Source organism: Virgibacillus salarius (assembly GCF_039521925.1).
In the GTDB taxonomy this organism is placed as follows: Bacteria; Bacillota; Bacilli; order Bacillales; family Amphibacillaceae; genus Virgibacillus; species Virgibacillus salarius.
Window position 1 is genome coordinate 1 of the sequence record NZ_BAAACY010000017.1, and the last position, 57,671, is coordinate 57,671.

55 protein-coding genes and 3 pseudogenes (1 of these 58 running past the window's edge) are annotated in these 57,671 nt (G+C 36.0%); 47 read left to right on the forward strand and 11 right to left on the reverse strand.

What is annotated here, in order from left to right; genetic code table 11:
- Nucleotides 1-328 precede the first annotated feature (328 nt).
- Nucleotides 329-823, forward strand: coding sequence for a CBO0543 family protein (locus ABDZ84_RS02840; protein WP_258470875.1), 495 nt, complete (start codon nt 329-331; stop codon nt 821-823).
- An 89-nt stretch (nt 824-912) separates the two neighbouring features.
- Here the strand turns inward: ABDZ84_RS02840 and ABDZ84_RS02845 are convergent, their stop codons facing one another.
- The 4 genes from ABDZ84_RS02845 to lexA form a co-directional block, all read right to left on the reverse strand.
- Nucleotides 913-1,206, reverse strand: a complete 294-nt coding sequence (locus ABDZ84_RS02845) for a hypothetical protein (RefSeq protein ID WP_026683144.1) — start codon at nt 1,204-1,206, stop codon at nt 913-915.
- 108 nt (nt 1,207-1,314) lie between these two features.
- Nucleotides 1,315-1,488, reverse strand: coding sequence for a hypothetical protein (locus tag ABDZ84_RS02850; RefSeq protein ID WP_161629304.1), 174 nt, complete (start codon nt 1,486-1,488; stop codon nt 1,315-1,317).
- Nucleotides 1,489-1,670: 182 nt separating this feature from the next.
- The gene (locus tag ABDZ84_RS02855) at nt 1,671-1,850 is read right to left on the reverse strand and encodes a polysaccharide deacetylase family protein (RefSeq protein ID WP_034679961.1); all 180 of its coding nucleotides are present in this window, start codon (nt 1,848-1,850) and stop codon (nt 1,671-1,673) included.
- Between the two features lie 173 nt (nt 1,851-2,023).
- Entirely contained in the window at nt 2,024-2,647 is a 624-nt protein-coding gene (gene lexA / locus ABDZ84_RS02860) for a transcriptional repressor LexA (protein ID WP_026683147.1), read from the reverse strand.
- 282 nt (nt 2,648-2,929) lie between these two features.
- Between lexA and ABDZ84_RS02865 the strand changes: the two genes are divergently transcribed.
- The 9 genes from ABDZ84_RS02865 (at nt 2,930) to ABDZ84_RS02905 (ending at nt 9,623) form a co-directional block, all read left to right on the forward strand.
- A complete protein-coding gene (locus ABDZ84_RS02865) occupies nt 2,930-3,568 on the forward strand; it encodes a YneB family resolvase-like protein (protein WP_026683148.1) in 639 nt (212 codons plus the stop codon).
- Between the two features lie 117 nt (nt 3,569-3,685).
- A complete protein-coding gene (locus ABDZ84_RS02870; RefSeq protein WP_026683149.1) occupies nt 3,686-3,922 on the forward strand; it encodes a DUF896 domain-containing protein in 237 nt (78 codons plus the stop codon).
- A gap of 106 nt (nt 3,923-4,028) precedes the next feature.
- Entirely contained in the window at nt 4,029-6,029 is a 2,001-nt protein-coding gene (tkt, locus tag ABDZ84_RS02875) for a transketolase (protein ID WP_026683150.1), read from the forward strand.
- Between the two features lie 596 nt (nt 6,030-6,625).
- Nucleotides 6,626-7,084 carry a sporulation inhibitor of replication protein SirA gene (sirA, locus tag ABDZ84_RS02880; protein WP_026683151.1) on the forward strand — a complete coding sequence of 153 codons (459 nt, stop codon included), beginning with the start codon at nt 6,626-6,628 and terminating at the stop codon, nt 7,082-7,084.
- A 45-nt stretch (nt 7,085-7,129) separates the two neighbouring features.
- On the forward strand, nt 7,130-7,351 hold the full coding sequence (locus tag ABDZ84_RS02885; protein WP_026683152.1) for a YneF family protein: 222 nt from the start codon (nt 7,130-7,132) through the stop codon (nt 7,349-7,351).
- Nucleotides 7,352-7,531: 180 nt separating this feature from the next.
- Nucleotides 7,532-8,236 (forward strand): cytochrome c biogenesis CcdA family protein, encoded by a 705-nt coding sequence (locus ABDZ84_RS02890; protein ID WP_026683153.1) that lies wholly within the window; start codon nt 7,532-7,534, stop codon nt 8,234-8,236.
- A 62-nt stretch (nt 8,237-8,298) separates the two neighbouring features.
- A complete protein-coding gene (locus ABDZ84_RS02895) occupies nt 8,299-8,727 on the forward strand; it encodes a Na(+)/H(+) antiporter subunit B (protein WP_026683154.1) in 429 nt (142 codons plus the stop codon).
- A gap of 14 nt (nt 8,728-8,741) precedes the next feature.
- The gene (locus ABDZ84_RS02900; RefSeq protein ID WP_026683155.1) at nt 8,742-9,113 is read left to right on the forward strand and encodes a response regulator; all 372 of its coding nucleotides are present in this window, start codon (nt 8,742-8,744) and stop codon (nt 9,111-9,113) included.
- Between the two features lie 30 nt (nt 9,114-9,143).
- Nucleotides 9,144-9,623, forward strand: coding sequence for a CcdC family protein (locus tag ABDZ84_RS02905; RefSeq protein ID WP_026683156.1), 480 nt, complete (start codon nt 9,144-9,146; stop codon nt 9,621-9,623).
- A 28-nt stretch (nt 9,624-9,651) separates the two neighbouring features.
- Here the strand turns inward: ABDZ84_RS02905 and ABDZ84_RS02910 are convergent, their stop codons facing one another.
- Nucleotides 9,652-10,125: a DUF2621 family protein gene (locus ABDZ84_RS02910; protein WP_026683157.1), complete on the reverse strand. Its 474-nt coding sequence runs from the start codon at nt 10,123-10,125 to the stop codon at nt 9,652-9,654.
- A 255-nt stretch (nt 10,126-10,380) separates the two neighbouring features.
- Between ABDZ84_RS02910 and ABDZ84_RS02915 the strand changes: the two genes are divergently transcribed.
- The 7 genes from ABDZ84_RS02915 to ABDZ84_RS02945 all read left to right on the forward strand — a co-directional run bounded on the left by ABDZ84_RS02915 (nt 10,381) and on the right by ABDZ84_RS02945 (nt 16,761).
- Complete coding sequence (locus ABDZ84_RS02915) at nt 10,381-11,502, forward strand: ATP-binding protein (protein ID WP_034679965.1); 1,122 nt, start codon at nt 10,381-10,383, stop codon at nt 11,500-11,502.
- Nucleotides 11,503-11,853: 351 nt separating this feature from the next.
- Nucleotides 11,854-14,565: an aconitate hydratase AcnA gene (gene acnA, locus ABDZ84_RS02920; RefSeq protein WP_343779962.1), complete on the forward strand. Its 2,712-nt coding sequence runs from the start codon at nt 11,854-11,856 to the stop codon at nt 14,563-14,565.
- Between the two features lie 206 nt (nt 14,566-14,771).
- A complete protein-coding gene (locus tag ABDZ84_RS02925; protein WP_026683160.1) occupies nt 14,772-15,365 on the forward strand; it encodes a redoxin domain-containing protein in 594 nt (197 codons plus the stop codon).
- 54 nt (nt 15,366-15,419) lie between these two features.
- Nucleotides 15,420-15,560, forward strand: a complete 141-nt coding sequence (locus ABDZ84_RS02930) for an FbpB family small basic protein (protein ID WP_121605144.1) — start codon at nt 15,420-15,422, stop codon at nt 15,558-15,560.
- 121 nt (nt 15,561-15,681) lie between these two features.
- Entirely contained in the window at nt 15,682-15,915 is a 234-nt protein-coding gene (gene tlp, locus ABDZ84_RS02935) for a small acid-soluble spore protein Tlp (protein ID WP_026683161.1), read from the forward strand.
- Nucleotides 15,916-16,036: 121 nt separating this feature from the next.
- Nucleotides 16,037-16,459 carry an acyl-CoA thioesterase gene (locus ABDZ84_RS02940; protein ID WP_026683162.1) on the forward strand — a complete coding sequence of 141 codons (423 nt, stop codon included), beginning with the start codon at nt 16,037-16,039 and terminating at the stop codon, nt 16,457-16,459.
- A gap of 2 nt (nt 16,460-16,461) precedes the next feature.
- Complete coding sequence (locus ABDZ84_RS02945; protein WP_121605143.1) at nt 16,462-16,761, forward strand: hypothetical protein; 300 nt, start codon at nt 16,462-16,464, stop codon at nt 16,759-16,761.
- Between the two features lie 428 nt (nt 16,762-17,189).
- Here ABDZ84_RS02945 and yidD read toward each other — a convergent pair.
- The 3 genes and pseudogenes from yidD to plsY all read right to left on the reverse strand — a co-directional run.
- Nucleotides 17,190-17,408: pseudogene (gene yidD, locus ABDZ84_RS02950) on the reverse strand (membrane protein insertion efficiency factor YidD); the annotation flags it as partial.
- A 14-nt stretch (nt 17,409-17,422) separates the two neighbouring features.
- Nucleotides 17,423-18,355 (reverse strand): GTP cyclohydrolase FolE2, encoded by a 933-nt coding sequence (gene folE2, locus ABDZ84_RS02955; protein ID WP_343779968.1) that lies wholly within the window; start codon nt 18,353-18,355, stop codon nt 17,423-17,425.
- Nucleotides 18,356-18,438: 83 nt separating this feature from the next.
- A complete protein-coding gene (gene plsY, locus ABDZ84_RS02960) occupies nt 18,439-19,020 on the reverse strand; it encodes a glycerol-3-phosphate 1-O-acyltransferase PlsY (RefSeq protein WP_026683165.1) in 582 nt (193 codons plus the stop codon).
- 587 nt (nt 19,021-19,607) lie between these two features.
- Between plsY and ABDZ84_RS02965 the strand changes: the two genes are divergently transcribed.
- The 18 genes and pseudogenes from ABDZ84_RS02965 (at nt 19,608) to ABDZ84_RS03050 (ending at nt 43,372) form a co-directional block, all read left to right on the forward strand.
- The gene (locus ABDZ84_RS02965; protein WP_034679968.1) at nt 19,608-20,675 is read left to right on the forward strand and encodes an ABC transporter ATP-binding protein; all 1,068 of its coding nucleotides are present in this window, start codon (nt 19,608-19,610) and stop codon (nt 20,673-20,675) included.
- On the forward strand, nt 20,672-22,201 hold the full coding sequence (locus ABDZ84_RS02970) for an ABC transporter permease/substrate-binding protein (RefSeq protein WP_026683166.1): 1,530 nt from the start codon (nt 20,672-20,674) through the stop codon (nt 22,199-22,201). The genes ABDZ84_RS02965 and ABDZ84_RS02970 overlap by 4 nt, the downstream gene beginning before the upstream one ends.
- A 13-nt stretch (nt 22,202-22,214) precedes the next feature.
- Nucleotides 22,215-22,631 (forward strand): CoA-binding protein, encoded by a 417-nt coding sequence (locus tag ABDZ84_RS02975; RefSeq protein WP_026683167.1) that lies wholly within the window; start codon nt 22,215-22,217, stop codon nt 22,629-22,631.
- A 639-nt stretch (nt 22,632-23,270) separates the two neighbouring features.
- Nucleotides 23,271-25,220: a DNA topoisomerase IV subunit B gene (gene parE, locus ABDZ84_RS02980; protein WP_034679985.1), complete on the forward strand. Its 1,950-nt coding sequence runs from the start codon at nt 23,271-23,273 to the stop codon at nt 25,218-25,220.
- Between the two features lie 29 nt (nt 25,221-25,249).
- Nucleotides 25,250-27,703, forward strand: a complete 2,454-nt coding sequence (gene parC / locus ABDZ84_RS02985) for a DNA topoisomerase IV subunit A (RefSeq protein WP_166530307.1) — start codon at nt 25,250-25,252, stop codon at nt 27,701-27,703.
- A gap of 592 nt (nt 27,704-28,295) precedes the next feature.
- The gene (locus ABDZ84_RS02990) at nt 28,296-28,940 is read left to right on the forward strand and encodes a TetR/AcrR family transcriptional regulator (RefSeq protein WP_026683170.1); all 645 of its coding nucleotides are present in this window, start codon (nt 28,296-28,298) and stop codon (nt 28,938-28,940) included.
- A 67-nt stretch (nt 28,941-29,007) separates the two neighbouring features.
- The gene (locus ABDZ84_RS02995; RefSeq protein ID WP_343779976.1) at nt 29,008-30,150 is read left to right on the forward strand and encodes an acyl-CoA dehydrogenase family protein; all 1,143 of its coding nucleotides are present in this window, start codon (nt 29,008-29,010) and stop codon (nt 30,148-30,150) included.
- 24 nt (nt 30,151-30,174) lie between these two features.
- Nucleotides 30,175-31,815, forward strand: a pseudogene (locus ABDZ84_RS03000) (AMP-binding protein).
- A 10-nt stretch (nt 31,816-31,825) separates the two neighbouring features.
- Nucleotides 31,826-33,181 (forward strand): acetyl-CoA carboxylase biotin carboxylase subunit, encoded by a 1,356-nt coding sequence (locus ABDZ84_RS03005; protein WP_343779979.1) that lies wholly within the window; start codon nt 31,826-31,828, stop codon nt 33,179-33,181.
- Between the two features lie 12 nt (nt 33,182-33,193).
- The gene (locus ABDZ84_RS03010; protein WP_034679970.1) at nt 33,194-33,403 is read left to right on the forward strand and encodes an acetyl-CoA carboxylase biotin carboxyl carrier protein subunit; all 210 of its coding nucleotides are present in this window, start codon (nt 33,194-33,196) and stop codon (nt 33,401-33,403) included.
- A gap of 47 nt (nt 33,404-33,450) precedes the next feature.
- Entirely contained in the window at nt 33,451-34,233 is a 783-nt protein-coding gene (locus ABDZ84_RS03015; protein ID WP_034679972.1) for an enoyl-CoA hydratase, read from the forward strand.
- Nucleotides 34,234-34,250: 17 nt separating this feature from the next.
- Nucleotides 34,251-35,780, forward strand: coding sequence for an acyl-CoA carboxylase subunit beta (locus ABDZ84_RS03020; RefSeq protein WP_026683176.1), 1,530 nt, complete (start codon nt 34,251-34,253; stop codon nt 35,778-35,780).
- A gap of 297 nt (nt 35,781-36,077) precedes the next feature.
- Nucleotides 36,078-36,536 carry a flavin reductase family protein gene (locus ABDZ84_RS03025; protein WP_026683177.1) on the forward strand — a complete coding sequence of 153 codons (459 nt, stop codon included), beginning with the start codon at nt 36,078-36,080 and terminating at the stop codon, nt 36,534-36,536.
- A 121-nt stretch (nt 36,537-36,657) separates the two neighbouring features.
- Nucleotides 36,658-37,137 (forward strand): CBS domain-containing protein, encoded by a 480-nt coding sequence (locus ABDZ84_RS03030; RefSeq protein ID WP_321132384.1) that lies wholly within the window; start codon nt 36,658-36,660, stop codon nt 37,135-37,137.
- Between the two features lie 70 nt (nt 37,138-37,207).
- Nucleotides 37,208-40,852 carry a dynamin family protein gene (locus tag ABDZ84_RS03035; protein WP_343779986.1) on the forward strand — a complete coding sequence of 1,215 codons (3,645 nt, stop codon included), beginning with the start codon at nt 37,208-37,210 and terminating at the stop codon, nt 40,850-40,852.
- Nucleotide 40,853: 1 nt separating this feature from the next.
- Complete coding sequence (locus tag ABDZ84_RS03040; RefSeq protein ID WP_343779988.1) at nt 40,854-41,717, forward strand: 5'-3' exonuclease; 864 nt, start codon at nt 40,854-40,856, stop codon at nt 41,715-41,717.
- A 216-nt stretch (nt 41,718-41,933) separates the two neighbouring features.
- Nucleotides 41,934-42,581 (forward strand): ABC transporter ATP-binding protein, encoded by a 648-nt coding sequence (locus ABDZ84_RS03045; protein ID WP_026683180.1) that lies wholly within the window; start codon nt 41,934-41,936, stop codon nt 42,579-42,581.
- A complete protein-coding gene (locus ABDZ84_RS03050; RefSeq protein WP_026683181.1) occupies nt 42,578-43,372 on the forward strand; it encodes an ABC transporter permease in 795 nt (264 codons plus the stop codon). Before ABDZ84_RS03045 ends, ABDZ84_RS03050 begins: the two co-directional genes overlap by 4 nt.
- A 108-nt stretch (nt 43,373-43,480) precedes the next feature.
- Here ABDZ84_RS03050 and ABDZ84_RS03055 read toward each other — a convergent pair whose 3' ends face one another.
- Nucleotides 43,481-43,897 carry a VOC family protein gene (locus ABDZ84_RS03055; protein ID WP_026683182.1) on the reverse strand — a complete coding sequence of 139 codons (417 nt, stop codon included), beginning with the start codon at nt 43,895-43,897 and terminating at the stop codon, nt 43,481-43,483.
- Between the two features lie 488 nt (nt 43,898-44,385).
- Here ABDZ84_RS03055 and cysK point away from each other — a divergent pair, with 488 nt between their 5' ends.
- From cysK to ABDZ84_RS03085, 6 genes are all read left to right on the forward strand, one after another.
- Entirely contained in the window at nt 44,386-45,303 is a 918-nt protein-coding gene (gene cysK, locus ABDZ84_RS03060; RefSeq protein ID WP_026683183.1) for a cysteine synthase A, read from the forward strand.
- Nucleotides 45,304-45,454: 151 nt separating this feature from the next.
- Complete coding sequence (locus ABDZ84_RS03065) at nt 45,455-46,117, forward strand: CPBP family intramembrane glutamic endopeptidase (RefSeq protein WP_121605131.1); 663 nt, start codon at nt 45,455-45,457, stop codon at nt 46,115-46,117.
- Nucleotides 46,118-46,145: 28 nt separating this feature from the next.
- The gene (locus ABDZ84_RS03070; protein WP_026681986.1) at nt 46,146-47,111 is read left to right on the forward strand and encodes a helix-turn-helix transcriptional regulator; all 966 of its coding nucleotides are present in this window, start codon (nt 46,146-46,148) and stop codon (nt 47,109-47,111) included.
- 432 nt (nt 47,112-47,543) lie between these two features.
- Nucleotides 47,544-48,005 carry a GNAT family N-acetyltransferase gene (locus tag ABDZ84_RS03075; protein WP_343779996.1) on the forward strand — a complete coding sequence of 154 codons (462 nt, stop codon included), beginning with the start codon at nt 47,544-47,546 and terminating at the stop codon, nt 48,003-48,005.
- Between the two features lie 51 nt (nt 48,006-48,056).
- Complete coding sequence (locus ABDZ84_RS03080; RefSeq protein ID WP_205389765.1) at nt 48,057-48,299, forward strand: phosphotransferase-like protein; 243 nt, start codon at nt 48,057-48,059, stop codon at nt 48,297-48,299.
- Between the two features lie 92 nt (nt 48,300-48,391).
- On the forward strand, nt 48,392-49,258 hold the full coding sequence (locus tag ABDZ84_RS03085) for a pentapeptide repeat-containing protein (RefSeq protein WP_343779999.1): 867 nt from the start codon (nt 48,392-48,394) through the stop codon (nt 49,256-49,258).
- Between the two features lie 56 nt (nt 49,259-49,314).
- On the opposite strand, the gene ABDZ84_RS03090 is transcribed toward ABDZ84_RS03085, so the two are convergent.
- Entirely contained in the window at nt 49,315-49,857 is a 543-nt protein-coding gene (locus ABDZ84_RS03090) for a site-specific integrase (protein WP_026681983.1), read from the reverse strand.
- Nucleotides 49,858-50,378: 521 nt separating this feature from the next.
- Entirely contained in the window at nt 50,379-51,617 is a 1,239-nt protein-coding gene (gene nagZ, locus ABDZ84_RS03095) for a beta-N-acetylhexosaminidase (RefSeq protein WP_321132377.1), read from the reverse strand.
- A 190-nt stretch (nt 51,618-51,807) separates the two neighbouring features.
- On the opposite strand from nagZ, the gene ABDZ84_RS03100 reads away from it, so the two are divergent.
- The 6 genes and pseudogenes from ABDZ84_RS03100 to ABDZ84_RS03125 all read left to right on the forward strand — a co-directional run.
- Nucleotides 51,808-51,948, forward strand: a complete 141-nt coding sequence (locus ABDZ84_RS03100; RefSeq protein ID WP_080668712.1) for a YpzI family protein — start codon at nt 51,808-51,810, stop codon at nt 51,946-51,948.
- A gap of 553 nt (nt 51,949-52,501) precedes the next feature.
- Complete coding sequence (locus ABDZ84_RS03105) at nt 52,502-53,335, forward strand: MerR family transcriptional regulator (RefSeq protein ID WP_343780004.1); 834 nt, start codon at nt 52,502-52,504, stop codon at nt 53,333-53,335.
- A gap of 204 nt (nt 53,336-53,539) precedes the next feature.
- Nucleotides 53,540-54,043, forward strand: coding sequence for a GNAT family N-acetyltransferase (locus tag ABDZ84_RS03110; protein WP_026681979.1), 504 nt, complete (start codon nt 53,540-53,542; stop codon nt 54,041-54,043).
- Between the two features lie 221 nt (nt 54,044-54,264).
- Nucleotides 54,265-54,810 (forward strand): annotated as a pseudogene (locus ABDZ84_RS03115) (dihydrofolate reductase family protein).
- A gap of 384 nt (nt 54,811-55,194) precedes the next feature.
- On the forward strand, nt 55,195-56,349 hold the full coding sequence (locus ABDZ84_RS03120) for a VanZ family protein (protein ID WP_026681977.1): 1,155 nt from the start codon (nt 55,195-55,197) through the stop codon (nt 56,347-56,349).
- A 482-nt stretch (nt 56,350-56,831) separates the two neighbouring features.
- A protein-coding gene (locus tag ABDZ84_RS03125) for a sensor histidine kinase (RefSeq protein WP_051388358.1) crosses the window boundary here: on the forward strand, nt 56,832-57,671 show its 5' portion. Its footprint extends 333 nt past the window's final position; only the first 840 of its 1,173 coding nucleotides appear in the window; its start codon is at nt 56,832-56,834; the stop codon falls past the right edge of the window.

Below are 57,671 nucleotides of genomic sequence, written 5' to 3' on the forward strand. Positions count from 1 at the left end.
GAGGTGCTCTAATTTTTATGTCTTTAAAGTCTTGAGCCCCAAGGGCTCTATATTATGAAATTAACTCAATATGGTATTTATTTTCCTTACATCATTCTTACAATCTTGCAAGAATAGAGTCGACGAATTGAAAAGGGGATTTGAAGAGAGCTTATTTACTTTATATATTACTATGAGCATTTTTTAATTAATCAAGTTCATTTGACTATACATAAATGGTAATAAATTACACAAGCTATGTTTATAACGGAGGGATAATAGTGACAGTTAACGAAGGATTACAACAAACAGAAAATGCTTATAATCAATTAGTTGAAGTGAATCGCTAATGGTAGATGCTGTATTTAACGCATTTTTGTTTTCATGGCAATGGTGGCTAGGTATTGGATTATTTATCATACCTTGGCTCATTTGGTTCTTGTTTAGGAATAAGAAAAGTACAGGGCGGCTTTTAATCGGGGGATTTATCACCATCATTCTTTCATTGTTAATTGACCTTATTGCTTTATCATATGGTTTATGGTCTTATCCTATGAAATTCTCTCCAATATCACCTTTATTATTTCTTCCATATCACTTGGCAATGGCTCCCGTTGCAGTCATGTTTGTTCTACAAATTAAGCCAAACTGGAATCCGTTATTAAAAGGTAGTATTTTTGCTGCAATCGCCGCATTTGGAGGAATGAATTTATTTAATGCAATTGATTTTTATAATCCAAAGGGTTGGTCAACATTCTATGACTTTTTTATCTACTTATTTTTAATTATGATAGCGTATCTTTTTTATAATATGGATAGCTATAAAAAAATAACCGATAAATAATATAAGGATTCAAATTGAGTTTATGAAATATGTATTGTAGAGTTAGTCAAAGATTTAGCGATGAAATCAAGAAGAAAGTCTTCTTAATTTCATCGCTTATTTAACTTTGGCCTGATAAAGTCATCTACATTTTTCATTTTTCGTTTCTCTCGATTTGTTAATTTATCTAGTCTACTAACCGCCTCTTCAAATTCTTCATTGGATATTTGCTTAGAAGCTAATAGTGTACATAGCATAGCATAGGCGATCGGTTTGGTGTCGACATGCACATTTACATCGACATCTGAATTACCGCTATGTTTAACAGCGGATTTATTTGTAATGTGTTGATCTGGAAAACCGTCGTCATATGGTTTTAACGAAAATAGATTAGGTCTCTCCATTAAAAATCACTCACCTTTTAAAGGATAAGTGGGATACATAAGAATATATCCCACTATATTTTTTCTTTTTCTTCTTCTTTCTCCTTGAATCAGCATCAGAGCTGACATCTACATAGGATTCCCACTATTAGAGATTTTTGCAAAGTTAACATTTCGATTCCTCGATTTTAGATCGTTGTCATTATCATTTATAATAACGTCACCACCGAAGTCATCGCCGTTTGCGTCTGTCACACCTGCTACATCATCATTTCTTCCACCACATCTACTATTTTTCCACATATTATTTCCTTCTTTTCATTGATATAATGCTAATATATTCAATGTTCATATATTTGAGATGGCTTGTGTCTTATGATAAACGTTTTATTTTGTCTGATAGCCAATTAAATGCGGTAACAATCATGTTTATGAAGGAAAAAATATGCCTTCTACTCAGAAGGCTATGTATAATAGTCTTGATTTTATGGATAAAAGAGCAATGGATTAAACTGATTAGTACTACCATAGAGGAGTAATTCAAAGACCGTTACCATTTGGTAATTCAATCTTTGAAAATAAGCCAATATGTCCTCTAATGATTCAACTGTTTGACTACGATTTCCACCAGAGTCATCCAGTAAAATAATATCCCCAGGTGTCACATTTGACTTCACATGATTGGCAATTTTTTAGCCCCTGGTCTTCTCCGGTCTTAGGGCGATTCGTGAAATCACCTCGTTTCTGGGTGCAGGAGCTAGACATGGCTCACGCCCATCTTTATCCACATAGACAATTTTATTTCCTAGACTATAAAAAAACTGCCAATTGGCAGTTTTTAATGGATGTTTCTATATAGACCGATAACCTTACCTAGAATCGTTACGTTATCGTAAATAAGTGGTTCCATTGTTGAATTTTCAGGCTGTAAACGAATATGATCCTTTTCTTTAAAGAAACGTTTAACCGTTGCCTCATTTTCATCTGTCATCGCTACAACGATATCACTGTTGATAGCAGTGTTCTGTTGCTTTACTATTACCATGTCTCCATCCAAAATACCGGCTTCTATCATACTTTCACCTTCAATGACAAGTACAAATAAGTTATCATCTGGACTCGCACTATTGGATGGCAATGGAATAAATTCCTCAATATTCTCTACTGCTGTTATTGGAAGACCGGCAGTAACTTTTCCAATGACTGGTGCATAGCGCGCTTCATCTCTAGGTATATTATTATCTTGAGAAAGATCTAATACCTCTATAGCTCTAGGCTTAGTAGGATCTCTGCGAATAAAACCCTTACTTTCTAGCCTGGAAAGATGACCATGAACAGTTGAACTAGATGCTAGTCCAACGGCTTCGGCAATTTCACGTACAGAAGGTGGGTATCCTTTTTTTGTTACTTCATCTTTAATGTAGTCAAGTATCATTTGCTGCCTTTTCGATAGTTTAGTCATGTATTGATCACCTCGCACATAGGATTAATTATAACTAGTTTACCATCGGGTTGTTGGAAATGCAAACGTTCGTTCGAAAAACACCTTGACAAGATCGTATGTTCGTGTAATACTTAAAACAACAAGCGAACAAAAGTTCCTATACTGATAAGGAGGCCTGTTTCAATGTTCCAAAAAATAACAAAAACAGACGCATTCTACCTCATTGCTTTTGCACTAACGCTCGGATTCTTATATTATTCTATTATCACTAGTTAATTATTTTCATAGGGAGATAGTATGTTGAGGGCAATTATTTATTGCAGAGTTAGTACAGATAAGGAAACACAGGAAACGTCACTTGCAAGACAAAAGCATGAATTAATGGAATTAGCAACAAACAATCATTTAACGGTTAGTTGTTGCATCCAAGAACAAGAGAGTGGCTATAAGGTTGATAGAGATGGCATTTTTCAGTTGCTTGATCTGTTTTCTGATGGAGAGGCAGACTGTTTACTCATTCAGGACGAAACTCGTCTAGGTAGAGGTAATACAAAAATAGCGCTGTTCCATCAACTACATAAATTAAACATACCCATCTATACTTCTTACCATGATGGTAAGTTAGAACTATCTGAAGCAGATTCCATGGTTCTTCAAATTGTTGGCATTGTGGAAGAATATCAGCGAAAAATACATAATGCTAAAATAAAAAGAGGTATTCAAAGAGCTATTAAAAACGGCTATAATCCTAGTAACAATTTATCCAATCAAGATAAGGCACCTGGTCGTGAGCGAAAGACTTTTCCTATTGAAGAAGTGGTACGTCTGCGGGAAAACAATCTGACATTCGAAGAGATTGCCACTACATTAAATGGATTAGGTTATTCCGTTTCGAAGGCTACGGTCCATAGAAGGTATCAGGAATTTCAAAATACTTGAATATATGATATGGTAGAGGTAAGATAAAAAGGCAAGAACACTAGTTATGTTCTTGCCTTTTCTATTTTCGTACAACTACAATTTCAAAACTTTCTATATGAAACTGGAGGTTATTAGATGCTATCTAAAGATAAAATAGAACGTATAAATGTATTAGCAAAAAAAGCAAAAGAAGAAGGTCTATCTGCAGTTGAAAAGAAGGAGCAAGAAAAGTTACGTCAAGAGTACTTGCAAAACGTTCGAAGCTCATTTAAAAATCAATTTAAATCGATGACAGTTGTTGACCCAAATGGCAATGATGTAACACCACAAAAGGTAAAGGACATGCAAAATCAAGAAAAAGATAAAGAGTAAGTGTCATGGTACTTGACACACACATTGTTTTGCTTGTGGCAAACTATGTTTCGTTATAGAATAAAAAGAGTATACAAAAGCTTGGAATAGTGGAAGGAGTAATCTTATGTCGAATATGGAACAACAATCAATTAATACCATTCGTACGTTATCCATTGATGCCATTGAACATGCAAATTCTGGGCATCCAGGATTACCAATGGGAGCTGCACCGATGGCATATACATTATGGACTGACTTTATGAATCATAATCCTAAACATTCAACATGGTTTAATCGTGATCGCTTTGTACTATCGGCAGGGCATGGGTCAATGCTGCTTTATAGTTTACTACATTTATCAGGATACAATGTAACCATTGAGGACTTGAAATCATTCCGTCAATGGGGTTCTAAGACACCTGGACATCCAGAAGTTCATCATACAGATGGTGTAGAAGCCACCACAGGACCGCTCGGACAAGGTATCGCTATGTCTGTTGGAATGGCAATGGCAGAAGCTCATCTTGCTGCAAAATTTAATACGGAAGATATAAATATTGTCGACCATTATACGTATGCCATTGTAAGTGATGGAGACTTAATGGAAGGAATTTCACACGAAGCCGCTTCACTTGCTGGTCATTTAGGCTTAGGTAAACTAATTGCTTTATACGATTCGAATGATATATCACTTGATGGTGATCTAAATCGTTCATTCTCTGACAACACAGAACAACGCTTCAAGGCTTATGGATGGCAAGTGTTAACTGTTGAGGATGGCAATGATGTAAACGCAATTCGAAATGCTATTAAAGCTGCGCAAACGAATAGTGAGCAACCTACACTAATTGAGATAAAAACAGTAATTGGATATGGGTCACCCAACAAATCAGCATCTGCTGCTTCCCATGGAGCTCCTCTCGGCACAGATGAAGTAAAATTAACAAAAGAATTCTATAATTGGGGACATGATGATTTTCATGTACCACAGGAAGTATACGCAGATTTTAACGAAAAAATTGTTAAGCATGGTGCTGAAGTAGAAGATAATTGGAATCAACTACTAGAAGTATATAAAGAAAGATATCCTAAATTAGCAAGCGAATTTGAACTCGCTTTAAATGGTGAATTACCTGTCGATTGGGAAAAAGACCTTCCAGTATTTGAGCCTGATAAGGATACACTAGCTACAAGAGCTTCCTCAGGTAAAGTACTGAATGCAATTGCAAAAGCTGTACCGAACTTCTTTGGTGGAAGTGCGGATCTAGCTGGCTCGAATAAAACTACAATAAATGATGAAGATGATTTTTCACGCACCAATTATGCCGGGAGAAATATATGGTTTGGCGTAAGAGAACATGCAATGGGAGCAGCATTGAATGGTATGGCATTACATGGTGGATTAAATGTGTATGCTGGAACATTTTTTGTATTTAGTGATTACTTGCGTCCGGCAGTTCGTCTATCTTCTATTATGAATACACCGGTAACGTATGTTTTCACGCATGATTCGATTGCTGTTGGTGAAGATGGGCCAACTCATGAACCGATCGAACAATTAGCTTCATTACGCGCAATGCCTGGATTATCACTTATTCGTCCAGCTGATGGAAATGAAACACAAGCTGCTTGGCGCTTGGCTCTGGAATCGACAGATACACCTACAGCACTTGTTCTTACGAGACAAAATCTACCGACATTATCTGGTACAAAAGAGCATGCTTACGAGGGTGTGAAAAAAGGTGCTTATGTTGTAAGTGATGCGGAGAAGGCAACACCTGATGCCTTGCTATTAGCAACTGGATCTGAAGTTCAATTGGCAATTCAGGCACAAGCTGAACTGAAAGAGAAGGGGATCGATGTCCGGGTTATCAGCATGCCGTCATGGGATCGTTTTAATGTACAAGCTGACTCATATAAGCAACAAATTATCCCATCTGAAGTAAAACGCCGGGTTGCAATTGAAATGGCTTCCCCATTCGGTTGGGAACGATATATCGGTGATCACGGTAAGGTTATTGGAATTGATACATTTGGTGCATCCGCAAAAGGAGAAAAAGTCATCGAAGAGTATGGTTTTACTGTGGAAAATGTTGTGAAACACGTTGAATCAATGATGGAATAACTTTAAATAAGATATAACACGTTTATAGCCAAAGAGGCTGAGACAAAAGAATGAAGAAACAATTAAAAACGAGCGATAATTAGTTGAAATTAATTATCGCTCATTTTTTGATTAGAAAAATTAAATTAGCACCTGAAATAAGTGAGACTCCAGCGGGAACAGCACGAGTCCGAAGATCCACGTGGTAACGTGTTTCTCTTTACCAAGTTAGCTGTGGGCGTTCCAGCGGAAAACGCGTATATGTTCACGGTGCGGCGAAGATCCTCCTATTGATAACATGATTATGCTTATTTTGAGTAAAGAAAAGTTGTGTTTTGTCCGAGCCTCTTTTTTATCGTCTAGGAAATTGTAAAATTTGCCCATGTGGGTAAATATGGACGTGTTAAGCCGCGTCCAGCTAGTCTAACTTCTTTAGTCCAACGAAAAGCGACCGATTTGGCTGCTATTTCTTTTAGGAAATATATTTGACGTTACGCATAGTAAATATAACAATCTTATTTTTTCTCAATCGACAAAAGAAGTGCATTTTTACAATACAATCTGACATAATTTTGAAATAGAATCCGTATAATAGATTATATAGAGGGGGAGATCCTATGTATACGTATTCTATCTATTGGATTAAAGAAGAGGTCGCCAACCATTACTTCCATAAAAGTGGAGTTCTATATCGATTCTTAAAGGATTATCAAATGAACTCAGATCGAAAAGACTTAGCTATGCAGTTTAATTATATTACGTATCCATTTAGTTATAGTGAAATTATCAACCATTTAACAAACTATCGACATTTAAGAATTTTGGAGCAAAATGAAGAGAAGGGATTGAAAATTTATAGTAGGGATGCGTTTATTTCTTTACATATAAATGAAAATCAATTAAAATTTCGTTGTAAATCACTACAGGATGCAGAAGAGCTGCTTTTTCCTGTTCTAAGACAAATGCAGCGATTGCTTTTTGTAATAGGAGATAATATTCAAAATTTTGGATGGTTAGCTCCTATTCTTACACATAGCAAAAATCAGGAAGAACAAGTATTGTATTCTTTTCTTTGATTTACTATACTGTATAAGAGACAACACGAAGGAGGAAAGCTTTACATGGACACGATCTGGGTCGTACTAATTGCTATAGCAGCGTTAATTGTTGGTGTTGCTCTTGGATTTTTCATTGCTAGAAAATATATGATGAGCTACTTAAAAAAGAATCCACCGATTAATGAACAGATGCTTCGCACATTAATGATGCAAATGGGTCAAAAACCATCACAAAAGAAAATTAATCAGATGATGCGTGCAATGAACAATCAATCAGGAAAATAGGCACTTATTGATATACTTAGAAGCGTTCATAGCTGCAACCATACCCCTTGCTCTAATGGTAAGGGGTATTCTAATTTCGTATAACAACTTTAAACTTTTGGTTTATTGTCAAAAATAGGAGTCCTATGTAATCGCTTGATTTGATACAATAGATGCATTCATGCAAATAGGAGGTATATCATGTCTGACATAAATGTGTTTATCGCTTTCGGGGCTGGTTTTCTCTCGTTTATCTCGCCTTGTGTGTTACCACTTTATCCAGCTTTTTTATCTTATATTACTGGAATGAGTGTAAGTGAACTAAAAGATGATAATAAAATGCTCAATCTGAAAAGTATCTTACATACCTTATTCTTTTTATTAGGATTTTCTGCTGTCTTTATTATGATGGGATTTGCAAGCTTAAGCATCTCGCAATTCTTAATTATGTATCAAGATATCATAAGACAAGTAGGCGCCATTATTATTATTTTCTTCGGGCTTGTTATTGTCGGTGTATTAAATTTTGATTTTTTGATGAAAAATAAGAAAATAACGTTCAAAAATAGGCCTGCCGGTTTTATTGGATCATTCTTAATTGGATTAGCATTTTCTTTAGGTTGGACACCTTGTACTGGTCCAATTCTAGGTATCGTCTTAACTTTAGCAGCTAATAATCCGGACATTGGTGTGCTTATGATGGTAAGCTATATATTAGGTTTTTCCGTCCCGTTTTTTGTCTTATCTTTTTTTATCGGAAAGCTCAATTGGATAAAGAAGTACAGTACGAGACTTGTAAAAATAGGCGGTTACATCATGATCGTTATGGGGGTTGCTTTATTTTTTAATTGGATGACGGCATTAACCTCATATTTAGCAGGATTGTTTGGATTTTCTGGCTTTTAATGGATTTTCTATATGTTTTATATTAAAATAAGTAGTATATATGCTATAAAGGGGCAATAACCATGTACAAACCAAATGATCTTATATTACGCACTACCTCATCATTGATTGCCTTTATTCTTTTAGGCTTCGCTGTCTATTTATTATTAGCCGGACATAATTCTCCAGGTGGAGGATTCGTTGGTGGACTCATGACATCTGGCGCTATTTTATTAATGAATATGTCTTATGGAGCAGATGTTGTAAAAAAAGTGTTGCCAATCGATTTTACAAAGTTAATTCCAATAGGTCTTGCAATCGCTGTAGGTACTGGAGTTGGATCATTCCTTTTTAAAGCTCCTTTCTTATCACAGACCTATGATTATTATACGTTTCCGATCTTTGGGAAGATAGAACTTGCAACTGCAATGATCTTTGATATAGGTGTTTACTTGACAGTTGTTGGTGTAATGATGACAATTATATTAACAATTGCCAATGACCAAGATTAAAAGGGGGAAAAGCTATGGCCAAAATACTTGTGGTCGATGATGCTAAATTTATGCGCGTAACCCTTTCCACCATTTTGACAAGTGAACAGCATGAAGTTGTCGGGGAAGCTGAGAATGGCGAGGAGGCAATTAAGCTGTATCAAGAATTGCAGCCTGATCTAGTTACAATGGACATCACAATGCCTGTGATGAACGGCATTGATGCAATTAAGGAAATTTGTAGAATAAATAAAAATGCAATGATTATCGTATGCTCAGCAATGGGTCAGCAAAAGGTAGTGGTTGAAGCGATTGAATCAGGTGCCAAAGATTTTATCATAAAACCATTTGATGAAGATCGTGTGTTAGACACTGTAAATAGAGTGTTGAACCTAAAGAATGAGTAATTAGACGATAAGAGAGAGTGTGACTACATAATGTTTTGGTTCATAGCAAGTACGTTAGTTGCAGCATTCATGGCGATAACAATGATTTTCATTCGGTTAAAGGCATCAAAGAAACCAGCTTCCGTAAAGAAAATTATCCTACCGCCATTTTTTATGAGTACAGGAGCACTTATGTTTCTATTTCCAATGTTTCATATTAGCTGGTATCAAGTACTTGAAGCTGTAGGAGTTGGAATTTTTTGCTCCATATTTTTGATAAAGACATCGAAATTCGAAATTCGTAACCAGGATATATACTTGGTTCCGTCGAAATCATTTGTATTTATATTATTTGGTTTACTTATCTTTCGGATTATTATAAAGCTAGCGATAGGAAGTCAGATATCTGTTGGAGAAACAAGCGGAATGTTCTTTCTGTTAGCCTTCGGCATGATTGTTACATGGCGATTATCGATGCTGTACAAGTACTTACAGCTAGAGAAACAGTTGAACATGAAAATGAATACATAAAAGCGTCAGACCAAGCAGTCTGACGCTTTTATTTTTGGTGTTTCCGTTTCCAATCTTGCTCATAGTCACCTCGAGATAGTTGAAAAAATTCTTCATAGGGCTTTGTATCGATATTCTTTTGAGCTAACTTTTTACGCAAAAACTTATGGTCACGTTTCGGAGTTGCAATAATGTAGCCTTCTATTAAAACATCCTGCGTAATGGTAGTTTTATCTTTCATAAGAGCGACTTCTCCTACTTTGCTCGCGATCTTATGCTTTGCAACATCTCTAAATAATTCAGGAACTGGCGAAACCAATTCATCAAGTAGCTCCTTTTCTTCCTCTTTCCACATATTTTTTGTTTTATTAACATAATATTCTTCCCAGTCCATGATTGATTTGCCATCTTCTTTTGGTAACCGCTTGAGGAATTTACGAAACATAAAAAAACCACCAATGGCCATTAATCCAATCATAATGAATCCCCAAATGATTATTAAGTAATCAACAATAACCGACATATTTTCACCTTATTCTCCTCTTTTTTACCAAAAATTCGCAGGAATGTGACAAAATTTTTAACTATTTAATTTATTTTTTCCATCACTTATAGTAAGATTAACAATAATTGGATGTTTTTTTGAAAATACATAGTCAACTATATTATAAGCTGAAACAGATTTACAAACAAGCGTCATACTATCAGAGAATAGATCATAAATATAAATTGTAGAAGAAAGGAATTGTTGAAATTTGCGAAAAAAGGGGGAAAAATGATGGGGTATGATCACGGAACCCAAAATAATGAGGAAGCTATCCACATTGCCGAAACAAAGCCGGTGCAATTGCGCTACCCACAATTATCCTCACTGCCTTCATTTATGCTTGCATGGGTAGAAAACAATTGTCATGATATCATAACTGTCTTAGATGAAGAAGGAAAAGTCATATTTAGTTCTAAGTCAACAGAGCATTTACTAGGATTTCACCCGTCTGAATTAGCGGGAAAGTTTTGGCATGAGTTGATTTCTGCTGATGACGCAAGTTATATTAAAGACAATTTTGAGCAAAGATTTTCACAAAACCAACTTTATACCATGAATATACTAAACAGTGATGGCAAGTATATTTGGTCAGAATGTTCTGTAGTAAAATTACAAGATCCACAGAAAGATGAAATTTTCTATTTATCTACTATTGCTGATATACGAGATAAAAAAGAAGCGGAAGAAATGATGATACGTTCAGAAAAAATGTCAGTTGCTGGACAACTAGCAGCTGGAATTGCGCATGAAATCAGAAATCCGCTAACATCGTTAAAGGGATTTTTGCAGTTGCTTCAAGCAGGTGTAAACAGAAAAGAAGAATATTATAATATCATGATTGATGAAATTGAAAAAATGGAGACAATTACTTCTGAGTTACTTTTTATCTCGAAACCACTGACAGATAATAAGAAAATGGAATCCATCTTAGATATGGTTCATGATGTCGTCGTATTACTACAACCTCAAGCAAAGATGAAAAATATTCATATTGAATATTCCGTATCCAGGCATGAAAGCGTATTTTGCGATCGCTCGCAAATTAAACAAGTACTAATCAATTTGGTGAAAAATGCAATTGAAGCAATGGAAGAGAGTGGTAAAATTTATTTAACATCTACATCTAGTGATACCCATGTGGAAATCAGTATAATTGACGAAGGACCAGGTATTCCAGATGAAATCATACATAAGCTCGGAGAACCATTTTTTACAACAAAGCAAAGCGGGACTGGTCTAGGTATTATGATAACGAAACAAATTCTCGAAAGGCATCAAGCTTTCTTAGAAATTGAAGCTAAAGAACAAGTGGGGAGTACTTTCCGCATTATTTTTCCATTATCCAATAAATAATCCCGATCGTTTTTTAATGTTCAAATAACAGATAGTGATTTTCTTTGAAGAATACGTACTATACAAATTAGTGCGAAGTTTGGTGAGCCTTGGTGACAAATAAAACTGAATTGCATTATTACATTATAATTTATAACTAGTAGTTGATGTATCTTGATTTTTATATAAGAAAAAATTATCACTTCACATAAATTTTTACTATATAAAGTGTTGTTTCAATGGTTTGTTTTATGTCACATTTTCCTTTAATATAGAGTAAGTGGGTAAGGTTTATATTATATTGTTAATGAAAGTGAAAAAGATGTCGTACGTTGTAATTTGTATGACATGCATGATGAAAGGGGTACAAACATGGGGAAGAGTAATTCATTTAATGCTAAAAAGCAATTTGAACTCAATGGAAAAACCTACAACTATTATCAACTGAAAACTTTAGAAGAAGCTGGATTAGGAGAAATTTCACGCTTGCCATTTTCTGTTCGTGTTCTCCTAGAATCACTTGTTCGTCAACATGATGGACATCAAATCAAAGATGAGCACGTCGAACGCCTAACTAAATGGGGCACAGAAGCAGGAAAGGGTGTAGATGTTCCATTCAAGCCTTCGCGCGTTATTTTACAAGATTTCACAGGTGTACCAGCAGTAGTAGATCTTGCTTCTTTACGCAAAGCAATGGTAGATATGGGTGGAACACCTAGTAAAATTAATCCAGAAGTACCAGTAGATCTAGTTATTGACCACTCCGTACAAGTAGATCAATATGGTACAGCAAATGCGCTAAAAGCCAATATGGATTTAGAATTTGAACGAAATGCAGAGCGTTATGAATTTCTTAATTGGGCGCAAAAAGCTTTCGATAATTATCGTGCTGTACCACCAGCTACAGGAATTGTGCATCAGGTGAATCTAGAGTATATCGCAAATGTAGTACATGGCTTAGAAGACGAAAATGGTGAGTACGTTGCATTCCCAGACACACTTGTGGGAACGGATTCACATACGACAATGATTAATGGATTAGGCGTTCTTGGCTGGGGTGTTGGCGGTATCGAAGCTGAAGCAGGTATGCTTGGGCAACCTTCTTATTTCCCTGCTCCTGAAGTAATTGGAGTTAAGTTCACTGGAAGTTTTCCGAATGGAACAACAGCTACTGACTTAGCATTGAAAGTAACACAGGTATTACGTGAGAAAAACGTAGTCGGCAAATTTGTTGAGTATTTTGGCCCTGGTTTAAAGGATATGCCATTAGCAGATCGTGCTACAATTTCTAATATGGCACCAGAGTATGGCGCAACATGTGGTTTCTTCCCAGTGGATGAGGAATCATTGAACTACTTACGTCTAACTGGTAGAGACGAAGAGCAAATTGATCTTGTAGAAAAATACTGTAAGCTAAATAACCTATGGTATTCTGCAGATCAGAAAGATCCAGAGTACACGGATCTTGTTGAGATTAATTTATCAGAACTAGAACCTAACCTTTCAGGACCGAAACGTCCTCAAGATTTAATCGCGCTATCAAATATGAAAAAAGAATTTAATAAGGCGATTACAGCACCCGCTGGAAACCAAGGCTTTGGACTTGATAAATCTGAATTCAAAAAAGAAGCAGTTGTCGAGCATCCAAATGGGAAATCATCCGTTATGAAAACAGGAGCACTTGCTATCGCAGCAATCACTTCTTGTACAAATACGTCCAATCCTTACGTAATGTTAGGTGCTGGTCTATTGGCGAAAAACGCAGTAGAAAAAGGGCTCCTCGTACCTGAATACGTAAAAACTTCATTAGCACCAGGTTCAAAAGTAGTAACCAGATATTTAGAGGATGCTGGACTAATGCCTTATTTAGACAAACTTGGCTTTAACCTAGTAGGATATGGATGCACAACATGTATTGGTAACTCTGGACCATTACGCGAAGAAATTGAGCAAGCGATTATTGATAATGACCTTACAGTATCGTCTGTTCTTTCTGGTAATCGTAACTTTGAGGGACGTATCCATCCATTAGTAAAAGCAAACTACCTTGCATCTCCACCTTTAGTAGTAGCTTACGCGTTGGCAGGTACGGTAGACATTGATCTTACGAAAGATGCTTTGGGGGCCGATAAAGATGGAAATCCAATATACATGAATGATATTTGGCCATCCATGGAAGAAATCAAGTTACAGGTAGAAAAAGTTGTTCAACCTGAGATTTTCCGTAAAGAATACGAAGATGTGTTTAGTTCGAATGAACGCTGGAATGAAATTGATACGACAGATGAACCATTATTTGAATGGGATAGTGAATCGACATATATTCAAAATCCACCATTCTTTGAAGGTCTAGCGAAAGAGGCTGACTCAGTCAAGCCACTGAATAACTTACGTGCTATTGGTAAATTTGGTGATTCTGTAACTACAGACCATATCTCACCTGCAGGTGCTATTGCAAAAGATATGCCAGCAGGTAAATTTCTACAAGATAAAGGCGTTTCACCTCGTAACTTTAACTCTTATGGATCTCGTCGTGGAAACCATGAAATTATGATGCGTGGCACATTTGCCAATATCCGTATTCGTAATTTACTTGCTCCAGGTACAGAAGGCGGCTTTACAACGTATTGGCCAACAGAAGAAGTTATGCCTATCTATGATGCAGCAAGGAAGTATCAGCAAGATGGCACTGGTCTTATCGTTATTGGCGGTAAGGACTATGGAATGGGTTCTTCTCGCGATTGGGCCGCTAAAGGAACAAATTTACTAGGAATTAAAACCGTAATTGCCGAAAGCTTCGAACGAATTCATCGTTCTAATCTAGTTATGATGGGTGTGCTACCATTACAATTTGAAAATGGAGAAAGTGCAGATTCATTAGGTTTAACTGGTAAAGAAAGCTTTAGTATTGAAGTTAATGAAGATGTAAAACCACATGATTTAGTAAATGTAACAGCGGTAAGTGAAGATGGTACGAAAACAGAATTTAAAGCTGTTGCACGATTTGATAGTGATGTAGAGATTGATTACTATCGTCATGGCGGCATCTTACAGATGGTATTACGTAACAAGTTAGAAGTATAATTTTTACCTATATCTTAAAAAGCCTCTACAACGATCATAATTGTAGAGGCTTTTTTCTATAATATTATGAAGAGATAATGGTGAATTTTTTACGAACGATAACGTATGTAGCTTTACAAACCCAATTATTTTACATACCATTTAATAAGGATAGGAAAATAGAATAGAAAATCGCATTTATAATGATTAGCAAGGAGACATCGTGTATGTTAAAAAAAATAGTTGGAATTACTGTGATCATCGTGCTAGCTGGAATTGTACTTTTTAACTATGTTCAACAACGAAACGAAGTTTCAAAAGAAGATAATGAATATAATGTAAGCGGTGATACAGATGCTGAAGGTGGTGCTATTTCTTCAGTAGAAAAGGACAAAGTACTTCAACCTGGTGATACTGCACCTGATTTTCAACTTGAGACACTTAGTGGAGATACACTAAAACTGTCTGATTTACGAGGTAAAAAGGTTATTCTTAATTTCTGGGCAACATGGTGCCCACCTTGTCGTAAAGAAATGCCAGCAATGCAAGACTTCTATAATGAACATAAAGAGAATGTAGAGGTTGTAGCCGTTAATTTAACTGACTCAGAAAAAAAGGAAAAGGATGTTCACAAATATATTAATAAGTATGACTATACATATCCTATACCATTGGATCGAAAATCGAAGGCACGTAATATGTACCAAGTATTTAGTGTTCCAACAACTTATTTTATTGATACAAAAGGAAAAATCCATCAAGTGAAGCCCGGACCAATGACATATGAATTTATGAAAGATACTATTAATTCTGCTAATTAAGGTATATATTTAAGCTAAACTGGTAAAGCTTCTTCTAAAAAGGAGTGAATTACCATTTCTTTAAAGAAAAAACGTACGTTTGATGAATTAGTGAGTGAAAATCGTCAGCAAATATTAAAAGACAGATCACTCATGGACAAGATCGAAAAGCAATTGGAATTAAAAAGAAAACCTATTCAAAAAGAAGTTCAATAAAATAGATAGAAGTTTAATCACTTTCCATTCGTGGGAAGTGTTTTTTTGGATAAATTTTCTAGTATATAGATGCATTCACAAGAAATAATAGGTGCAGACAAAAGAAAGGAGGGATTTATTCATGACGACAGATAAATACCAGCCAAAGCCAGATGATCGTAGTGATAATGTAGAAAAGTTACAGGATATGGTTCAGGATACAATTGAAAATATGGAACAAGCACATGAAACGATGCAATTTTCTTCCGGTGAAGAGAAAGAAGCTATAAAAGCAAAAAATAAAAGAAGAGAGCAAGCCATTGAAGGTATGCGAAAAGAGATAAAGGACGAACATGAGCATAATGAGTTGAATTAAGTGAATTCCCCCGATACTAGGTTAAAGTGAATCGGGGGATTTTAAGTCGCTGTCACTTAATATTTAGAAGAAATATGTTAAGCTATATGTTGAGAGAAAAAGAAGCTGGGAGGAATAATCAGTGCAATCAGTCAGGACACCAATTGCAGTCAGATATCAAGAAACAGATCAGATGGGTGTTGTTTACCATGCTAATTATCTTGTATGGTTTGAGATTGGAAGAACAAAATTTATCGAATCTCTTGGTTTTCATTATACAGATATGGAAGAGCATCAAATCGTGTCTCCCGTTACAAACGCAACGATTCAGTTTAAAAAGCCAATTCGTTATGGTGAGGATGCATTTGTGAAGACATGGCTAGAAACATACGATGGTATTCGAACGGTATATGGCTATCAGATTTTAAATCATAAAGAAGAAGTAGCTGTAAGCGGAACAACAGAGCATGTTATAGTGAAAAAAGATACGTTTAGACCATTATCCTTAAGAAAAGCTTTTCCTGATTGGCATGAAGCTTATACAAAACAATTAAATGAGGAATAATCATGGCTTTTGGAATAGATCGTAAGGAAATATTGAGGTGGAAAAATGAGATTAACGCTGGAAAAATAGCATTCCTAACTCATTATTGGATAGATAATCGTTTTCCAGGATGTACTACAGTTACAAAGGTGGGCTGCAAAAATGTAGATCAGTTGATTTCTTGGGGTGAACCATATGGTCTAATGCCTCAATGGATTGATCGTAAATTAAATTACCCCCATTTTGACTTATTTGGTGAAAAGCAAAGTGAAATATTACGTAAAGAGGAGCAATGGGAACAAATAGAAAGATTTCGATTATAACATAGAAATAATTCCATCCTTACTTGTATAGATAAACAAGCAAAAGGGAAACTTCCTAGAGAGTTCCCTTTTGCTAATAACCGCTATGTTTAGTTCGTAATATACTTCATAGTGGGCTCCTGTTTTTTTCTACTGTAGCTGATCTTAAGATCCTTATCTTCAAAATACCATTCATCTTTTGTTTCAACAAAAAAGGTGACACCTTCAACCTCAATGGAGGTATGTAGATCTTCCGGCTTTTCATTGCTTACACCTAATGAAAAGCCGGGCACATTTCCTCCAATGCCACCATATCTTACAAAAAATCGAACATAGGAAGTATCTTCGTCTATATCTAACTCTTTTTTATACCATTTTGCAGCTTCTTTACTAATTTGTATATTCAATGAAGACAACTCCTTTGTTTCTCTATCTATTATCATCTTGCTTTTTCTCTTTTCCGGTACTAAATCTACTCCACCAGCGTGAAACGGGTGGCATTTGCTAATTCGCTTCACGGTCAAATACGTTCCCTTCCATACGCCAAAACGTCTATATGCTTCAAGTCCATACTCCGAACAAGTAGGGTAGAACCGGCAAGTTGGTGGTGTGAATGGACTAATAGCTGATCGATAAAATTTTATTAATCCAATGAAGAGATATTTCATAGATATGACCTTCTCTAATAAGTTTCATTTTCTTTGTCATAGCTGACTGTAGCAATAGCATCATGCATATGAATGGATTCTTCATTCCGACAGCTAACTTTAAATTTCGTTATAAATGGAAGCTCATACAAGTCCGCTGCGACTAGCCTCACCACATCTTCTACAAATCTTGGATTCTCATATGCCTGTTCCGTAACCATTTTTTCATCTGTTCTTTTTAAGATTGGATGTAATCTTGCACTTGCATTGCTCTCAGCAGCCTCTAATAATATGGCTTTCCAATCTGATAAAGATTCATCATAGTCTTCTGATAATGATACTTCGATCTTGACGTTACCTCGTTGGTTATGTGCGCTATATTCACTAATCTCTTTCGAGCATGGACATAGCGTTGTAATCGACGCAGCTAAAGATACAGCCAATTGATAACCGAGCTGTCTATCATAATTAATGCTAATGGTAGCATTGGCATGATTCATTCCAGCAAGTCTGGTATCTGGGGCATGTCTCTCATAAAACCAAGGAAAGCTCACCTTAAGGGAGGCATCCTGTTGATCTAATCGTTCCGCTAATTCTTTTGTAAACGATTTTAATGTATGAAGATCCATTGCAAACCCATTAGCATGATAATTTGCTAACTGTTCCGTAAAGCGACTCATATTTGTTCCTTTGTTTGATTGCTTCAAGCTAGATGTAAAGGTAAATTCACCAATTGTAGTTTGCTTGGCTGGAGTTAAGGAACTGTATATGGTTATTGGATGTTTTACCTTAGTAATTCCAACTGCATCCAAATCAAATAAGAAGTCCTTTTTCGTATTTTGCAAATCTGCCATATGCACTTTATCGACAGGTTTTGTTCTCGGGACCGGCATTACAGAACCAAATAATTTATGACGTTGTTCTTTGTTAGGCAATTTCTTCTTTGGGAATGTCTGTGTATTATCCATAACATCGTCCCCTTTCTCTTTGCTAATAAAAGTATACTGTAGGTGTTATAAAGATTCAATGTATAGGTTTTGATAGAAAAGAATTACATCCAAGTAATTTTCGGTTCTGTTTTATTCTTTATCCGCTTAATATTCTCTCTATGTCTATAAAAAACGAAAATTGTAAGTATTGTCGTAACAATGATAAGCCCAATATCCTTAAAAAGGATCGACAAAACAATTGTAACGATACCTGTTATCATCGAGGACAAGGAGACGTATTTGGACAGATAGAGACTTAGCAAGAATGTGGTGATCATAATAATAAATAATAATGGATTAATTCCTAAAATAATTCCCCCTGATGTTGCTACTGCTTTCCCACCTTTAAACTTTGCAAAAATAGGATACGTATGCCCAGCTACGGCAAATAAGCCAACTACGAGACGATAAACATCAGCATCGAATATAAGCGGAATTAATGTTGCTGCTGTTCCCTTTAAGATATCTGCAAGTGTTACGATTATTCCTGCTTTAATTCCTAATACACGAAACGTATTTGTCGCGCCTAAATTCCCACTACCATGTTGGCGAATGTCTTTATTATATCCCAGCTTGCCAACAATTAATGCTGAAGGAATAGAACCTAATAAATAAGCAATAATAGCAAACAAAATGTACTCCATATAAATTCCTTCTTTCTTCATTTATGTATGTATCAAACAAACAGGAGATACGATAGATGAGGCTTATTTTTAAAACTGTTGCTGCAATTTCATCATTCAATTTGCAAGAATATAAGGAAAATACATACAGTTGATTTTCCACGCTATAAACGGAAAGTTCCGAGCAGCTTCGTTCCCCCAGACTATTATCTGGACACACTTTTTCTCCGCAGCTGTTGTTACTTTCTGATTATAAAATGAAACCGCTCTCCTCCATTTACGGATTATTAGAGTTTCTCCAGTATTAACTGGTTACAAGGCCCTTACGAGTAAAACCATAGAGGGTAAGGAGAGATTAGAGACTTTCCACTAATTTATGCCTCCCTTTCATTTTATAGAATTGTAAGAGGGATTGGTGGAAGTGAGCACGTATGAAATTGATTCCAATCATAAAAAATAAGCTGCTTCTTATTTTAGCACGAACACAGCGTTTTAAGAACCATATTTCATGATAAGTTTATTATGTTTGAGATCGTTTCATTAGGGGAAATAACTATATTGCTTTAACATAGGGAATAATTAGAGAAGGAATAGCTAAGGAGGAAGCCATGATTGAATTTAAACATATTAAAAAAATCTACCCAGATGGAACGGAAGCGATAAAAGATATTTCCTTTCGTGTGGAAAAAGGGGAAATCATGACTCTAATCGGCCCTAGTGGTTGTGGCAAGACAACCACAATGAAAATGGTAAATCGTTTAATTGAACCTACGTCAGGTGAAATATACATAAATGACAAAGCCATTGATTCCTATAATATCCATGAACTAAGATGGAATATAGGCTATGTACTGCAACAAATTGCATTATTTCCCCACCTAACGATCGATGAGAATATAGCAGTTGTTCCAGAAATGAAAAAATGGAAACGTAAAGCGATTAAACAACGAAATCGAGAATTGTTAGATATGGTTGGGTTAGATCCTGCAACTTTTCAAAACAAAATGCCGCGAGAACTATCTGGTGGTCAGCAGCAACGGATAGGTGTCATTAGAGCATTAGCTGCAGATCCTGATATCATTCTAATGGACGAGCCTTTTAGTGCATTAGATCCTATTAGCAGAGAGCAATTGCAAAAAGATATTCGTTCATTGCAAAAAGAAATAAAAAAAACTATTCTTTTTGTTACCCATGATATTGATGAAGCGCTGGCATTAGGGGATAGGGTTTGTTTGATGAAGGATGGAAAAGTTGTCCAACTTGATAGGCCCCAAGATATTATTTTGCATCCACAATCTCCATTTGTTAAAGACTTTATTGGTGAAAGGAAATCTCCATGGCAAACAGCGGTAGATATTATAGCTGATCCATCACAAAAACACGTCCTTTCTCAATCATCCTATAGTAACGGTAATTACTCTAAGTTACAAACTTATATTGTGCGTGATGAAAATAATATGTATGTGGGCTTGTTACAATCTGGCATTCTAACAGATGGAATTCGGTTAGAGAATGACCTGCCCTTAATTAAAGCTGTGGAAATTTTTGAATCATCAAATCAAACGATTTATCCAGTAGTCAAAGCAAATAAACTGGTAGGGGTCATTAGTTATCGCGATATCGTGGCATATCTAAAAAGTAAAGCCGTAGTAGCGAATGGAGTGGTTCAATCATGAACGATTTCATTACAGTATTTCAAAACAGACAAGATATGTTTTGGGAAACCATTTGGGAACATTTGCAAATCTCATTACTATCATTAATAATTGCAATTGTCATTGCTGTACCATTAGGTTTAGCTTTAACAAGGTATCCTAAAATTGCTGAACCAATTATTGGCATATCTGCAGTCATGCAAACGATCCCTAGCCTAGCTGTGCTTGCTTTTTTAATTCCTTTTTTTGGTATTGGAACATTACCAGCCATCATTGCATTGACTGCTTATGGATTGTTACCGATACTTCGAAATAGTTATACAGGGATAAAAGAAGTAGACCCTGCATTAAAAGAAGCTGCTACTGGGATGGGGATGAATTCGTTTAAACGATTAACAAAGGTAGAGCTTCCGATAGCAATGCCCGTTATCATGGCAGGAATTCGTACTTCAATGGTTTTAATTGTCGGTACTACTACACTTGCAGCGCTTATAGGGGCAGGAGGATTAGGGGAGTTAATTCTTCTCGGTCTTGATCGCGGAGCAGATGTTAACCTCATTTTACTTGGTGCAATACCCGCAGCTTTATTAGCAATCATATTGGATTTTATACTACGTGGGTTTGAGCGCATCTCCAGAAGGGCAGGCTTTAAAGCTTTTCTTTCCATGCTATTAATAGCTGTTTTAATTGTTGTATCTCCATTTATTTTTAGTAATTCCAGACAAGCTGATTTAGTAATTGGCGGTAAACTGGGTGCAGAACCTGCTATCTTAATCAATATGTATAAATTACTAATTGAGCAAGACACGGATCTTACGGTAGAATTAGAAGCAGGCTTGGGGAAAACTTCATTGGTATTTGATGCACTAAAGGAAGGGAGCATCGATATTTTTCCTGAATTTACAGGGACAGCCATTGTAACCCATTTAGGCGACCAAGCGAATAGTAATGAAGCAAATCAAGTCTATGAACAGGCAAAAAAGGGTATGAACGAACAATATGATATGGCATATTTAGAACCGATGAAATTTAATAATACGTATGCTGTAGCTACTACCAAGCAATTAGCTGAACAATATAGTCTAAAAAATATTAGTGATCTTAAACAAATAGAGGATAATATAACTGCAGGATTTACATTAGAGTTTAAAGACAGATATGACGGGTATGTAGGTATGCAGGACAAATATAATTTAAATATAAACGATGTACGCACCATGGATCCTGGGTTAAGACAAGATGCATTAACGACAGGCGATGTAGATATCATTGATGCCTATGCTACAGATAGCTATATGATTGAATTAGATTTAGTTACTCTAGAAGATCCGAAGAATCTATTTCCCCCATACCAAGGAGCACCACTAATGAAGAATGAAACATTAGATAAACACCCAGAATTAGAAACGATATTAAACAAGCTCGCAGGGAAAATTACAGATGAACAAATGAGAAAAATGAATTATCAAGTAGATTATGAAGACAAATCTCCAGAAGAGGTCGCTGAACAGTTCTTAGAAGAACATGACCTCATTGTAACGGAGTAGAAAGGGGATATTTATGCGTTGGGAAAATCCATCAAATGACAGACTAAAGCAAGTTTTGACTACTGCAAAAACAATTGCTGTTGTAGGTTTATCTTCTAACCCAGATAGAACCTCATATCAAATTGCTCAAATTATGCAAAAGCAAGGGTATCGAATTATTCCTGTAAATCCTACAATAAGTGAGGTGCTTGGAGAAAAATCGTATCCTTCATTAACAGATGTTGAAGAGCAGATCGATATTATTAATGTGTTTCGTAGGCCAGAGCATTTACTTGATATCGCTAAAGAAGCTGTACAAACCAATTGTAGTGTTTTTTGGGCACAGCAAGGGATAAGTAATGAGGATGCCTATGATTATTTGAAGAAACATGATTTCACGGTTATTATGGATTTATGCATTAAAGTTGTACATGCCGTATTAGTAAAATAACGAAGCTTACAGGATGGCATATTCATGCCATCCTCTTCCTTTTCCAAAAGGTATACACCTTTTGGAATGCTATAATGCCATTAAAGAGATGTAGTAAGTTAAAATAGTGTCTCAAAGCTACTTAACTATAGTTGACCCATGCAAGATAAAAGGAAGTGTAGTATACTTAAGTACACCGCTTATGGTTAATACTGGCAAGTACAAAGCATTATCAGCTCATCATATGATAGATAGCACAAAACCTCGGTAAGCGATGTTGGCTACGTAAAGAGGAGACTTAGGCTTTACAAGTTGGTAAAAATTTAAAATTGATGCGGCATGACAGATAGGGATACCTATCATTTTTCTTTCTTAAGGATATAGTATATACGCAAAATATAATTAGTCTTTACAGAAACAAACATTCGTTCTATTATAGTGAGAGAAAATCTGGATATACTTTTTATATTATACTAAGAATTAATAGATGAATGTGCGCAACATAATGAATTTAGTTGAGAACAGATGCAAGATACTACGACTTAAATAAATGAAAGTTAGGTTTTGCATGAGCAAAGGGCAGAGCGTTACTCACTGGTAATGATTCGAACAAAGTAATCTACGTAAGAAGGGAGCAGTTTTGAATTGGCTCAACAACCTATGCAATATAGTGATGACTCAATACAGGTACTTGAAGGATTAGAAGCAGTCAGAAAAAGACCTGGAATGTATATAGGAAGTACAGATCTCCGTGGTTTACATCATCTCGTATTTGAAATTGTTGATAATGCTGTAGATGAAGCTTTAGCAGGATTTGGTGAAACGATAAAAGTAACCATACATAAAGATAATAGTATTTCAGTAGTGGATAAGGGTCGAGGTATACCAACTGGAATGCACCGTACTGGAAAGTCCACACCTGAGGTCATTTTTACAGTATTACATGCAGGAGGAAAGTTTGGTCAGGGAGGCTATAAAACAAGTGGTGGACTACATGGGGTTGGCGCTTCTGTTGTCAATGCACTCTCTGAATGGTTAGAGGTAACTATTCATCGAGAGGGGCACACCTATTTTCAACGATTCGAAAACGGTGGTAAGCCGGTTGGTTCCCTTGAAAAAAAGGGGACAACGAAAAAGAAAGGATCGACCATTCACTTTAAACCAGATCCTGGTATTTTTACAACCATTGTATATGATTTTGAAACCTTGTCGGAACGTTTACGCGAGGCAGCCTTTTTGTTAAAAGGGCTAAAAATTCAACTATCTGACCTTCGTAATAATCAACATGAAGAATATCAATTTCCAGATGGTCTCAAGGCTTTTGTACATTATTTAAATGAGGAAAAGGACACGCTTCATCCTGTAGTTGCATTTGAAGGAGAGCAACAAGGGATAGAAGTTGATTTTGCATTTCAGTTTAACGATGGCTATGCCGAAAGTATGCTGTCTTTTGTTAATCACGTCCGAACAAAGGACGGTGGAACACATGAATCTGGTGCTCGCACAGCAATTACTAGAACGTTTAATGATTATGCGCGTCGGGCAGGATTACTTAAAGAAAAAGATAAGAATCTGGAAGGAACAGATATACGAGAGGGCTTTACTTCAATCGTTTCTGTTCGTGTGCCAGAGGAAAAACTTCAATTTGAAGGTCAAACGAAAGGAAAATTAGGTACACCTGAAGCACGATCAGCTGTTGACGCCATTGTTTCTGAGAAGTTATCCTATTTCCTTGAAGAAAATCCGGACGTCTCGGGACTGTTAATAAAGAAAGCAATCAAAGCGAAGGAAGCAAGAGAAGCTGCCCGAAAAGCGAGAGAAGAGGCACGTACTGGTAAGAAAAGAAAAAGAAAAGATACCATATTAAGCGGGAAATTAACACCTGCGCAATCAAAGAATCCAAAACGTAACGAATTATATTTAGTTGAGGGTGATTCGGCTGGAGGGTCTGCAAAGCAGGGAAGAGATAGGAAATTCCAAGCTGTATTACCTCTACGTGGTAAAGTAATCAATACCGAAAAAGCGAAGCTTCAAGATGTATTTAAAAATGAAGAAATCTCAACCATCATCCACACCATTGGTGCGGGAGTAGGCGGAGATTTTGATTTAGATGATGTGCAATATGATAAAATCATTATTATGACGGATGCTGATACAGATGGGGCACATATTCAAGTATTATTACTAACGTTTTTCTACCGCTATATGCGCCAGCTAGTGGAAGCAGGAAAGATTTATATCGCTCTCCCACCTTTATATAAAATCTCTAAAGGAAAAGGAAAAAAAGAGAAGGTTGTATATGCATGGGATGAGGAAGAAATGAAAAAAGCGACACTTACGTTCAAGAATGGGTATACGCTGCAGCGCTATAAAGGTCTTGGTGAAATGAATGCAGATCAGCTATGGGAAACAACCATGAATCCTGAATCTAGAACGCTTATCCGTGTAACCATTGATGACTTAGCTAGAGCAGAACGACGTGTAACAACATTAATGGGGGACAAGGTAGAGCCGCGGAGAAAATGGATTGAAGGCAATGTAGAGTTTGGCTTAGATGATGAATCAAATATTTTAGAAAATGATAAAATTCATACAGAACAACAACAATAATTAAAGTATAACCATAAGGGGGGGTTGGTTTGTCACAACCAGAAACGTATTTAGACCTTCCGTTAGAAGAAGTAATTGGAGACAGATTTGGAAGGTATAGTAAATATATTATTCAAGACAGAGCATTACCTGATGCAAGAGATGGGTTGAAACCTGTTCAAAGAAGAATTCTTTATGCTATGCATGAAGAGAAAAACACGCATGATAAAAATTTTCGTAAATCAGCAAAAACCGTTGGTACCGTAATTGGGAATTATCATCCACATGGTGATTCCTCTGTATACGAAGCGATGGTTCGTCTTAGTCAAGAATGGAAGGTAAGGAATGTCTTAGTAGAAATGCACGGAAATAATGGTAGTATCGATGGCGATCCACCTGCTGCAATGCGTTATACAGAAGCTAGATTATCAAGTATCGCTTCTGAGTTATTACGTGATATTGATAGGGATACGGTTGATTTTATTCCAAACTTTGATGATACCATTATGGAGCCTGTGGTCCTTCCTGCAAAGTTCCCGAATTTACTAGTTAATGGTTCAACAGGAATATCCTCAGGTTACGCTACGGATATACCTCCACATAATTTAGAAGAAGTGCTTGATGCAGTTATATTAAAAATTGATAAGCCTGCAGTCACTACAGAAGAATTAATGGAAGTTATTAAAGGTCCCGATTTTCCTACTGGAGGAATCATTCAAGGTGTGGAGGGCATAAAAAAGGCGTATGAAACAGGGCGCGGCAAAATAGTAGTTCGTGGTAAAACAAAAGTAGAAGAGGTACGTGGCAATCGTCAGCAAATAGTCATTGATGAAATACCGTATGAAGTAAATAAAGCCAACATGGTTAAAAAAATTGATGAATTGAGAATCGATCGGAAGGTAGAGGGAATTGCCGAAGTCCGTGATGAGACAGATCGTACCGGGTTAAGGGTAGTCGTCGAACTAAAAAAGGATGTAAATAGTGAAGGTGTTCTTAATTATCTGTTCAAAAATACAGATTTACAGGTTACTTATCACTTTAATATGGTTGCCATTCAAGACAAAACCCCTAAGCTCCTTTCATTAAATGAAATGCTTGATGCCTACATTAGACATCAAAAGGAAGTTGTAACTAGACAAACAGTATTTGATTTAACGAAGGCCAAGGACCGTGCACATATCGTAGAGGGGCTAATGAAAGCTATATCCATCCTTGATGAAGTTATCGCAACTATTCGATCATCTAAGGATAAGCAAGACGCTAAACAACGATTAATCGCAAACTATGGATTTACAGAAGCACAAGCAGAAGCTATTGTAATGCTTCAGCTCTATCGCTTAACAAACACTGACATCACTACACTTCAGCAAGAAGCTGAAACACTTCGAGAAAAAATTAAGGAACTAGAGCATATATTACAGAGCGAGAAAAAGCTGCTTCAAACGATCAAAAAAGACTTGAGAAAAATCAAAAAAACATTTGCAACTCCTAGAAAAACAATTGTTGAAAATGAGATAGAGGAATTAAAGATTGATATCGAGGTTATGGTCGCTAGTGAAGATGTTCTTGTATCTGTTACCAGAGATGGTTATGTAAAGCGAACTAGCCTTCGTTCGTATAGTGCATCAAATGGCGAAGATTTTGCAATGAAAGAAGATGACCATATTGTTGGTTTAATCGAATTAAATACGACGGATAAAGTTCTCGTCTTTACGAATAAAGGAAAGTATTTATATTTACCTGTTCACGAACTTCCAGATATACGTTGGAAGGATATTGGACAGCATATATCTAATATAGTTTCCATCGATAAGGATGAACGTATTATTGAATGCATACCTGTTCGTGATTTTAAAGAGGATAACTTCCTATTGTTTTTCACAAAAAACGGCATGGTTAAAAGGAGTCCATTACAGTTATATGACGCTCAGCGATACTCGAAGGCTTTAATTGCCCTAAACCTAAAAGCTGATGATGAAGTAGTGAATGTCCACAAAACAAATGGTCATACAGATGTATTCATAGCATCTAATAAAGGTTACGGCCTCTGGTATCATGAAGCAGATATATCGATAGTGGGGCAACGAGCCGCTGGTGTTAAAGCAATTCAACTGAAAAAAGATGAATACGTTGTTAACGGACAGGTATTTGATGATCTCTCTGATCCATCTCTGGTGGTTCTAACACAAAGAGGGGCATGCAAACGTATGAGATTGCAAGAGTTTGAAAAATCGACACGTGCGAAGCGTGGGTTATTGATGCTTCGTGAGCTGAAGAGTAAACCTCATCGAATTAGAGGATTTTTCCTTATTAATGAAGATGATACTCTAGACTTCCAAACAAGTGACGGTACGACACACAGTATATTTCCACTAGAACTTTCCAATAGTGATCGATACAGTAATGGTTCATTTATTATTGATGCTGACACGCATGGTGAGGTAGTAGAAGCATGGAAGCAGGCTCATTATCAGAAACCATTTGAAGATACAAATAAAGCATAATGTAGTAATATTTTCTAGCTATTCATATGACAGGTAAGCCAAGAAGGTTGCCTGTCATTTTTTTAATGGCAGAGAAGTCTCCCTGTCTCTGCTAGCCTACTTTAAAACAAAGGGTCGAAATTATTATCCCTCACTTTGAGAACAAAAATAGCATACAATTAAGTATTCAACCCGTACTTAGACTCACTATTTTGCATGGAATTGTACGTAGTACACACGGAATCTGCAAGTATTACTGGAGATACGCTCATCTATTCCATTCTTTATAAAGCAATTTTAAAATAATCGTTTCTGAACCGCAGTGGATACGAACCTTTTCTCTAAATTCCTATTGTATTTTTATAGCACACGCGTATATATTGTAGTGACTTTTGATCCATTTACAGGAAAAGTAAGAGATCTTTGATGCAGACAGGAAACCCTTTCAGCGGACATTGAAGGCTGAAAACGGTAATAAAAACCTTTAGCCGCAGAGCAGGCTACTAGTTCCCACTGGTGGTTTGGGTTTATTTATAAATACCTTTTTATTCAACTAACGCTTTGCATTTCTTGCCAAGACTTTATATTTTCAGATAAATATGATAGTGTTAAAATATCTAATGAAGAGGAGGGATTTAGAACGGAATTACGTGAAAAAATAATTCAATCTTCATTGCTACATTTCGAAAAGTATGGATATCACGGAGTAACAGTGAATCAAATTGTCGCTGATGTAGGTACTTCTAAGGGTGGATTTTATCATCACTTCTCTTCTAAAGATGAGCTACTATACTTAATCCATGATACGTTTATATCTTATGTACTTGATAAAGCCATCCGTGCCAATGAAATGTATCATTCACCGACAGAGAAGCTAAGCGTAATTATTAAGGATTTTGTTAAGGTTTTTGATATTTATAAGCCACATATTTCCGTGTTTTATCAGGAAACAGTATATTTAAAACCTGAGTATGAGTCTTTAATCAAAGCAAAGCGTGACCAGTTTAAACAGCTCATATTTCAAGTCATTTATGAAGGTAAGCAAACTGGTGAATTTCGTCAGGCATTACCGGTTGAAATTACAGGAATGGCAATATTAGGGATGGTAAACTGGACATATAAATGGTATAAGCAAGGTGGTGCGAAGAGTATTAATGAAATCAGTGACATTTTTGTAGATCTCATTTTACATGCTGTCTTAGATCACGGAAATATACACGATGATGCATATGAAGCGTTGATAGACGATAATATGTAATAATTACATGTATAATGCTTTGAACAGACCAACCAGTCGGTCTTTCAGCATGGGATAGGAGGAAAACATGAATTTTGAATTATCAAAGGAACAATTAATGATTAAAAAAATGGTAAAGGATTTTGCGGAAAATGTGATTCAACCTAGAGCAATCGAAATTGATAAGGAGGCAAAATTCCCTATTGATATCTTCGATCAGCTTGGAGAGCTTGGCATACTCGGCATTCCTTTCCCTGAGGAGTACGGTGGTTCCGGTGGTGACACATTATCGTACGCTTTAGCTGTAGAAGAAATTGGCCGTGTTTGTGGTAGTACAGGATTAAGCTATGCTGCTGCAGTTTCATTGGGAGCAAGTCCCCTTTACTATTTCGGAACAGAAAAACAAAAGAAAGCGTTCCTAACTCCTTTAGCTCAAGGAAAAGCACTTGGTTCATTCGGATTAACAGAGCCTAATGCCGGATCAGATGCAGGTGGAACAAAAACAACTGCTAAATTAGAGGGCGATGAATATATTATTAATGGAGAGAAGTGCTTTATAACTAACGCTAGTTTTGCTAAAACATTAATTGTAACCGCTGTCACAGGTAAAAATGAGAAAGGAAAAAATATTATCTCAGCGATTATCGTTCCAACAGATACAAAAGGAGTTAAAATTACTAGCAATTATGACAAGATGGGTGTACGCGGATCCGATACAGCGGAAATCGTACTTGACCAAGTACGTGTTCCAAAGGAAAATCTACTGGGTGATCCGAAAAAAGGATTTAAGCAATTCCTCTATACATTAGATGGTGGAAGAATTTCAATAGCTGCACTTGGAGTAGGTATTGCTCAAGCTTCTTTAGAAAAAGCATTAAACTATGCAAAGGAAAGAAAACAATTCGGCCAATCTATTTCTAATTTCCAATCTATCCAATTTAAATTAGCTGATATGGCAATGGAAGTAGAGCTTTCACGAAACATGGTTCATAAAGCAGCTTGGTTAAAGGATAATGATAAGCCATTTAGTAAAGAAGCAGCCTATGCAAAGCTTTTTGCATCCGAAACAGCATCTCGTGCAGCGAATCAAGCCATTCAAATTCATGGTGGGTATGGATATATGCGTGAGTATGAAGTAGAACGCTACCTAAGGGATGCAAAACTACTTGAAATTGGAGAAGGTACTTCAGAAATTCAACGTTTAGTTATCGCTAGACAATTAGGTTGCTAGTTTAGTAGGGGGAGGAAAACGTCCATGACACTTTTAAATTTTACTGTTGGAGAGCTTTTAGAAAAGCAAGTAGAATTATATCCTGATCATGAAGCCGTTATTTATCCAGAACTACACTTGAGAAAAAGCTACAAAGCATTCAATGAAATGGTGAATGAAGCAGCAAAGGGATTTATAGCATTAGGTATTGAAAAAGGAGAAAATGTAGCGATTTGGGCAGATAATAAGCCTGAGTGGCTGACAACTCAATTTGCAACCGGAAAGATGGGTGCAGTATTAGTTACTGTAAATACCAGTTATCAAGCATCCGAGCTTCACTATTTACTAGAACAGTCAGAATCGACAACGCTAATTCTCGCGGAAAGTTATAAAGGCACATCTTATATCGATATACTTAAAAAGATTTGTCCAGAGCTAGAAATGGCTGAAAAAGGTATGCTTCAATCAAAATCCTTACCAAATCTTAAAAATATAATCGTTATTGGTGAGAACACGTATTCATTTGCTTACAACTGGAATGAAGTAATGCAATATGGAAACATCATTAGTGAGCAAATGCTACTTGAACGGAAAGAAAGTCTACAAGTTAATGATGTTATTAATATGCAGTACACATCTGGCACAACTGGATTCCCTAAAGGTGTCATGCTAACACATTATAATATTGTCAATAACGGAAAGCAGATTGCTGATTGTATGGAACTGACGTCTGAAGATAGACTTTGTATTCCTGTTCCTTTTTTTCACTGCTTTGGCTGTGTATTAGGAGTATTAGCTGCTGTATCAAAAGGAACAACAATGGTTTTATTAGAACAATTCCATCCTGAGAAAGTCTTATCCGCTGTTTCTAGCGAAAGATGTACGGCACTTCATGGCGTGCCAACGATGTTTATTTCTGAATTAAATCACCCAAACTTCAAGCAATATAATTTATCTAGTCTAAGAACTGGCATAATGGCAGGGTCTACCTGTCCAATGGAAGTGATGACAAATGTAATGGAAAAGATGGGTGCAAAAGAAATAACAATTGCTTATGGACAGACAGAGTCCTCCCCAGTAATTACACAAACGAAAACAGACGATCCTATTGAATTACGCGTAAGTACCGTAGGAAAGCCACACCCAAATGTAGAAGTTAGAGTAATTATACCAGGAACAGATGATGATCAAGAAATTGGCGTACCAGGTGAGTTACTAACAAGAGGCTATCATGTCATGAAAGGCTATTATAATAATACGGCTGCAACAAATGAAGTTATAGATGAACACGGATGGTTACATACAGGTGATTTCTAAATAACCGTTATCCATCATAACGGTTATTTAGAAATCACCGGAAGAATGAAGGATATGATTATTCGTGGTGGTGAAAACATTTATCCGAGAGAAATAGAAGAATTTTTATATCAGCATCCCGATGTACTTGATGTACAAGTCGTTGGTGTTCCAGACCAAAAGTATGGGGAAGAAATTATGGCTTGGATTATCTTGCAAGAAGGTAAAGTACACACAGCAAAGGACATACAAAAATTTTGTTATGGGAAAATATCGAAACATAAAATCCCAAGATATATTGAGTTTGTCCAGGAGTATCCGATGACTGCAAGTGGAAAAATTCAAAAATATAAGCTTAAAGAGTTAGCTTTACAACAATTACAACGATAGGGGGAACCGTATGATAAACAAAATAGTTATTGCTAATCGTGGGGAAATTGCGGCAAGAGTAATCCGAACTTGCAAACAGCTAAATATACAAGCTGTTAGTATCTATTCAGAAGCAGATAAAGATGCTCCTTATGTACAAATGGCTAATGAGAGCTACTTAATAGGACCACCTAGAGTTAACGAGAGCTATTTAAATATCGAAAAAATTATTTCAGTTGCAAAAGAATGCAAAGCAGATGCCATTCACCCTGGTTACGGTTTCTTGAGTGAAAGTGATATATTTGCTGAAAAATGCGAATCGGAGGATATCATCTTTATTGGCCCAAAGAGCAAGGTTATTCGTCAAATGGGTAGTAAAATAGCAGCAAGAACCATGATGCAGCAAGCTGGTGTACCTGTAGTACCGGGCACCGAAGGAGCGGTAGCTTCTGCGGAAGAAGCAGCATCCATTGCAGAAGCTATCGGTTATCCAATCATGCTGAAAGCATCCGCTGGTGGTGGTGGTATCGGGATGCAGATGGTTCACTCGAAGGAAGAGCTTTCAAAGGCCATTGAAAACAATTCTAAACGTGCTCTGAATTTTTTTGGGGATGGCTCTATGTTTATAGAAAAAAAGGTAGAAAATGCTAGACACATTGAAATTCAAGTACTGGCAGATCATTATGGTAATGCTGTTCATCTGTTTGAGCGAGAATGTTCGATTCAACGAAGAAATCAAAAGGTTATTGAAGAAGCCCCTTCCCCGTTTATTTCCGAAAAGACAAGAAAAAACATGGGAGATAAAGCCATTCAAGCGGTTAAGACATTAGGTTATACAAATGCTGGGACCATTGAATTTTTAGTAGATGAACAAGAAAACTTCTACTTTTTAGAAATGAACACACGTATTCAAGTAGAACACCCAATAACAGAAGAAATAACCGGTATTGATATTGTAGAGAAACAGATTCAAATTGCTAATGGAGAAGCGTTAGATATAAAACAAGCTGATCTCCACTTAAACGGGCATGCAATTGAGGCACGCATCTATGCAGAAGATCCAATTACTTTCTTCCCTTCACCGGGGCATATTCATAGGTTTGAACCTCCAGAAGGAGAAAAAATAAGAAATGAAATCACGGTTTGTAACAATTATGATGTCACACCATTTTACGACCCGATGATTGGAAAATTAATTGTACATGGTCAAACGAGAAACGAAGCAATTTCATTACTTCAAACAGCTCTTCAAGAATATAAGATTGAAGGGATTAAAACAAATCTCCCCATGCTTCTTTCAATAACGAAGCATCAAGCATTTAGATCAGGAAATACAACAACAAATTTTGTAGAAACAAACTATTTAACTCAATTGAATAAAAAATAGGAGGAATAAATAATGGAATTAAAAGCATCAATGGCAGGTAGTGTATGGAAAATTACAGCGACACACGGAGAAGCGGTTGAAGAAGGACAGGATGTTGTAATCCTAGAATCTATGAAAATGGAAATACCTATTATTGCAGAGTCTTCAGGCACGATAAAGGAAATGAAAGTAGCCGAAGGAGATTTTGTTAATGAAGGGGATATTATTGCTATCATCGAATAATAATTCCGTGATAGCATCTGAAAAATTATTCGTAGGGGGGGATTTCAGTGAGTACTAGTCTAGTCAACTTAGACATCAATAACGGAGTAGCTATGGTGACTCTAAATCGACCAGAAGCAGCGAATGCAATGTCGAAAAAGTTATTGCAAGAACTGCAAGCCACCGTCCATACCATAGAACAAGATCCAACAGTCACTTGTACAGTAATTACCGGAGCTGGTCAAAAAGCCTTCTGTGCAGGTGCAGATCTGAAGGAAAGATCAGGAATGTCTAATCAGGAAGTCATTCATGCTGTGGAATATATAGGAAAAACAGTCACAATGGTTGAGAATATGTCCATGCCTGTTATTTCCGCGATTAATGGCGTTGCCTTTGGTGGTGGTTTAGAACTGGCATTAGCATCGGATATTCGAATTGCCGCTAACCATGTAAATATGGGACTCACAGAAACATCGTTGGCGATTATCCCGGGGGCAGGCGGAACACAGCGACTGCCTCGATTAATTGGTATCGGACAAGCAAAACGATTAATCTACAGTGCTCAGCGTATAAACGCGAACGAAGCATTAGCAATAGGACTAGTTGAAGAGGTAGTAAAATCAAGCGAACTTATGAATTCTGCACTTCAACTGGCAAGGGCCATCTCTAAAAACGGACCAATTGCTCTAAAACAAGCCAAAACAGCGATCAATAAGGGTGTACAAACGGATATTACAACAGGATTAATGCTGGAAAACCTTGCTTATCAGCAAACCATACCCACGCATGATAGATTAGAAGGTTTACAAGCATTTCGTGAAAAACGAACTCCAAATTACAAAGGAAACTAAAACCAGGAGGCTACAAAATGTCGTATTTGGAAGAGTTTCAAGAAAGAGTTAATAAAATTGAAAAAGGTGGTCAAGCAAAATATCATCAAAAAAATGAACAACATGGCAAATTGTTTGTTAGGGAAAGACTAAAGCGATTATTTGATCAAGATATAGACATCGAGGATGCTTTTTTCGCCAATTGTATGGATGGATCACTTCCTTCAGATGGCGTTGTTACTGGTATCGGTAAGATTAATGGTCAATCGGTATGTGTGATGGCAAATGATTCTACAGTTAAAGCTGGTTCATGGGGGAAGCGAACGGTTGAGAAAATACTACGTATTCAAGAAACGGCAGAAAAATTAGAGGTTCCGATGATTTATCTAGTTGACTCTGCTGGTGCGAGAATAACAGATCAAGTAGAAATGTTTCCAGGCAGAAGAGGAGCTGGAAGGATTTTTCATAATCAAATAAAGTTATCTGGCCGTGTACCACAGGTCTGTTTATTATTTGGACCATCTGCTGCAGGAGGAGCGTATATCCCCGCATTCTGTGATATTGTCATTATGGTTGATGGGAATGCTTCCATGTACCTAGGGTCGCCACGAATGGCAGAAAAAGTCATTGGAGAAAAGGTAACCCTTGAAGAAATGGGTGGAGCAAACATGCATTGCTCCGTTTCTGGCGTTGGTGATGTATTAGTTAAAAGCGAGCAAGAGGCAATCGAATACACACAAAAATACTTGAATTATTTTCCTGCTAATTTTAGAAAAAAGCCAAATGTCAAAACTCCCAAAGACAGCAAAAAGTTAGAGAAGCGTATTACAGATTTGATTCCAGAAAATCAGAATGCTCCTTTCAATATGCATGATTTAATAACGCACATTATTGATGAGGATAGCTTCTGTGAAATCAAGAAAAAGTTTGCTCCAGAAATAATTACTGGTCTTGCTAGAATGCAAGGAAAATCGATTGGCATTATCGCGAATCAGCCACGAATGAAAGGTGGCGTGCTCTTTCCTGATTCTGCGGACAAGGCGGCTAAGTTTATGCAGCTTTGTGATGCTTTTAATATACCATTATTATTCTTAGTTGATGTACCTGGATTTATGATTGGAACAAAAGTAGAACGAGCAGGAATTATACGACATGGAGCAAAGATGCTCGCAGCAATGAGTGAAGCAACCGTCCCGAAAATCTCCGTTATTGTTCGAAAAGCATATGGAGCGGGTTTATATGCAATGGCTGGGCCTGGATTTGAACCAGACTGTTGTTTAGCACTACCTACCGCGCAAATAGCTGTTATGGGTCCAGAAGCAGCAGTTAATGCGGTTTATGCAAATAAAATCCAAGAGCTACCAGAAGCGGAACGACCACAATTTATCAAAGAAAAACAAGAAGAATATAAGGAAAATATTGATATATATCGACTTGCTTCAGAGATGGTAATTGATGCGGTTATTGAACCAGAGCAATTAAGAGAAGAATTGATTAAACGTTATTCTATCTATGATTCGAAGAACGTTACCTTTACCGAGAGAAAACACGGTGTATATCCAGTATAATAGATTATCAAGACAGAGAGACTGATGCTCTCTGTCATTTTTATAGATTGCTTGAATGTTTTCGCTATATCTCTTGGAACATGAGAAACAAGCATGCTTTTGTTAACCAACAAAACTTCTAATCTTAGTTTTCGAATATCTGTGTCAAATGACTTACCTCAAGCATATACTAACATAATCATGGAAATGAGTTTATTGTAATATTATTATGTAAACTTAAAGCGTCTTTTTTCAATTTTATCCGTTTAGATGATATTCTAAAAGGAACTGAAATCGAGAAAAGGGGGAGGACGTATAGTGGATGAGCGACTTTTTCGAGATGTAATGGGGCAATTTGCAACAGGTATAACAATTATATCCACCAATTATCATGAAGAAATAGTAGGCATGACAGTAAATGCTTTTATGTCTGTATCTTTAGATCCTAAATTAATAGCTGTTTCGATTGATGAAAAAGCTAGTATGTATAAAAAGCTTCAGGAAACGATGCAATTTGGAATTAGTATTTTAACTGATGAGCAAAAGGATTTATCAAAAATATTTGCCAGACAAAAAGCAAAAGACAGAGAAGTACCATTTATACAGCAGGGAGATGTTCCAGTCATAGAAGGATCATTAGCAACGATGGCTTGTCATGTAAAGGAAACGGCTAAGGCTGGAGATCACTTAATCTTTATAGCTGAGGTAACAGAAATAAAGTCTAATGAGGGGGAACCGGTCATTTTTTATGGTGGTAACTATCGCCAGCTATATTAACATACTTATTAAAAATAGTTACTTACTGACTCGACAGTGGGTAGCTATTTTTAATAAGTATAATTATTCTGTAAAAGTTAATAACAGTAAAGAGATTATCGACTTAATGGAGGTACTTACGATGCAGGTAAAAGACTTTATGATAAAAGATGTGATCTATGTTACACCAGATACCACTATGAAAGAATTATTACAGCTATTGACTGTTAATAAAATAGGTGGTGCACCTGTAATAGATACAGCTGGCAAGCTTTTAGGTATGATTACTGACGGAGATGTCATACGATATCTGCAGCCAAGAGGGAGGACAGTATATGATTTATATGCCCACGTAATGATTGACAAGATTCAAAATCTCCAGCAAAATATTGATGCTGCATTATCAAAACCTGTTACCGAACTTATGCGTAAAAAACAAATTATTACGGTACACCCTGAATCAGACTTGGAAGAAGCTGTTAAAATATTTTCTGCGCATGCATTTAAGAAAATTCCCGTTGTAACAGACGAACAGATTGTCATAGGAGTCATTAGCCGGGGAGATGTCATACGATATATAGCGTCACGATTAGTTGAGAAAACAAAGGATAATTCCTTATAGGAAGTAGAAATATAGATGCTTATCTCGTATAATAGACGCTAGTATATGGATAAGGGAAGCGTGAAAGGAAATGAGTAGTTTGAAGACAATAGATGCGACACAACGTAGTTTGTATCAGCTAGCAGCTATATATCAAAAAATGATTGAACATAAAGATGTACACCATGCCGAGAAAATTTTAGAGCTCTACGATAAATTCAAAAAACAAGAATTAATGATCTGCTTTGCTGGTCACTTTTCTGCTGGAAAATCATCGATGATAAATGCGTTATTAAAACAGGATATTTTACCCAAAAGCCCCATACCAACAAGTGCAAATATTGTAAAAATAGAATCCGGTAATGGGACAGTACGGCTACATTTTCATCATGATGCACCAGAGGAGTATCAAGAGCCCTTTGACATGGAATTAATCAAGCAATATTCCATGGATAAAGATAAGATTAAAAAAATTGAAATAAGTACATCTGAGCAGCTTTTGCCGAACGGAACCGCCTTAATTGACACGCCAGGTATCGACGCGGCAGATGATGCAGATAGACTAATGACAGAATCATCGCTTCATTTAATTGATGTCCTATTTTATGTGATGGATTATAACCATGTACAATCTGAAGTGAATCTTCAATTTTTAGCAGGATTACATGAGAAATCTATACCGTTCTATGTCATCATTAATCAGATAGATAAACATGATGAAAACGAATTATCATTTCAGTCATTTGAAACAAGCATTAAACAAACGTTTGATTTATGGGACATTCAACCAATCGCTATATTCTATTCCTCTCTCGTAGAATCAACTGCACAAAATAATCAGTTTGAGGATATAAAGCATACACTCCATTCTTTATTGACTATAAAGAAAGGTGAATTACTGCAGCATAATCATGCTGCTCACGTACTCGTCAAAGAACATGAGACGTTTCTTGAATTGCAATATGAAGAAAAACTAGCACCGTACCGCGTGCCACCTGAGCATCAACAAGAAGTTAAAAAAATAAAACAGATAGAGCAGAAAATTACGAATCTCCAACAAAATATTGAACATGTAAAACGTGATTTTTTTGATGAATTACATCAAACACTGAAGAATGCATATCTCATGCCAGCGAATCTACGTGATTCTGCTAAATTATTTTTGGAATCACAACAAAGCCATTTTAAAATTGGCCTTATTGGCTCAAAGAAAAAAACCGAAGAAGCACGACAACAGCGAGCAACAGATTTTCTGTCCAATTTAGAAAAAGTCGAAAGTGCGTCATTGCAGTGGAAATTACGTGACAAGTGGAGCGAGTTATTACAGCGTTACCAGATCGAAGATACGGATTTACAGGAACAATTGCAACATTTCTCCATTTCTCTAACTTATAAGGATCTCGTTAATCTTATTAAACAAGGAGCTACAATAAACGGAGATTATGTAATTAATTATACCAATGATCTTTCAGGAGAAATAAAGCGAAAATACAAGCAACAAGCAAATCAATTATGGAATACAATGGAGACACATCTCCATCAGCATAATACGGAGACAATTAATGCTTGTAATAAGCAACTAAATGAACTGAAAGAAACCCAAAGCATAGTGGCAAACTATGTAATAATCGAAGAAGAGCTTGAAAAGAAAAAAATGGCAGTCCATCATTTATTGAAAGCAGATCATAAATCGGAATGTGCTGTTAAAGAGATTGAAGATAGGCTTCTGATGAAAGAGCAACGAATAAAGCGAGGGAAAAAGCCGTTATTGGAAATTTGTGAACAAAAACCTGAGAGAGAAGAAGAAAAGGCAGATAATGAAAATACTGGAATGAATAAATCCATGGATTCTATGGATACAATGATTCAGGCATTATCCCAATCATCGGCAGCAATTCAAGGATTACCAGGCTTTGATTCCCTAGTTAATGACTTGCAGCAAAAAAAGCAACGTTTACAACATAGATCTTATACAATTGCTTTATTTGGAGCATTTAGTGCTGGTAAATCTTCCTTTGCAAATGCCCTGATAGGTGAACAAGTACTACCCGTATCTCCAAATCCTACAACTGCAACAGTAAATCGAATTAATCCAGTGACGGATACGTATAAGCATGGTACAGTATTAGTGAAGGTGAAGGATGAAGCGTCATTAATTAAAGATATCCATTCTATCACGAAAAAGTTTTCACCTAAAGCTACCAAGCTGGAAGAACTTCTTGAGTGGATAAGAGCAGAAGAACTGTTTAATAACGAACTTTTAAGCAATACGTATCAATCCTATTTAAAGGCAATGCTAACAGGCTTTAACGACATACAATCAACGATTGGAGAAAAGCTTACTTTATCTATAGACGAATTTCCGATTTACGTGACCGATGAATCGAAGGCATGTTATCTAGAATCCATTGATCTTTATTATGATTGTGAACTAACGAGACAGGGCATTAGTCTAGTGGATACTCCTGGTGCTGATTCTGTCAATGCACGTCATACTAATGTAGCATTTGATTATATTAAGCATGCAGATGCGATTCTTTATGTTACCTATTATAACCATGCTTTAAACCGTGCCGATAAGGATTTTCTGATGCAGCTCGGCAGAGTAAAAGAGGTATTTCAGCTTGACAAAATGTTTTTTATTGTAAATGCAGCTGATCTAGCAAAGGATGAACAAGAGCTCCAAGTCGTTTGTTCTTACGTTAAAGAGCAATTACTTAAGCTCGGAATACGATTCCCTAGACTATATCCAGTATCTAGTCGTCAATCACTTCAAGAAAAGCAAGCGCATATCCAACTAAATGAGAAAATGAATCATTTTGAAGCGGCTTTCTATCATTTTATTCATGATGACTTGACACATTTAACAGTAGCATCAGCACTATGGGATATGAAGCGAGCATACCAGCAATTAAATCACTATATAGAATCACAGAAGCTGGACCAAAGTGAAAAGGCAGCATGGAAACAGTCTATGCTTGCAAAGAAAGACCGATTACAGCATGAAATGAAACATATAAATATAAACCCAGATACCAATAAAATCAATCAAAAAATAGAAAAACAGCTCTATTATGTGCTCGAGCGTATCGGAATTCGATTTCACGACATGTTTAAAGAAATGTTTAATCCGACAACGATTACAGAAACAGGCAAGTTTGCTAAAATGCAATTATGGGACAGCCTACAAAATCTAATAACCTATTGTGGGCAGGAACTTATTCGTGAATTACAAGCAGTTTCATTACGAATCGAATCACTTGTCGAAAAATTAGCGAAGGAAGTTTTTGCAACAATTCGTAAAACGGGTAAAGAGATTGATGACAGCTTTATTCTTCCGAATATAGAAATAAAGGAACTAGTTACACCAACCTATTTAGAGGCGTTTTCAGATATCGATGTGCAAGAATTCGAGCGTGCATTGGCGACATTTAAAAATACGAAGTCCTTCTTCGAGAAGAATGAAAAAGAATTGATGAAAGATGAGATTTATCGTGTCTTTAAACCGTTTATAAAACAATATCTTGAAGCAAGTAAACAGGTTATGGTTTCATCCTATTCTGAGCAATGGGCTGAGATTATTGATTTGATGAAAAAACAGCTTTTCCTTCAGTGGGATAATTATATGAATAGTTCGCTAGAAATGATGACTTCTAACATATCACTAGCGGAGCTTAAGAATACGAAACAAAAACTAGCATCAATACTAGAGCTTTTTGAAACGAGGGAAGGATGACATGGTAAAACAAAAGATTCTACTTGTTGATGGTATGGCCCTATTATTTCGCGGCTTCTTTGCCACAGCATTTAGAGGAAACTATATGAAAACGAGTAAAGGAATTCCGACAAATGGAGTATATCAATTTTTACGCTATTTCCTAGATGCAGTTAATACCTTTGAACCAACTCATGTCATTTGCTGCTGGGATATGGGAAGTAAAACGTTTCGCACAGAAATGTATGAAGGCTATAAAGCGAATCGTGATGAACCACCCGTAGAACTGATTCCACAATTTGATTTAGTAAAGGAAGTTGTAGATAGTTTCGATATGCCTAATATAGGAATGGAGAATTTTGAGGCTGATGATTGTATTGGTACGCTAGCACGCGCATATGCCATAGAGGATGAGGTAACCATTTTGACAGGAGACCAAGATATTCTACAGCTGGTAGATCATGGTATCCGTGTTGCTATCATGAAAAAAGGACTAGGAAATTACGAGATCTTTGATCATGGTAATTTCATAGCTAAAAAAGGCATTTCACCTAAGCAAATAATTGATCTAAAAGGATTGATGGGGGATGCTTCTGATAATTACCCTGGAGTTAAAGGGATTGGTGAAAAAACGGCATTAAAATTAATTCAAGAACATGGTTCAATCGATGATATATTAGCAAATATGGATAAGCTTCCAAAGGGGGTACAAACGAAGATTAATGCAAACCTGGACATGCTCCATTTGTCAAGGAAGCTTGCTGAAATCAAATGCGATGTACCGATTAGCTGTGGACTTGACGACGCTTTATGGAATTACGATAAAAAGAAAATTACAACTAAATTTCAGTCATTAGAATTTAAAAATCTGGAAAAGTTAATGTAAGACACGTTGGCATCATTGACATTTCGGTATTTATGTGAAATCTGGCTAGTAACTTTTTCATGAAAGCACTATTACAGTTACGTTTACTTAAGGATAACTCACGAATACGTGGGTTATTTTTATTCCATTTTAGTTATAATAGCGTTTATGTAAAGAAATAATTCGGATTATATTTGAAATACTAAGAGTAATATAAGGAAAGGATGGAATCATCTCTTGTTTCATATAGAAAACGTGAAAGTAAATGGAATTATCGAAATAGATCATTTAAGCATTGAAGCAAATAAAGTAACCTGTATTATAGGAAAAAGTGGTAGTGGAAAATCAACGTTTCTTCGATTAGTAAATCATTTAATTTCTCCAAACGAAGGTAATATTTACTTTAAAGGGAAGAACCTTTCAGAAATGGATCCCGTACAATTACGTCGATATATTACAATGGTACCGCAAACGCCTGTTATCTTTGATGGAACAGTTCGAGATAATTTACAAATCGGTCAAAAGTTATCCGGGCAACGTGTTTCTACTGATGAAGAATTAGACAGGTGCTTACATCAGCTGGATTTACATAAAACATTGGCAGCACAAGCAGGTGAATTATCGGGGGGAGAAAAACAGCGACTTGCTTTAGCGCGAGCAATGCTATTAGATGCTGAAGTTTTTTTATTGGACGAGCCATCATCAGCGCTGGATCACACAACAGCCTCCAAGGTCATACACGCTTTTGTTGACTTCATTAAAACCACAAATAAAACCTTAATCATGATAACCCATGATTTAGCACTTGCTCAAGAGCTAGCGGATACAATGATTGATATGAATCGATTTAGTAAGTCTGTCGTTGCAGGAGGTGTGTCCAAATGAATGAGTCCAGTGCAATGGATTTAACACTGTGGCAGTTATTATTTGCCTATGTATTTATTGTTATATTATGGGTTATTGTGCGAGTTAAACGAATTCCTCGAGAGAAGATAATTATTATCTCAACATTACGCATGACAGTACAATTAATTTTAGTTGGATATTTACTAATGGTTGTTTTTGAACAGCCTCATCCGATCATAACATTGATTATTGTCTTATTCATGCTTGGATTTGCTATATATAATGTATACAAACGTGCGAGTGTAACCATTAGCCTTTCTATAAAGAAAACAATAGGATTAGCGATGTTTTTAGGTATCGTAATTAGCTTAATTTACTTCTTATTTGTCGTATTACAATTAGATCCTTGGTATGATCCACAATTCTTTATTCCAATTGGTGGGATGATTATCGGTAACGCAATGACAGGAATAACATTAGGTGTCAATCAGTTACTTATCGGAATTAAAGAGCAAAGAGAGAAGGTAGAAGGTGCTTTAATGTTAGGAGCTACACCAAAGGATGCTTCAGATTCCATTATTAATCAAGCATTCGATTCAGCAATGCTTCCAACCATTAACTCGATGGTAGGTATGGGAATCGTTTTTTTACCTGGAATGATGACTGGACAAATTATTGCTGGTGCATCTCCGGTTAGTGCAGTAAAATACCAGATTGCGATTATGCTGGGCGTGGCGGGTACCGTTTCTATTACGGTTGTAATCTTTTTACATTTAGCCTATAAGACATTTTTTAATCACCGTGCACAGCTAAAACCATTTAATGAATAAATAATATAGCATTATATGAGTCAAGTTTCATTTAGCAATTTTTGAATAAAGAAATTAATAAAAGCCGGAGCCTGCATTTATGCTTACAACTCCAGCTTTTATTTTTGTTTATAATTCAGTATTAATTTGAAAGGTCACACCAAATTTGTCGGTTACATCACCAAAGCCTGGGCTAAAAGGTTGCGCTGCAAAAGGCGTATTGACTATACCATCTTGCTGTAGATTTTCAAAAAATCGTTTTGATTTTGCCACATCATTCGTTGTAATACAAATTGTTACTTGTTTGCCCTTTTCAACAGTGGAACCATCAGGCACATCTGAAAACATAAGCTCCGTCTCACCTACTTGTAAATTTGCGTGTGCCACCAGATCCTTTTGATCATCTGTAAATGTATTGGGTATGTCCGGCATATCTCCATAAGTAATAATGCTCAAGACCTTAGCATCGATTGCTTGCTCATAAAACTGTATTGCAGCCTTTACATTACCTTCCATATTTAGATAAGGGCTAAGTTTCACTGTCATATAAGCAACTCCTTTATTTTTATTCTTTCATTGTAATATAAAAGTGATGCTTTAATTTCTTTTCGTTTGCTATATTAATACAAGAAATGAAATTAGAACCTTATTTTCATTATGCAGCTTCGTTTAAGGGAAGTCGATTTAACAGGTTAGCCGCAATTATAATAAATAGATAGTAGAGAGTAACCACCTTATAAGAAACAGATAAACAAGGATAAATATCCAAGCTACAAAGATCATACCTTTATGTATTGGCATGATCTTTTATCCATAACTCAAAATAATATAAACGACGTGCATAATAAATATAAAAGATATAAGGTTATCTTTTATTCAGGTTATCCGATAGGCAAAGTTGGAAAAATGGTTACAATCCCATTATAATATAATGGAATACCCTATTGTAGAAAACTTTTATTAGCCTTACGCATAATGAAGTAGAAAGACTTCGTCAAATAAACGTATATGTATACAAAGGTGGTTTTAATAACATGCGAGTCGTTAACAACGTTAGTGAACTTATAGGTAATACCCCTATGGTGAAATTAAATAAGGTCGTACCAAAAGGTGCAGCAGATGTGTATGTGAAATTGGAACAATATAATCCAAGTAGAAGTGTGAAGGATCGTGCTGCCTATAATATGATAAAAATCGCCGAAGAAAAAGGATTGATTCAACCAGGAGATACAATAATTGAACCAACCAGCGGAAACACTGGAATTGGTTTAGCTATGAATGCTGCCGCTAAAGGATATAAAGCGATCATTGTAATGCCAGATAATAGTACCGAGGAAAGAAGAAACATTTTACGTGCCTATGGTGCAGAAGTAGTCTTGACTCCAAGTGAAGAAAAAATGCCTGGTGCAATAAAAAAAGCATTAGAATTGCAAAAGGAAAATCCAGGGAGCTATATTCCTCAACAATTTGAAAACGAGGCTAATCCAGATATTCATCGAACAACTACGGCAATCGAAGTATTAGAACAAATGAATGATGAATTAGATGCATTTGTATGCACAGCAGGAACCGGGGGAACGGTAACAGGAACAGGGGAAGCATTAAAAGAAAAAATTTCTAATCTGCACATTGCCGTTGTGGAACCTAAAGGCTCACCAGTACTTTCAGGTGGGAAACCAGGTAAGCATAAATTAGTCGGAACAAGCCCTGGGTTTATTCCAGATATCTTGAATACAGATATCTATGATGAAATCTTACAAATCGCCGATGACGATGCCGTTTCGATGTTTAAGCAAATTGCTCAACAAGAAGGAATATTTATTGGTTTATCCGGTGCTGCAGCCGTACATGCAGCAATCCAAGTTGCTAAAAAGCTTGGAGAGAATAAGAAAGTAGTCTGTATAGCACCTGATTCAGGTGAGCGATATTTGAGCATGAACCTTTTTAACTAATTAAATATTTATAAAAACCAATCATCAGTTTATGATGATTGGTTTTTAATATGATAATATAAAATCAGGAGAACTGGGATTTTTGCTTGCGTATCTATTGACATAAATACTTATCCCAGAATAACACGAAATACATTAATGGGGGAAACTTGTGTCAAAGAAGATTATTTTTTTAATAAGCAGTACATTCGTAACATGTGCAACGCTCGCTTTTATCGAACATGGTTTAACCATAAATTATACTATAAAAACAATTAGTAAGATCAGCTTATTTTTCTTGAATATATGGCTCTATAGTAAATTATTCCAAGGGTTCCGTTTTACTGACGTTCTAAGTATGAAGAAACTAAGTCGCCGGGACTGGCTTCATTTACTTTTATTAGGGACACTATCTGCAGGAATTGTATTATTTGCTTATTTAATGCTACAGCCATTCTTCGATATACGTGAAATAAAGCATGATTTAACAAATCGATTAGGTATCACAGCAACTGGGTTTATTTTTGTTGGTATTTACGTTACATTGATTAATTCATTATTAGAAGAATATTTTTTTCGTGGGTTTATTTTCTTTCAGCTTCCACGAAAGCTCGGTTACATTATTAGCCCGTTATTATTCGCATCCTACCACATTCCCATGATTGCTTTATGGTTCAACAAGTTCTTAATTGCAGCATGCTTCATTGGTCTTTGGTTGATTGCGATCATTTTTCATAAAGTAAATGAAAAAAATAAAACCATATGGTTTTCATGGATTATTCACATTTGTGCTGATATTATGATCATTATCATAGGAATGACTTTATTTTTCTGATATACATTGAAGTAAAAAGGGGATTATGATGCGAGGCGATCGACTATTATCCATTCTTATACAACTACAAGCATATGGGCAGATTACTGCAAAGGAATTGGCGGAAAGACTTGAAGTATCTGAGCGAACCATCTATCGAGATATGGAGGCACTTAGCAGTTCAGGTATACCAGTAGTAGCTGAACGAGGACAAAATGGCGGATGGTCGTTATTGGAAAATTATCGTACTACATTGACAGGTTTAACAGAAGAAGAAATGCGCGCTTTATTTATTTCAACATCCCCACATCTACTAGAGGATTTAGGATTATCAAAGACTTCTAAAAATGCAAGAAGTAAACTTATTGCCTCCATTCCGTCTATTTATCATAAAAATGCAGAAGAAATCTGGAATTGTATTCATATTGATACAAGTGGGTGGAGAAACCGACAAGAAAAAAATGCATACTTTGATGTGCTGAAACAGGCGATATGGAATTGCAATCAATTATTATTAGGTTATGAACGTCTGGATGGATCCTCTGGTCATCAACTAGTCAACCCGCTCGGACTAGTAGCAAAGGGGAGCAAATGGTACTTAGTTGCCTTGAAAAATGAGGATGCGTTTCGTAACTATCGTGTGTCTCGAATAACTTCTGCTGAAATCTTAGATGTGCAATTTAGTAGACCAAAAGACTTTCATCTCGCTAGCTATTGGGAAACATCGACAAAAGCTTTTATGGATACACTTCCTACATATGAGGTTTGTGTTGATGTAGATCCGTCCATTCTACCTAGACTAGCATTCACCAATCGGTTTATGAAGAAAATCGAAACGAAAAGCAATAAAAAAGGAGGCTGGATACGAGTAAAGCTTACATTTGATACAAAGGATGAAGCGGTTGGCTATATTTTGAGTTTTGCAGATAAAATAAAAGTAGTGGAGCCAGTAGATCTCAGTGATCAAATTATTCACCAAGCAAAAGCAATTATTTCCCTTTCCAAAAGCAAATAATCGGTTCAATAAACGCAATTTATTTCACGTGCTCCATATCAGAAAAAAACGGAATCTTACTCTGATTTAAAATAACTAAATCTAGCAGGAGAACAGAGAGAGTATAACGAAATAATAATGTGGAGGAGAGATATGTGTTTTTCAACAACCTGCATTATCGCTTTATATCACTTTTGGAATGATAGTATTGCTATTGTTACTAACTTTGGAAAATTATTAAAAAAAGAAATACATATCATTTACCTTCAAGTATTTTATTAACTCTACTCGTCTTTATACAACCTATTTATTGGCTTGGTTCGAGCGTTCCCTTTTAGCTTATATGTTTTTCATTCAAGCTAAAAATGTAGCTCTACGTATAGTCACAGGTGTACTGCTTATCCGGGGATTAACGCATCGGGACAACAAAATAAAGAAAAGGGGGCAAGCATCATGAAAGTGCAGTTAACACCAATGAATCAAGAAACATTCGATCATTACTATAAAAATTCAGTGAAAGAATATGCCAATCAACATGTTCAAGCAGGAAATTGGAAAGAGGAAGATGCTTTACAAAAAGCGGAAAATCAGTTTACAGATCTATTACCAGCAGGTTTAGAAACAAATAATCAGAAACTATTTTCTATCGTGCATAATGAACAAAATGTCGGCATCTTATGGATTAACGGGCAGGAGAAACAAGCCTTTATTTATGACATACATTTGGATGATAATCAACAAGGAAGAGGACTAGGTAAAGCTACCATGGAGGCACTAGACGCTTATGCAATTTCGTATAACATTAAACAAATCGGATTACATGTTTTTGCTCATAATCATCGCGCCATTTCTCTTTATAAGAAAATGGGCTATCATATGACAGGTCACCATATGGCTAAACGAGTTGATATATAATCCTTTAAAAGGAAGGGCGGTATACATGTGACAAGCTTTCATAAAGGTTAGATTGTCAACCTTAACGGTGCTCCTCGATCAGGGAAGACAAGCATCGCTCAGGCTATGCAACGTAAATCACCAGAATTATGGATAAATATCGGAATGGATACATATATAAACATGACTCCAGAAAAAATTCTTCCTGGAATTGGTTTGCGTCCAGGTGGTGAACGTTCTGATCTTGAGCCAATGATTAAAAAATGTATATCACTATGCACCTATCGATTGCAATACATAGTCAAGCTGGAATAAATGTAAGAAGCAGTTATTAACCAAAAATAGCTAACAACTACAGCTTTCCCGCTATCGAAAACAGATGAGTAGAAACAGGAGATGAATAAGATTTGTCAAAAATAAATGTTAATACCTATCAAGATAAAATAAAGAACAATTTAAAATCGGATTGTGAAAATTGTTTTGGACTATGTTGTGTAGCATTACCGTTTGCAAAGTCAGCAGACTTTGCACGGAATAAAAATGCAGGGACACCTTGTTCCAATTTGCATTCAAATTTTAATTGCGCTATACATAAGACCTTACGAAACGAAGGGTTCCGCGGATGTTCTGTTTTTGAATGCTTTGGGGCGGGACAAAAGGTTTCACAACATACTTTCTCAGGAATTGATTGGAATTCTTCTGAAGTATTAGCTTCGCAAATGTTCACCGTATTCCCCATTATGCAACAGCTTCAGGAAATGCTATGGTATTTGTCACAAGCAATCGATATAGAACCTTCATTACCATTTAAAAGTGATCTAATAACTATGTTTACAGAAACGGAACAACTTACATTTTATGAGGCGAATGAAATATTAACAATAGATATACAAACTCATCGTGATAAGGTTAATGATTTACTACAACAGACAAGTGCAATTATTCGTTCCAATGCGCAACGTAACTTTGGAATAGCACAAAAAAAGGATAAGCAAAGGGCTGATTTCATAGTGGCTAATTTTTATAAAGCAGATCTAAGAGGTGAAAACTTGCGAGGTGCTTTATTTATTGCTGCCGACCTCCGTGAAGCAGATTTAAGAGGATCTGATTTGATAGGTGCGGACTTAAGAGATGCAAATATACAAGGTACTAATTTAAGTGAAAGCTTATTTATCACTCAACCTCAGCTAAATGCAGCAAATGGCGATGCAAGTACAAAAATCCCTTCTTTTCTCCATCGACCAAGTCATTGGGAATATGAGATCGATCGTTAAGGTAACATATTCCGGTTAACGATCGATTTTCATAACAAGTCGGTTATTCATACTTCTTATAAACTAAAATGCTCTAAGCTTTTATCAACAATATCTTGGTTTATCCCAATGTACCGTAGCGTGATGTCAGGTGATGAATGATTAAAGATATCTTGCAATAAGGCTACATCTTTATTTACTGTATAATGCCAATAACCAAAAGTCTTCCTTAAACTGTGCGTGCCAAAATCCTTGATACCAACATTGTTAGCTGCACTACTTAAGATCTTATAAGCTTGTATCCGCTTAATAGGTAAGTCCGTTTTATGAGAAGGGAATAGATATTCCTCGTCGTGCTTACCTGTTATATAATCTGCTATAATTCCCCGTAATTCTGCTGGTAATAGGAATCTTTTACGATTCCTAGTTTTTGTTTCTTTCAAAACAATGTGTGTTTTTCCGCGAACATCATAAACACGTAATGGTAAAATATCGCTAATACGTAACCCTGTGTTGATACCCATGACGAACAAAAAATAATTACGATATGATTTCTTCTTTAACTCTTGCTTCATCGCTTCAATTTTTAATCGATCTCGAATTGGTTGAACCGTTTGCATGCCTTTACTAATTAAAGCATGGAAATCTGATTTAATTTCAGAGATTCGTCTTGGATCTCTGAGCTTTGATTTGTTTAAATCCTCGATCTTTCGGTTTAGTTCATATTCGCCATACTTTTCAAGAAGATAGATATGTTCCCCTTTTGTAAGAAAAACATAATCTCCAAACTTCATTTTCTCCATTGTGATTCCCCTCCTCTTAAATAGAAGTAATTTGAAGGACTCTCAGACGAAGCGAAATATACCTTTGCGACCAATCCCTTTATTCGCTTCCATACAATCCTTTATTTATATCTTTTTTTTAGATAGATCCCTCAAATAATTACCATATATTTGAAGAACGTTTCCACTCGATATGTATAATTACATTTTTATACATAGGTTATATAAAAGGTTCATTAACTATTGTAACAAGCTTTCATTGATTTTCATAATGAAACAAAATATGTATTTTGTTTCATTACATAATTTTACGTGATTGAAAGAAACGTAAGCCTTGTAAGATCGTTTAAATAGTTACGTTACCATGTTTTTATAGCTTGATTTATTTCATCAATAGCTACATGTTCAATTGACGCATCTGTTAATTGATATTTTTGTTTAAGCTTCAATATCCGCTCTACGCTTTGATCAATACGCATTTCAGTGATCTCATCCGCTTGTACTGCGTACTTAATTCCATTAATCACTGACTCAGCATTATCATAGTCGTGGCAAACAAGAATTAGATCACTACCTGCTTTAATCGATTGCACTGCAGCTTCGCCTATATCGTAATTATCTTGAATCGCTCCCATAGTCATATCATCTGCAACGACTACACCATTAAAATCTAACTCTTCTCGTAACAAACCAGATATGATCGTTTTTGACATGGAAGCAGGGGAATCATTATCATACGCTGTTACAAGTAGATGACCAACCATAACTGCATCTGCTCCTTTAGTAATCGCTCGTTGAAATGGCAGTAACTCTACCTGCATTAATCGAGATTTAGGATGATCAATCGTTGGCAACTGAATATGTGAATCGCTAGTTGTATCACCATGTCCGGGAAAGTGCTTGACAACAGAAATGACTTGTTCCGACTGCATCCCTTTCATTTGAGTAATTCCAAAATCACTTACTTTAGCCGGACTTGATCCAAAGGAACGATCGCCAATCACAGGATTATTTGAATTACTATCGATGTCCAGTACAGGAGCAAAGTTGATATTAAAGCCAAGTGAGGCAACCTTCATAGCAATTACTTGACCAGTATGATAAGCCCAATTCAAGTCGGCAGAATCACCAATCTCTCTACTAGCAGGTGTTGATAGGAACTCTTCTGGCATTCGCGAGACACGCCCGCCCTCTTCATCAATACCGATAAACAAAGAAGCAGGGTTGTTCGCATTACTCTTTTTTAAGTTATTAATTAGTTGCTTAGCCTGTTGAACGGATTCAAGGTTCTTCGTAAATAAAATTGCGCCACTAACATGTTGCTGTTGAATTAACTTCTTAATTCTCCTATCCATTGAGGTACTATCGACGCCAACCATTACAAGTTGTCCGATCTTCTCTTTTAAAGACATCTTGTCAATAGTTGCTTGAATGGGTGAATGAGGGGTTATCTTCTTGGTTATATCAATGGTATGTCCACTGTTTTCGAAAACAGTAGTAGGGGATACGCCCTTAACCTTGCTCCAATTATATGAGGTCAGCAACAATGCGAATAGCAAACATAGTCCAGTCGCCTTCAACAGAGAGTTGGATTTCATCCGTGTCATCCTCCTTTTAATCATTGCTATGATTAAACGAGCAAAAATAGTAATAGATGCTTTTAGTTTATGTACATTTCGCACTGCTATTTAGGAAATCTATATGCTAACAGCGATCTCTAACTACTTTTTCCCTAAATGTATAAAAATGAAGCTAACAACCATGTTAAATGTTAGGAGGTGGTTAACGATGGGAAAAGATCGTCAAGAAAAGAAGCTACGAGAGAGCGGACGCGTGGAATCAGATCGTGATGTAGGGCTACGTTATAAAGGCTCTACAAAAATGTCAAGTCCCGAAGAAGCTAGAAGATTAAATGATGGAAAAAAATAGCTGGAAATACAGCGACTTGAATCGATTATTCGTTATGAAATAGATAGGAACTCAACCCTATAATAAACATGATCCAAGATACAAAACGTATATATTTGCGATATCGGTTAAAAACGCGAGCTTACAATGTAATAGGTCGCGTTTTTTATGTACTATAGAAGTATAAGAAACGATTACGATTTGATGAATGAAAAAGATGAATAGACTAATGTATACTATAATAACAACTAGATGTATTCTTCTTATTCACAGCTTCTTTAGAATATATAAGGATGCCCCAATGTAATTGTCATTTTCATTTACTATACTTAACTTTCCAAGGGGATTATATTCCATATAAAAAATATCACATCGAATTATTAAGAAGTTTTTAGAATGCTTGCTATTCTTTATAGAGCCGAATACAACTACAGCAGCGTGAAATAAGGAAAGTTATTTATTACCGATACATACTTGAAATAAAAAAATGAAAAGGATACCTATTAATACAGGCATACTTGAATTTAGGCTGAAAAATACTTAAAAAACAACAAGAGAAGAAGGGGGTATATACATGTTGCCTAAACAATATTTTACGATTGGCGAGATGGCAAAACTACATCATATATCAGAATCTACGTTACGTTATTATGATGAAAAGGATATCTTTAAACCTAACATGGTTGATCAGCAAACAAATTATCGATATTATACGTTAGACCAATTTTCCATGCTTGATACAATAAAATTTTTAAGAAATTTAGATATTTCACTACAGGATATTAAGCATTTCATGGCCAATCGAACGCCAAATACGGTTTTACATATGTTAGAAAAACAGGCCCAACGCTTACAAGAACAGAAAAATAAGATTGAATTTATGCTAGAAAAAATGAATGATAAAGCAGAGATGATTAAACAATCACTGCAAGCTTCTCCGCGCTCAGTTTGGTTTACGACCATTCCTTTAAGACATATTATTTCAATGCCAGTAGCTCCAGATGCATCAGACGAAATGTTCGACTATTATATTAATTCATTGCAAAACCAGCTATTAATGAAAGATTTTTCTCTTTTCTCAGGAGACATAGGTATAACAATTAAACAAGATTCATTAAGCATTCAACAAACACCTCAAATCAATGATGTGTTCATTATACTTCATCATGTGCCTAATAACATGGAGGATCTATCAACAATAATCGCTGAAAATTATGCATGCATACATCATATTGGACCATATGACAATATTACGGAGAGCTATGAGATCCTACTATTAGAAATCCAACAGCGCGGCTATGAAATCATAGGTAATGGAATTGAGTTAATGATCATTGACTTAGCTGTAACCGGAAACCAAGAAGAGTATGTAACGGAAATACAAATCCCAGTAAAAGCAAAGACTTAACACGTAACCTGTGTAAAGGGGAAAGGACCAAGCTAAGATCTCATTCACCAAGACTATCTATGAGGCCTAGAAGGAAATAGAGGAAACATGTTTTCACGACATAGAAATAACTAAATTTTTCAGTGATTTTATATATACCAAATGTTAAAATAAATGAAGATAATTATACAATTATAAGATTATAAATAGAAGGGAGTGATATAATTGCTATCATCTCAAAGACTATTATTTCGAAGATATGATAATAATGATTTTCCATTTCTGATGTCATTGTTAAGCGATCCAGCGGTTATCCAATTTATTGGGAATGGCAAGCCAAGAGATGAAAATGAGGGAAAGAAGTTTTTAAGTTGGATTTATCGTACGTATGAGTCTAATAAAAACATGGGCTTAATGGTATTAGTGAATAAAGCAGATAACACGCTGATCGGTCATGCGGGATTAGTTCCACAAACGATTGATAGTAAAGAGGAAATCGAAATAGGCTACTGGATATCTCGTGAGCACTGGGGGAAAGGATATGCAACAGAGGCAGCACATACATTATTAGAACATGGAACTAAACATCTACAGCATGAACGATTTATTGCTCTTATCCAACCTGATAATTTTGCCTCTCAACATGTAGCACAAAAAATAGGGATGTCATTAGATAAAAAGCTCGTATTGAACGGTCAGGACGTACATGTATATTCAAAGTACACATAACCATGCTGGGTGACGTTACTATCGCGTGAATGAAAGATGGTAACATCTAGGTATCACTGCCAACGTTGCTGATCAATGGATAGAAGCCAAAATTAACATTAATTGATAAAGTTAAGATGAAAGATAGCAATCGAGAAGAAATCCATAGTTCGTAATTATGTTAATCTTTTAGCTATCCTACTACATTTTCCTTAAAATTCTATACTAGAAGGGTGGTTCAGATGCGAAAATTAATCGCCCAAGAGTTAATGTCTCTTGATGGGTTCTTTGCCGGTTTACATGGAGAAGTGGATTGGCATCGTGTGGGTAGTGAATACGAAGCGTATGCTCAAAATTTTTTAGAATCGTTAGATATGCTTTTATTTGGAAGAATAACGTATCAACATATGGCAAGCTACTGGCCTAGCGCTACCGGAAATATCGCTCGCCTTATGAATGCTCATACGAAGATTGTATTTTCCCATACACTACAGGAAGCGACCTGGGAAAATACGAGACTTATACAACGAAATGCGGAAAACTAAATCAGCAAGTTAAAACAAGAAGCTGGTAAAGATTTAGCAATATTAGGAAGTGCTGACTTCTCATCTAATATGTTAAATGCGGGATTAATTGACGAATATCACATTACCGTTGCACCAGTTGTTCTTGGAAAAGGTAAACCTTTATTCAAAGAAGTACAAGAAAGAGTCACTATGAAGCAAATACACACGCAAACACTTCAATCAGGACATGTACAGCTTTTTTATCAGGTTAAGAATAAATAGGGATTTTAAATAGAAAACATGCTATTACTATATCTTGAATGATCAAAGTAATAAGATAACCATTAAAAAGTGTGTATGATGCGTACACACTTTTTTATAGTCTAGGAAAATGAAGGAAATGATAACATTTGCCCAAGTGGATAAAATATAGGCGTGTTGAGCTGCGTCCAGCTCTAGCGCCCTGAATCCCAGAAAACTAGGTAACTTCACAAATCGCCCTACGATAAGTCATGATCGGCTCGCAAGCTCACCGTGAGCTCTTAATCTTCGTTGACTGGCTCCAGTCGCTACGTTTCTAATCGGACGCTTGCGCTTTTGTTCTGTACCATGTTTAGATAATAAAAAACTTCAGAAACTAAATCATAACAAAAATGAGGTGGTAGCTTGTTTTCTTATACGATGCCAATACAAACAGCGTTTATCATGTTTTTAGTTTTAGGTTTTTTACTTATCATTCCATGGTTAATTTATTGCTATAGAAAATATGGCTATTTAAGCATTTGGACATCTATTATCGTTTATTCCTTTATTTTTTATATGCTCTCAGCCTTGTTTCTAGTTTTATTGCCACTTCCAAGCACTCGAGATACCTGTGCATTTCAAGCACCGGATACCGTTTATTATTCCATTATTCCCTTTTATTTTGTTTGGGATATCGTACATGGCAGTGCGGTAATTTGGTCACAGCCAGCAACCTATATACAAATTATCAAGGAAAGTGCGTTCTTACAAGCTGTTTTCAATTTTTTATTATTGCTTCCGCTTGGTGTCTATATAAGATATTATTTTCAAGAAAGGTACTATTGGAAACGTGCTCTCCTAATTGGTTTTACAACATCATTATTTTTCGAAGTTACGCAACTAACGGGTATTTACGGACTGTATACATGCCCTTATCGCATTTTTGATGTCGATGATCTTCTATTGAATAGTAGTGGTGCGCTTTTTGGTTTTCTTATCGGACCTGTAATTCTTGCTTTATTTCCGTCAAAGAAAAAGGTGTTAGCCAAAAAAGATAAAATACTTCGTAAAGACATCGTCTTACCTATTCCGCAGTTACTTGCTATATTTATTGATTTTCTATTAGTCCATATTAGTTGGGAAATTTTAACTGGTTTCTTTCTAACAGACCATCTCATAGAAGTCATTTATAAAACGTTGGCCTTTTTTGTGGTATTTTTTGTTGTACCCGTCTTTTGGAAAGGAAAAACAATTGGTACAACCGTGATGCGATATCGACTCATAGATAAGAAGAAGAGATATCCTGCTTGGCCGCTACTACTCAAGCGATTTATAGCACTCTATATACCATGGGTTATTTATCAGGGTTTAAAGGCTGTATCCCTGATTAACTTAGATATGGAATCTGCTTTCTATTATTATCATGTATGGATTAGCCTTGCTGCTTTCTTTTTCATGTTAATACTGTGGTTAGTTCTCTTTTGCCATATTCTAATGGTTGTTTTAAAGAAGGGAAAGCGCCTTTTTTACTTTGATGATGTTGCCGATGTAACACCAACAAAAAAACAAGAAATTTAAAAAGAGGCTGAGACAAAAGAATGAAGAAACAATGAAGAACGAGCGATAATTAGTTGAAATTAATTATCGCTCGTTTTTAGAAAAATTAAATTAGCACCTGAAATAAGCGAGACTCCGGCGGGAACAGCACCAGTCCGAAGATCCACACTTGGTAACTTGTTTTTCTTTACCAAGTTAGCTGTGGCCGTGCTCGGAAAGCGCGTATATGTTCAGGGTGCGGCGATGATACTCCTATTGATAACATAATTATTCGTATTTTGAGTAAAGAAGTTGTGTTTTGTCACAGCCTCTTTTTCATCTGAAGAAGTAAAGGTTTGGATATCTAATTTTAATAACGAACTGATATCATAAAGTGAAACTTCCTTTTTTACAATATCAAATAAGGATAAAAGTTATGAAGTAAAAAAATCAAATGTCATGAAGAGAGTGGAAAGTTTGATAACATGTTAGTAAGAGTCTAAGTCAGAAAGGGGAAGTGAATAATGAGTCAATCATTTGAAAAAAAGCTAGACCTTATTATTATCATTGGTTTAATCATAACTCTACCATTGCTTTCATTGGATCAGCAAGAACATTTCTTGCAAATTTATTTATTTACCATTCTGTTTATTATTACATACATTATCCGAAATTTTATTTTTCATGTTGATTTACATTCTCTTAAAGGAGGAATCATACTTTTTATCCAATTATTCATCGCTTTAGCTATTAATATTTATGACAATTCCTTCATTTCAGAAATATATTTACTAGTGCTAGTTGGTGAAGCAGCGATGCATCGAACAAAGCAATTTAGCATACCATTTACTTTTCTTGCGTACACATTCTTTGTTATAGGTAGATTTATTAATTATCCATCGTTTGAATCGTTACATTTTATTATCCCAAAAAGCTTAGAGTTTGTTTCATTTTTTGCACTTAGTTACTTAGCAAAAATTATAGTCAATCAAAAACAGCAATTAGCAAAGGCGTACGAGAGTATAAAAAAAGCTGCTTTGTCATTAGAGGAAAACACGCTATTTGCAGAAAGGACCAGAATTTCTAGAGAAATCCATGATACAATTGGACATACATTAACAACAACAATCATGGGTGTTAAGGCCAGTAACAAATTGATAGATCATGACAAGAAAAAAGCAAAGCAACTGTTAAATGACATTCAAATTCAACTTCAAAATGGTTTAAATGATGTGCGAAAATCAGTAAAACTGTTAAATAATCAGCAGTCTTTCATTGAATTTCTACCAAGTATAACTTCATTACTAGAAGATACTATTGATCAAACTGGTATTACTATTGATTATCATATCGATGCCCCTAAC

Coding starts and splice junctions, on each gene's coding strand:
- ABDZ84_RS02840 (WP_258470875.1), top strand. CDS start 329: ATGGTAGATGCTGTATTTAACGCATTTTTGTTTTCATGGCAATGGTGG.
- ABDZ84_RS02845 (WP_026683144.1), bottom strand. CDS start 1,206: ATGGAGAGACCTAATCTATTTTCGTTAAAACCATATGACGACGGTTTT.
- ABDZ84_RS02850 (WP_161629304.1), bottom strand. CDS start 1,488: ATGTGGAAAAATAGTAGATGTGGTGGAAGAAATGATGATGTAGCAGGT.
- lexA (WP_026683147.1), bottom strand. CDS start 2,647: ATGACTAAACTATCGAAAAGGCAGCAAATGATACTTGACTACATTAAA.
- ABDZ84_RS02870 (WP_026683149.1), top strand. CDS start 3,686: ATGCTATCTAAAGATAAAATAGAACGTATAAATGTATTAGCAAAAAAA.
- tkt (WP_026683150.1), top strand. CDS start 4,029: ATGTCGAATATGGAACAACAATCAATTAATACCATTCGTACGTTATCC.
- sirA (WP_026683151.1), top strand. CDS start 6,626: ATGTATACGTATTCTATCTATTGGATTAAAGAAGAGGTCGCCAACCAT.
- ABDZ84_RS02885 (WP_026683152.1), top strand. CDS start 7,130: ATGGACACGATCTGGGTCGTACTAATTGCTATAGCAGCGTTAATTGTT.
- ABDZ84_RS02890 (WP_026683153.1), top strand. CDS start 7,532: ATGTCTGACATAAATGTGTTTATCGCTTTCGGGGCTGGTTTTCTCTCG.
- ABDZ84_RS02895 (WP_026683154.1), top strand. CDS start 8,299: ATGTACAAACCAAATGATCTTATATTACGCACTACCTCATCATTGATT.
- ABDZ84_RS02900 (WP_026683155.1), top strand. CDS start 8,742: ATGGCCAAAATACTTGTGGTCGATGATGCTAAATTTATGCGCGTAACC.
- ABDZ84_RS02905 (WP_026683156.1), top strand. CDS start 9,144: ATGTTTTGGTTCATAGCAAGTACGTTAGTTGCAGCATTCATGGCGATA.
- ABDZ84_RS02910 (WP_026683157.1), bottom strand. CDS start 10,125: ATGTCGGTTATTGTTGATTACTTAATAATCATTTGGGGATTCATTATG.
- ABDZ84_RS02915 (WP_034679965.1), top strand. CDS start 10,381: ATGGGGTATGATCACGGAACCCAAAATAATGAGGAAGCTATCCACATT.
- acnA (WP_343779962.1), top strand. CDS start 11,854: ATGGGGAAGAGTAATTCATTTAATGCTAAAAAGCAATTTGAACTCAAT.
- ABDZ84_RS02925 (WP_026683160.1), top strand. CDS start 14,772: ATGTTAAAAAAAATAGTTGGAATTACTGTGATCATCGTGCTAGCTGGA.
- tlp (WP_026683161.1), top strand. CDS start 15,682: ATGACGACAGATAAATACCAGCCAAAGCCAGATGATCGTAGTGATAAT.
- ABDZ84_RS02945 (WP_121605143.1), top strand. CDS start 16,462: ATGGCTTTTGGAATAGATCGTAAGGAAATATTGAGGTGGAAAAATGAG.
- folE2 (WP_343779968.1), bottom strand. CDS start 18,355: ATGGATAATACACAGACATTCCCAAAGAAGAAATTGCCTAACAAAGAA.
- plsY (WP_026683165.1), bottom strand. CDS start 19,020: ATGGAGTACATTTTGTTTGCTATTATTGCTTATTTATTAGGTTCTATT.
- ABDZ84_RS02965 (WP_034679968.1), top strand. CDS start 19,608: ATGATTGAATTTAAACATATTAAAAAAATCTACCCAGATGGAACGGAA.
- ABDZ84_RS02970 (WP_026683166.1), top strand. CDS start 20,672: ATGAACGATTTCATTACAGTATTTCAAAACAGACAAGATATGTTTTGG.
- ABDZ84_RS02975 (WP_026683167.1), top strand. CDS start 22,215: ATGCGTTGGGAAAATCCATCAAATGACAGACTAAAGCAAGTTTTGACT.
- parE (WP_034679985.1), top strand. CDS start 23,271: ATGCAATATAGTGATGACTCAATACAGGTACTTGAAGGATTAGAAGCA.
- ABDZ84_RS02995 (WP_343779976.1), top strand. CDS start 29,008: ATGAATTTTGAATTATCAAAGGAACAATTAATGATTAAAAAAATGGTA.
- ABDZ84_RS03005 (WP_343779979.1), top strand. CDS start 31,826: ATGATAAACAAAATAGTTATTGCTAATCGTGGGGAAATTGCGGCAAGA.
- ABDZ84_RS03010 (WP_034679970.1), top strand. CDS start 33,194: ATGGAATTAAAAGCATCAATGGCAGGTAGTGTATGGAAAATTACAGCG.
- ABDZ84_RS03020 (WP_026683176.1), top strand. CDS start 34,251: ATGTCGTATTTGGAAGAGTTTCAAGAAAGAGTTAATAAAATTGAAAAA.
- ABDZ84_RS03030 (WP_321132384.1), top strand. CDS start 36,658: ATGCAGGTAAAAGACTTTATGATAAAAGATGTGATCTATGTTACACCA.
- ABDZ84_RS03035 (WP_343779986.1), top strand. CDS start 37,208: ATGAGTAGTTTGAAGACAATAGATGCGACACAACGTAGTTTGTATCAG.
- ABDZ84_RS03040 (WP_343779988.1), top strand. CDS start 40,854: ATGGTAAAACAAAAGATTCTACTTGTTGATGGTATGGCCCTATTATTT.
- ABDZ84_RS03050 (WP_026683181.1), top strand. CDS start 42,578: ATGAATGAGTCCAGTGCAATGGATTTAACACTGTGGCAGTTATTATTT.
- ABDZ84_RS03055 (WP_026683182.1), bottom strand. CDS start 43,897: ATGACAGTGAAACTTAGCCCTTATCTAAATATGGAAGGTAATGTAAAG.
- cysK (WP_026683183.1), top strand. CDS start 44,386: ATGCGAGTCGTTAACAACGTTAGTGAACTTATAGGTAATACCCCTATG.
- ABDZ84_RS03070 (WP_026681986.1), top strand. CDS start 46,146: ATGCGAGGCGATCGACTATTATCCATTCTTATACAACTACAAGCATAT.
- ABDZ84_RS03075 (WP_343779996.1), top strand. CDS start 47,544: ATGAAAGTGCAGTTAACACCAATGAATCAAGAAACATTCGATCATTAC.
- ABDZ84_RS03090 (WP_026681983.1), bottom strand. CDS start 49,857: ATGCAAACGGTTCAACCAATTCGAGATCGATTAAAAATTGAAGCGATG.
- nagZ (WP_321132377.1), bottom strand. CDS start 51,617: ATGAAATCCAACTCTCTGTTGAAGGCGACTGGACTATGTTTGCTATTC.
- ABDZ84_RS03100 (WP_080668712.1), top strand. CDS start 51,808: ATGGGAAAAGATCGTCAAGAAAAGAAGCTACGAGAGAGCGGACGCGTG.
- ABDZ84_RS03105 (WP_343780004.1), top strand. CDS start 52,502: ATGTTGCCTAAACAATATTTTACGATTGGCGAGATGGCAAAACTACAT.